Below are 57,671 nucleotides of genomic sequence, written 5' to 3'. Positions count from 1 at the left end.
GCTGCATATTGATGCGAGACTCATCGCACTCTAATCGCAGCAGAAACCATTTCTGTTTTTGGCCGATACAAACAGGCTTGGAGTCCCAACGCACCAATCGCTTTGGTAGCTTATATCTTAACCAATGACGACTTGTAGCGATGATCTTAACGTCTTTTTTCGTCAGACCGACTTCTTCATATAACTCCCTGAACATGGCTTGTTCAGGTGTTTCACCTTCGTCAATCCCACCTTGTGGAAATTGCCATGAGTGTTGCCCGTATCGTTTAGCCCAGAAGACCTGACCATGGTTATTACATATCACAATACCAACATTGAGTCGGTAACCATCGCCATCTATCACTGGCTAACCTCTATGAATAATTTTTTATTACCGTGATTTTTCCACATATCCCCATTACTAGCAAACTTACTGATGTGATATGAGCAAGATTTATTACCTTTCGCCCCGTTTTGGATATCTTTTGAACAGACATTATTTTATCAACACAAGTTTGAGACATAGCCCACATTTATTCACCTTTTCTGTGAATAACTTTGTGAAGAAAACGCTATCAACAAAGAATTTTGTTCAAAACCATTATTGTCGACATTTATAAAGGCTCAACCAAAAATAGATAACTAAATGATTAAAAAGGAATAAAAAGCAATATTGATGATTTATTGATCTTATTTGCCTTGATGATCTTTTCATCAAATACAGATCGGTCAAAGATCGCACAATCGGTTATTTATCCACATTCGACAGGTAGGACTTCATGGCATCTCAATAAAAGCAAGTCTCAATCGCTACCTAAACCCCTGTTTATTCATCCAGCTCAGCTAGAGATCCTATTGGTCACTTCCTAATCTGTGGATAAGTTATGAATTGATCATTCTTAATCCAGCTCGATGAAATCTTAGACAGAGGATTTTATTCAAATTTGTTAGACTAGATGTTTTCCAATACCACCTTGTCATTATGAAACCAGAACCACAATCCGAAGCTGAACTGATGGAACGCGCGCACGACATTGCTGGCTTAAGCTTTGCTGAGCTTGCCGAAGAGGCTGGCATGACCGTTCCAGAGAACTTGAAACGCGACAAAGGTTGGGTTGGTCAATTGCTTGAATGGCATTTGGGTGCGCCTTCGGGTAGTAAGCCGCAACAAGATTTCGCTAAACTTGGGATCGAACTAAAAAGCATTCCGATCAGTTATTCTGGTAAGCCATTGGAAACCACTTTTGTCTCTGTAGCACCATTGACTGGTGTACAAGGCTTAACATGGGAAACCAGTCACGTACGCAACAAACTTTCCCGCGTACTTTGGGTTCCCGTGGAAGGCGAGCGCGAAATTCCTTTAGCAGAGCGACGAGTTGGCAGTCCATTGATTTGGTCACCAGACCAGGAAGAGGAGCTAGTCCTAAAAAACGATTGGGAAGAGCTGATGGAAATGATCGTGTTAGGTAAGTTTGATCAAATTTCCGCCAGACATGGAGAGGCACTGCACTTACGACCGAAAGCTGCAAACGCAAAAGCTTTAACAGAAGCATACAGTTCAAATGGTAAACCGATCAAAACCCTGCCTCGCGGATTCTACCTCAGAACACAGTTTACTGAGCAGATCCTACTGAAGCACTATATCAACGCTCAATCCGAGTAACTAGGTTCTGTTGGTCTTTTGCGGTTCATTTCTACAGCGTTATCGGCTTCTCATGTAGGCGAGCTACGCTTCAAAGCCTTTGTCTTGTAGAGATTTCCCACAAAGTGCGGCAAAAATCAGCTCAAAAGATCAACAGCCCCTAATGCGTTACCAGTGACAATTCAATATCACAATATGAGGCTGCGCCATCGCTACCAAATTCATCGTACGCGTTGTGCAGTCTTAAATAAGCTTTATCAATCCCCAACCTAAGCAGTTCTTCTTTCACCAAGTCTAACGATCCAAAGTGAATCGGATCTTCGCCATCTTTGATCGGCTCAAGTTGGTGTTTGTACTCCACTGCTAATAGATAGTCAGAGACATCAGAACAACCTATCACAAAGACCTTCGGTGTTTTGTAGGAGTCTTTGTGGTGGCCATGCAACCACATGTCGAGTTGATGCTTCTGCATAATGCACCTCCTTCACAAGATCTTTTAAGTCTAGTTACCGTATTGATAACTTTCGAGTTAACTACAAAGCGAAAGTTAAATCATTTGCGACAGCGACTAAAAATCCCCTATATTGGAATGACTTATTCAGTCGGTAATTCTTCAAGGACGTGAAATGCAATATACAAAACTACCGCACTCATCACTCGAGATCAGTAAGATCTGCCTTGGCACTATGACGTTTGGTGAGCAAAACACCGAACAAGAAGCGTTTCAACAACTCGACTTCGCCCTCGACCGTGGCGTGAACTTTATTGATACTGCAGAGATGTATCCCGTTCCACCAAAAGCAGAAACACAAGGACTCACTGAGCAATATATTGGAAATTGGTTAGCGAAAAGTGGCAAGCGCGAAAAAGTGGTATTGGCAACGAAAGTCGCTGGTCCACGCAACGTGCCTTATATTCGAGAGAACATGAGTCTGAATCGTCGCCATATTCATACCGCTATCGATGACAGTCTCAAGCGTCTACAAACCGATTATGTCGATCTATACCAATTGCACTGGCCACAACGCCAAACCAACTGCTTTGGTCAACTCAACTACCCTTACCCAGATAAGCAAGAAGAAGTCACACTGATCGAAACACTTGAAGCACTGACCGAACTAGTTAAAGCAGGCAAGGTACGTTACATAGGTGTATCGAACGAAACCCCATGGGGTGTGATGTCACTGCTGCGTTTAGCAGAAAAACACGATCTGCCTAGAATAGTTTCAATCCAAAACCCATATAACTTGTTGAACCGCAGCTTTGAAGTTGGTTTGTCTGAAATCAGCCATTATGAAGGCGTTCAGCTACTTGCTTACTCACCTCTAGCCTTTGGTTGTTTAAGCGGTAAATACCTCAACGATGCGAAGCCAGAAGGTGCCCGATGCACTATTTGGGAACGCTTTGCTCGTTACTTCACTCCACAAGGCGTGAAAGCAACAGAAGCATACGTCAATCTAGCTCGTGACCATGGTTTGGATCCTTCGCAAATGGCACTTGCCTTCGTCAATCAGCGACCATTTGTGGGTTCTAATATCATTGGCGCTACTAACCTAGAACAACTTAAATCCAATATCGACAGTATCGATGTTCACCTCAGTGAAGCGTTACTAAATGATATCCAAGCGATTGGCACCACTTACTCAAACCCTTGTCCGTAAGACTTCATGTTGACGTGACCAACACACTAAAGTAACGGACACTAAAAACAAAACGGGCTGACCATAATGGTCAGCCTGTTTTGTTTCTATCAAGCCCAAATTGAACCAAGTGCATTAAGGAAAGTTCAATTTGGGCTTTTGATTACGTCAGTATTCGCGAAGTTAAAACTCGGCGAAGATGGCGAACTCGACGATCAACTTTTACGGCGTCTGGGACGCTAGTTCGAGTTGAGCGGCCGTCTTTATCTAAGCCAATATCTTTTAGCAAGTGTTCGTTAGTCCATGGAATATCATGTGAGCTACGACGAACCATACGTTGCCATTGTTTTTCTTCACGTTTTAGATCTGCTTTCAATAGCACAGTTGCTAGTTTCAGATAGATAGAGTGACGCATAACTTATTCTCCAAATTGCGATAAAGGATCGACTGGGAAAAATAGTGCGTAATTGGACAGAAAAATTCTGTTGAGACTAAGCCGCTACTTTTCCGCAGCCTAGTAAAAGAGATAGGTTACGGATTAATTTAATCTAATGAGCCAGTGGCATCCTGTTTAGTCGCATCAAAGGTTGAGCGAACAGCAGGCATACGATCAGCGCAAGCAGTGGTGTTAACAACGTAATGTTTCATCTTGCGCCTCCTAGCTAAAAATTAATCCGTGATTGATGTGGTATAACTCTTTGAGTTACGGCTAAATTGTAAGCAACGGAGGATATTTATCAAACAATTTTTATCCTTTCGATTAAAAACAAACCAATGACCTAAAATTAGGTTTCATATGGTTTTTTGAATAACATATTCAACTAAGGAATATATAAAACATCGAGTTTTATAAATAACCGAATTCTATTCACAAAAAAGGAGCGCATATGCACTCCTTTTTGGGATAAGTTGTTTCGTCAGCACTTACTGATTCAAATTAGATTAAACCGTCTGCTCTGAAATCAAATTATGCTTGTTCAATAGTCGATACATGGTTGCGCGCGATACGCCAAGCTCTTTCGCTGCGTTCGATACCTGACCGGAATGTGATTCCAACACAACAAGCAGTGCATCACGCTCGCTCTTTTCACGAATTGACTTCAAGCTACGTTTAGAATCATTGCGTTGCGGAAGATCAAGATGATGTTCTTCAATCATTACGCTATCCGACATCAGTACAGCACGTTTGACTTGGTTCATCAACTCACGCACGTTACCTGGCCAGAAGTAACGTGTCAGTGCTTTCAGCGCATCTTCAGAAAAGCTTTTCGCCTGCGAGTTATATTCTTTTGAGAACTCTTGTAGGTAGAAGCGCGCTAATAGTGCGATATCACTTGCGCGTTCTTTCAAGCTTGGCACATTAATGCGAAGCACATTGATGTAATGGTAAAGCTCTTCATTGAAGTCACCATCAATCAGTGCTTTTTCAACATCAGAAGAGTTAGCAGCAAGAATACGAACGTTAACATTTTTCGCACCATCACGAGTTTCAATCGTGCCTTCTTGCAAGAAACGCAGAAGGTTCATCTGCTGTTCTTTAGAGATGGTCAAGATATCGTTGAAAAGCACGGTACCACCATCAGCCTGCTCAAGCAGACTTGCTTCCATATCGTCATCAGCATCAATGCCAAAGACTTCGGCTTGGAAGCGTTGCTCGTTAAGCGCGCGACAGTTAATTGATAGGAATGGCTTGTGAGAACGTGAGGATACTTTATGAATCGCACGTGCAACAGCTTCTTTGCCTGTACCGCTTTCACCATAGATTAGAATACTTACATCGGTTGGACCGATACGTTTCACTTGGTCACGTAGACGTTTCATTGGGATAGATTCGCCGATCAGCCCCATGTCTAAGCTGCTACCAAAGCTTGGCCATACTTTTTTCTCTAGCTTCAACATACCAAGTTGGTGACCAATGGTACTCAATAGCTGTGCATCAGGGATTGGTGCCGTGAAAAAGTCGATACAGAAGTTCACAATGAACTGACAGATGGTATCAGTTCCGAGTTGAGATTCACGGATGAAGGCTAACCAACGAACGTGCTTGTGAGAACTCACTAAGTTCGCCAAACCATTAAGACTGAACTCGTCATGGCTAAGGTCAACTATACCAATACATGGACCAATATCTTCTAACAATGTGTTGGCTTTACGTAAATCACCCACTTGGTGACATTTCCATCCCACTTGCTCTAGCACCGAAAGCCAAGGTTCATAAGTACCGCCAACTACTACAAGCGATCCCGGAATGGAATCCATCTTAAACTGCCCAGCCATTCTCTAACCCTTATTGATTGTTCATAGAAATTTCGCGCCACAAACCCATCTTTGCGAACGGGTAACATTATCGAGACTACGCGCGCTGAAGTCTGTCTCAATATTAAGACTATGCAACAGATTGAGATTTGGCGAATGCTTATTTAGACCTCTTATATACAATCAAATGCAAACAGTTGAATTTATTCAAATTAAAGATACAAAAAAACCACCCGAAGGTGGTTTTTTCATTACTCAGCGAGGAGATTACGCTTGTGGGCGCATCGCTGGGAATAGGATCACGTCACGGATAGTGTGCGTGTTAGTCAGCAGCATAACTAGGCGGTCGATACCGATACCTTGACCTGCTGTTGGTGGTAGACCGTGCTCTAGTGCAGTGATGTAGTCTGCATCGTAGAACATTGCTTCGTCATCACCAGACTCTTTCGCTTCCACCTGTGCTTTGAAACGCGCGTCTTGGTCTTCTGCATCGTTAAGCTCAGAGAAGCCGTTTGCTACTTCACGACCACCGATGAAGAACTCAAAGCGGTCTGTGAAGAATGGGTTGTCATCGCTACGACGAGCCAGAGGAGAGATGTCCGCTGGGTAGCCAGTGATGAACGTTGGCTGCATTAGCTTAGGTTCTGCAGTTTCACCGAAGATTTCTTCAAGAAGCTGACCACATGTCCAGAAAGGTTCGACTTCAACGTGCACTGATTTCGCGATAGAAACCATTAGGTCACGGTTTTGAATGTCTTCTTCTGTTAGCGCTTGGATTTGTGCGTGGTCTGGGTTGTAGTGCTTGATTGCTTCAAACATGCTCATACGAGTGTAAGTGCCACCAAACTCAACCGTGTCATCACCGTAAGGCATTGACGTTGAACCTAGAACTTCTAGAGCGACTGAGCTTAGTAGTTCTTCAGTTAGGTCCATAAGATCTTTGTAATCCGCGTACGCCATGTAGAATTCCATCATTGTGAATTCTGGGTTGTGACGTGGAGAAAGACCTTCGTTACGGAAGTTACGGTTGATTTCGAATACGCGATCAAAACCACCAACAACTAGACGTTTCAGGTATAGCTCAGGCGCGATACGTAGGTACATTGGCATGTCTAGTGCGTTGTGGTGCGTGATAAATGGACGCGCACTCGCACCGCCAGGGATAACGTGCATCATTGGCGTTTCAACTTCCATGAACTGTTTAGAGATCATGAAGTTACGGATTGCAGACATTACTTTAGAACGTACTACGAACGCTTGACGAGAATCTTCGTTAACGATTAGGTCAACGTAACGTTGACGGTAACGCATCTCTTGGTCAGTTAGACCGTGGAACTTCTCTGGTAGTGGACGAAGTGCTTTAGTTAGCAACTCGTACTCTTCCATGTTCACGTATAGGTCGCCTTTACCTGATTTGTGCAGCGCACCTTTAACACCGATGATGTCACCGATATCAAGACCTTGGTATTTGTCTTTTAGTACTTTTTGAACCGCTTTGTCAGCGTAAGCTTGAATACGACCAGAAGTCTCTTGGATTACTAAGAATGGACCACGCTTAGCCATGATACGACCAGCGATTGCAACTACGTGGTTAAGCTCTTCTAGCTCTTCCTTCGTCTTTTCACCGAACTCTTTTTGAAGGTCGCCCGCTAGTGCGTCACGACGGAAGTCGTTTGGGTGGCCATTTGCTTTGCAGCTCTTTCGGATTTCATCCAGTTTAGCGCGGCGTTCAGCAATTAGCTTGTTTTCTTCTTGTACAGTTTCGTTTTGAACAGCATCAGTCATTTTCGATGTATCCTGTTTTTGTCGGTGAAAAGCTTTATAGACCTGATTTCAGGCTAGCTTCAATAAATTTGTCCAGATCGCCATCAAGAACCGCTTGAGTATTACGGTTTTCAACGCCCGTACGGAGGTCTTTAATGCGTGAGTCATCCAATACGTAAGAACGGATCTGGCTACCCCAGCCAATGTCAGACTTAGCGTCTTCATTAGCTTGTTTTTCCGCGTTTTGCTTTTGCAATTCAAGCTCAAATAGCTTCGCTCGAAGCTGTTTCATTGCCTGATCTTTGTTCTTATGTTGAGAACGGTCATTCTGACACTGAACCACTGTGTTCGTTGGTACGTGTGTAATACGAACCGCAGATTCGGTGGTGTTTACGTGCTGACCACCAGCACCTGACGCACGGTAAACGTCGATACGTAGGTCAGATGGGTTAATGTCGATATCAATGTTTTCATCAATCTCTGGGTAGATAAACGCAGAAGCAAATGAAGTATGACGACGACCGCCTGAATCGAATGGCGATTTACGAACTAGGCGGTGAACGCCTGTTTCTGTGCGTAGCCAGCCGTAAGCGTACTCACCAGAGATCTTCACTGTTGCGCCCTTAAGACCCGCAACTTCGCCTTCCGATACTTCGATCACCTCAGACTTGAAGCCTTTTGCTTCAGCCCAACGTAGGTACATACGTAGCATCATGTTGGTCCAGTCTTGTGCCTCTGTACCACCGGAGCCAGCTTGCAAATCAATGTAGCAATCAGAGCTGTCATGGTCACCAGAGAACATACGACGGAATTCAAGCTGTTCTAGCTTCTCTTCCAACTCAGCAAGTTCTGGTTCGATTTCGTCAAACGTTTCTTGATCTTCTTCTTCAACCGCAAGCTCAAGAAGACCTTCAACGTCCTCTACACCTTGCTCTAGTTGATCGATAGTTTCAACAACCGCTTCAAGAGATGCACGCTCTTTACCTAGTGCTTGTGCACGTTCTGGTTCGTTCCATACATCTGGTTGTTCAAGTTCTGCGTTGACTTCTTCTAGACGCTCTTTCTTAGCGTCATAGTCAAAGATACCCCCTCAGGACATTCGTGCGCTCAGACACGTCCTGTAGACGGTTTTTAATTGGATTGATTTCAAACATGTTGGCTCAACATTTTAGAATAGAATTTAACCGAGAAATTCTACTCAAAAATGTGACCGAGATACAGGAAAATTTCGGCTGGGAAATCAGATTGCAATTAGAGAGAGCACGGTCATAAAATTTTTGCCCCACAAAAAGGCGACCGTACTCTAAAAGAAGTGACTTTCTAGGTCCTACTTAGCTTCAATGTGATCAATCATTAACTGTAATGATTGATTGCCGCGAAACTCATTCACATCCAACTTATACGCGAGGCGTACTGTTTTCACTGATGCATCCGGCCAACGACGCAAGTCAACATTAAATGCAATGCCATCGATCATGACGTTTGTTGGATGACCTTTGAAAAGTGGTTCTAGCATCAGCTTAAGGTGCTTCTCACCGACCAGTTTCTGGTGCAATACTTTGAACTCACCATCAAAGATAGGTTCTGGGAACGCTTGCCCAAAAGGACCACCTGAGCGCAATTGTTCAGCAACATTCATCGAGAACTCTTCGGGTTTAAGCTCGCCGTCCGACATTACCACACCTTTCAGCGCCGCTTCGTCCAGTTCTTTCTTCACGACTTCATCAAACAAACGGCTAAAGCGCTCGAAGTCTTGTTCTTTGATGGTCAAGCCTGCCGCCATCGCGTGTCCACCAAATTTGATGATCAAGCCTGGGTTTTGCGTATCGATGAAATCCAGCGCGTCACGCATGTGTAGCCCCGGAATAGAGCGACAAGAACCTTTAATTGTCCCCTCTCCGCCATCGGCAAAGGCGATAACAGGACGATGGAACTTCTCTTTAATGCGCGAAGCAAGAATACCGATAACACCTTGGTGCCAATCACGTTGGAACAGTGCTAAACCGTAAGGCAATTCACTGTTTTCACCAAATTGAAGACGCTCACAAAAAGCCATCGCTTCTTGCTTCATCCCTTCTTCAATCTCTTTACGGGTTTGGTTCAAACCATCCAACTCACTCGCCATACGACGCGCCGCATGGATGTTGTTACACATCAGTAGTTCAACACCGAAAGACATGTCATCCAAACGACCTGCGGCATTAATACGAGGACCAAGTGCAAAGCCAAAATCAGATGCAACCAAACGACGAGCATCTCGCTTCGCGACTTCAATCAGAGCTTGAATTCCCGGGCGTGCTTTGCCTGCACGAATACGCTGCAAGCCTTGGTGCACAAGAATGCGGTTATTTTCATCCAGCGGCACAACGTCGGCGACGGTGCCGAGAGCAACCAAGTCGATCAACTCCATCAACTTAGGCTCTTGCATGCCTTGCTGCGCGAACCAATTTTGTTTACGCATGTACACACAAAGCGCCATCATCAAATAGAAAGCAACGCCAACCCCTGCCAATGCTTTCGATGGGAAAGCACAGCTGTCAAGGTTCGGGTTCACCATGGCATCCACATTCGGCAGCTCTTGCCCTGGTAAGTGATGGTCAGTAACCAGTACAGTAATGCCGTTTTCTTTGGCGTAGCGAACCCCTTCAATCGACGACACACCGTTGTCTACCGTCATAATCATCTCAGCACCCAGCTCTAACGCCTGGTCCACGACTTCAGGACTGAGGCCGTAGCCATCTTCAAAGCGGTTCGGCACCAAGTAGTCCACGTTATTACTGCCAAGCATACGTAGGGCAAGCACTGACAACGCCGAGCTAGTCGCGCCATCAGCATCAAAATCGCCAACGACAATAATGCACTTTTGCTCATTAATGGCTTGGAACAACAACTCAACCGCCTGGTCAATGCCACCCAACTGTTGGTAAGAATGTAAGCCACGAGCAGAAGTCTCTAACTGTGCTACATCTGTGATACCACGGTTAATGTAGATGCGCTTGAGAATAGGTGGAATGGAATCGGGAAGAAGAGAAAGATCCGGTTCAGGACGTCGTTGAATTTCTATCATGTTTGAAAAGAGCCAACGAATATCGCTGGCTCTGCTCCTTAAAGGATTATTGTTGCTCTAAACGTTTTAGTAGTTCAGCCGGTGGAAGGTAACCGCCTACGAGTTCACCACTTGGTAGGAAGATTGCTGGCGTACCAGAAATACCAAGTTCACGACCTAGGTTGTAGTGCGCTTGAATGGTTTCTTTGCACTGTTTTAGATCTTTCGCTGGATTGTCGAAAGTGCGCTCAACTTTTGCATTGTGCATTGCTGATTTCGGATCTTCTGCACACCAAATTGTCGCCATTTGTTCAGCAACTGGACCTGTTGCACCTTGACGAGGGTACGCCATGTAACGAACAGTAATACCCAAGTCGTTGTAACCTTGCATCTGGCTGTGTAGACGTACACAGTAACCACACGTGATATCGGTAAATACCGTCACCACATACTTCTCGTTGTCCGCTTTGTATTCAATCACGCTATCAGAGAACTTCGCGATTTTCTCTGCGTTCAATGGTGCTTGACGCTCAGCAATCACGTCTTTGTAGCCGCCGTTATCATCAATGGCGTAAAGTGTACCGGCAATAAAGTGGTTGCCATCGTTTGATGCGAACAACACACCACCATTGGTTTGGATTTCTAATAGTCCAGCAACGTCTGATGGTTGGATATCAAGAATAGACACACCCAGCTTAGAGAACTTCGCTTTTAGCGCAGCTTCATCAAAGTTCTGTTTTGCCGCTGGCGCGACTTGTTGTGCAGGAGTTTCCGTTTTTGCCTGACTTTCTTCAGCACCACAAGCGGTTACGAAAAACGGTAAAGTCAGCAGAGTTAGTCGGCGTAATACGCTCATTAAATTCACCTTAAAATAAAATCTTTTCATCCAATGAGACAAAGGATGAACCAAACCATCATTATGCTCTTGGGTGGTGTTGACTGTGGATCTGTTTCAATCGTTCAGTCGCCACGTGAGTATAAATTTGCGTTGTCGATAAGTCACTATGCCCCAACAGCATCTGTACGACCCTGAGATCTGCGCCATAGTTCAATAAGTGTGTCGCAAAAGCATGGCGCAATACGTGTGGAGACAGTTGGTCAGTATCAATACCCGCTATCACAGCGTAGTACTTGATACGGTGCCAAAAGGTCTGACGGGTCATTTGTCTCGCACGTTTACTTGGGAATACCACATCCGACGTAGTCTCTCCCAATAGAGCAGACCGACCTTGCTGGATAAAAGTTTCAATCCAATCGACCGCGTTTTCTCCCATAGGAACGAGGCGTTCTTTACCACCTTTACCGGTCACGCGCACTACCCCTTGACGCAAACTGACGTTTTCCATTGTCAGACTGACCAACTCTGTCACACGCAACCCAGTCGCGTAGAGTAGCTCAAGCATGGCTTTGTCTCGCAGCTCAACGGGATCATTAGGATCTGGCGCATCAAGCAGTGCGTCCACTTGCTCTTCACTGATGTCTTTAGGCAGACGCTGAGGCAACTTTGGGCTGACCAACAGCGCACTCGGATCATCGCCGCGTACTTTTTCACGGTGAATGTATTGGAACAAGCGACGAATCGCTGACAACATACGCGCGCGGGATGTCTGCTTGTAATCTAAATCAACGAGGTAACTTTGATACTCTTGCAGACCAGACAAACTGATGAAATCTAGACGGTAGCTATGTTGCTCCATCCACGCGAGCAATTTCATTAAATCATTTCGGTAGGAAGCCAACGTGTTCTCCGATAGACCACGCTCCATCCACATTGCATCTAAGAATTGTTCAACCAGACCAAAATCTTGTTGATTGACAGGCTGTTGTGCCGTCATGAACGCTTCCTTATCTGTTTATATTTACAGTATTGAGAGTAAGGCAACTGCTCAACCAATACCATAAAAAAATCATCTCCCGCGGGATATTCGCTGCAATCTTCCCCGATTTATGGTTAGAATCTGCCACAACAGCAACATAAAAAACGACGAATATAATGAAAATCGGACTCTTTTACGGCTCAACAACCTGCTACACAGAAATGGCAGCAGAGAAAATTCGCAATATCATTGGTAAAGACCTTGTCGACATTCACAACGTGAAAGAGACACCGCTGTCGCTGATGGCAGATTACGATTTACTGCTAATTGGTATCTCTACTTGGGACTTCGGTGAAATCCAAGAAGACTGGAGCGCTATCTGGGAAGATATTGCAACCACACCGCTAAAAGGCAAAGTCGTAGCTTTATTCGGCTTGGGAGACCAAGAAGGCTACGGCGAGTGGTACCTTGATGCGATGGGTCTACTGCATGACGAGCTAAAAGCAACGGGCGCGCAGTTTATTGGTTACTGGCCAAACGAAGGCTATGAGTTCGAAGCATCAAAAGCACTGACAGAAGATGGCAGTCAATTTGTCGGCTTAGCGTTGGATGAAGATTCCCAGTACGAACTCAGTGATGAGCGCATCGAGAAATGGTGTGAGCAAGTCTTAGTAGAGTTCCACGACACACTTTAAGTCATACGGCATCCAGCACTTGCTAGACAACAGATAAACAAAAAGCCCGGCGAATCACTTCACCGGGCTTTTTTTGTTTTGCTAGTCAGCAATTATGCAGTTTCTTCAGTCAACTCTGGTTGTGAGGACTTAGCAATAAAGAACATGCAAACAATCGCTGCAAATGTTGGTAGAACCCAACCCATGCCCACTTCAAATAGCGGCAGCATGTTGAATGCAGACACGTCTAGACCCGCAACTTTTGCAGCATCAATCAATGCAAATAACAGTGATACTAGCAGTACAGAGCGGTAAGCCACTCGTGGGTTTGGAAGCTTGCTACGTACAAACGTTAGCGCAACCAATGCTACTGCTACTGGGTATAGCGCAAACAGAACCGGAACTGATAGAGAAATTAGCTGAGACAGACCAACGTTTGCAATCAGTGCACAAGCCGCACCGTTGATAATAACCCACTGCTTGTAAGTCAGTTTCGTTTTAGAGCTGAAGAAATCTGAACATGCAGAGATAAGACCGATAGCCGTCGTCAAACATGCAAGCAATACGATGATTGAAAGTACAATCTGACCGTAAGGACCAAATAGCGCCTGAACGTATTGGCTCAGCACAGCACCACCGTTGTCTGCGCCTGCTGCAATAGTTGAACTCGTCGCACCTAGGTAGAACAATGAGATGTATACGAACGCAAGACCTGCAGCGGCAATACAGCCAGCACAGATTAGGTATTTTGTCGTTGCTGCACGCTCAGTGATGCCTTTACTGCGAAGTGCGTCCACCATTAGCATACCGAACATCAACGATGCGAACGTATCCATGGTGTTGTAGCCTTCAAGGAAGCCCTTAGTCAATGGTTGAGTTAGGTACTCGCCGTGCGCGCCCATCATTTCGCCTTGTGGGTCAATGAATACCGCAATAGCAAGAACGATAAGACCAAGGAACAGAACTGGCGTTAGCACTTTACCAATCAAATCAATCAAACGACCTTGGAACCAAGCGAAGATCATAGCCACCGCAAAGAACAAGATTGAGAATGATGTTAGATGCGCTTGAGAGGCATCTAGGAAGAATGGTTTCACTGCCATTTCATATGCTACAAGACCTGTACGAGGTGCAGCAAATGCAGGACCAATGATGATGAAGATCAACGCCGCCATCAGCACTGCTGCTTTCTTAGGAAGATCTTGAGTCAAGTGATCCCAAGAGCCGCCTGCCACAGCAATAGCAACGATAGTAATAAGAGGTAGACCTACCGCTGTTAGCAAGAAACCGAACATTGCTGGCATCAGGTGATCACCGGCTAGCTGACCCGCTAGTGGTGGGAAAATGATGTTGCCAGCACCCAAAAAGAACGCAAATAGCATAAAGCCTACTGCGATAATATCTGTTAGTTTTAACGTCTGCTTCACAGATAACCCTTTTTCTCTAATTGATGAATGTTGTGTATGCATCGACCACTTTTTTGTATACCCAAAGTTAATGAGTACCTGTGGTTCAATCTATAAATTTCCGCCGCATAATGACGAAGTACCCATCATTTGGCAACCTTTAAGAAAAAAACACCATATTAATTTAGTTCGTCAACTTAAAAGCAGTGAATATCACTACCTATAGATTTGAGACCAGTTCATTATCTCGATCAAATTGAAATACAATTTAATAACTAACAAGATAACAATCTATACAATTAAGAAACAATAGAGAAATTAACTCTATTATTGAGTAAAAATAAAACAATCATGAAGAGCGAAAAATTTCAGACTAAGGACTTCAAGTTCAAGCAGTTTTCGATTCACGGCGGTGAAAGTGGCATGCCTGTCAGCACTGATGGTGTGATGCTTGGCGCTTGGGCAAATTGCTCACCACAGAGTAAAATTTTGGACATTGGTACAGGCACGGGCTTGCTAGCACTAATGTGCGCACAGCGATTTCCTGCCGCACAGATCACCGCTCTTGATATTGAAACATCGGCGGTAGAAGCAGCGCAGCAAAACTTCACCCTATCCTCTTGGTCCGACAGGCTTCACATCCACCACGCCGATGTATTGCAGTTTGAACCAACACATCGCTTCGAGCACATCATCTGTAATCCGCCCTACTTCAACAGTGGTGAGCAATCGAAGCAAAGCCAACGTGCAACTGCTCGACACACGGATACTTTGCAACACGCTTCATTACTTAAACGCTGTAATGAACTACTCGAAGAAGACGGTACTGCCAGTTTTGTTCTGCCGATTACAGAAGGCGAATTGTTTATTGCCATGGCTAAACAGCAAGGATGGTTCTTATCGCGCATCTGTCGCGTGCAACCATCACAGAAAAAGCCAGTCCACCGTTTACTGTTTGAATTAGCCAAACAAGCTTGTGATACTCAAGAAACGCACTTGATCATTCACTCAAACGAGGGTTATAGCGACGACTTTACTCAGCTAACTCGCGAGTTTTATCTTAAGATGTGAAATAACATGTGATCCTTGTCACCAATCACTTTATAATGTGCGACCTTTTTATATTCTATGCTGCTGTGGCGAACCATTAACCAAGCTTTGCTTGTGGAGAACTCATTGTGATCAGAACCTTTGCTGAACTTGATCTAGACCAAAACCTACTTGAAGCCATTGACGAGATGGGCTACGAACGCCCAACTAAAATTCAGGCAGAAGCGATTCCACAAGCGTTAGATGGTCGTGACATTCTAGCGTCAGCACCAACTGGTACTGGTAAAACGGCAGCATTCGTCCTGCCAGCACTGCAATACCTGCAAGATTTCCCACGTCGTAAACCGGGACCTGCACGTATTCTGATCCTAACCCCAACTCGTGAACTTGCGATGCAGGTAGCGGATCAAGCTCGTGCTTTAGCGAAAAACACCAAGCTAAACATCTTCACCATCACTGGTGGTGTTCAATACCAAGAGCACGCAGATATCCTAGCAACGACGCAAGATATCGTGGTAGCAACACCAGGTCGTCTACGTGAATACATTGACGCAGAACGTTTTGACTGTCGTGCGATTGAATGGCTAATCCTTGATGAAGCAGACCGCATGCTAGACATGGGCTTTGCTCCAACTGTTGACCGTCTGTCTAACGAATGTCGCTGGCGCAAACAAACCCTTCTGTTCTCAGCAACACTAGAAGGCAAAGGCGTAGAGGGTTTCACAGCAGACCTACTGAACGAACCAGCAGAGATCGACGCAAAATCACCACTACGTGAGCGTAAGAAGATCGCACAGTGGTACCATCGTGCTGATGACGCAGAGCATAAACTTGCCCTACTAAAACACATCATCACAGAGCAAGCAGAACGCACTATCGTATTCTTGAAAACTCGCGAGCGTTTAGCAGAGCTTCGTGCCCAGTTAGAGAGCGCACAGATTCCATGTTCTTGGATTCAAGGCGAAATGCCTCAAGATCGTCGTAACAACGCGATTTCTCGCTTCCGTGAAGGCACTGTAAACGTGCTATTAGCGACAGACGTAGCGGCACGCGGTATCGACCTTCCTGACGTATCACACGTAATCAACTACGATATGCCACGCACGGCAGACGTGTACCTTCACCGCATTGGTCGTACGGCTCGTGCAGGTAAGAAAGGTAATGCTATCTCAATCGTAGAAGCGCACGACCAACCAATGATGGATCGCGTTGCTCGTTACGTGAAAGAAGACATCAAAGAACGTTTCGTGAAAGAGATGCGCCCTAAACACAAAAAACCTGTGTTTAAGAAGAAAAAGAAAAAAGACGACAAGAAGAAAGTAGCGAAAAAGAAAACCGCTAAGAAGAAGTAATCACGTCTGATTGATTTCAAATCTAAAAGAGCCGCAATCGCGGCTCTTTTTGTTTTTCATCTATAGTTGATGAGCAGGCAAGGTTTTGTCTTCATAGGCATCAGCGAAGCCATGGTTACGGTCACGGTGCCCCGCTTCATCCTCTCGAATACGCAAAATCACATCTCTTAGCATCGCATCAGTTGGCAGCTTGTAGTAATCAATCGCCAGAGTCGGGGCTGGTACGTTCTCCACTTCCCCGCTATCAATTTTCTCTAGGTACTCAGTGTAGCTGTTACACGCTTCTTCTTCGAAGTAACCAACAACACGGTGAGCGATTTTAGAAGACAGCAGATAGATGAAGCTGTACACAACAATGAAAACACCTTGTCCCAGCAACACCAACAAACGCTCAACCAAACTTGGCTTGGCAATATCGAGGAAAATCATTAGGTGCATGCGCTCGTTCTCAGCCTCATCGAGAAGTTCTCGGATCCAGCCTTCATCATCTTTCATTCGGCGTAGCGCTTTCAAGTGATTGAACATCCCAGCTACCATACCCGGCACGGCTGCGATGGTTTCGAGAATTACCGCTCGTTTCGCGTATTTCTTGCCATAAAAGATGTTCAGAGTGAATTTCAGCAATTTGGTAATACGCAGTGCAACGTACTCCGATAACTTAGAGGCTTTTTTGTGTGTGAGCTTGAAGTCTGACATAGGAGAACTCCTTATTTTTAAAGTTGCATTTAAAATACAACTTTAAACTTTATTACTCAACTATTTTTTAAGATATAAACTTTTTATGTAAAAAAATTGATTAAGATCAGATCGAATAGGCATAAAAAAGCCGGATAACTATCCGGCTTTTTGGCGTACTTTATTTCGCTGAATCATCAACTCGCGATTGACTGACTTCAATCAGTTTTGCTCTTCTCGTTTGAACACTAAGTCTGTTGGTGTCGACTCTTCTTCAACGAAGTAGTAACCCGCAACATCAAACTTAGTGAGGTCAGCAACGCTTTCGATACGGTTTTCGATGATGTAGCGAGCCATCATGCCGCGCGCTTTCTTCGCGTAAAAGCTGATCACCTTATATTGACCATTCTTACAGTCTTTGAAGATAGGCGTGATCACTTGTGCATCCAAATTCTTTGGCTTCACCGCTTTGAAATATTCATTTGATGCAAGGTTAATCAATACGTTGTCGCCTTGCGCAGCAATCGCTTCATTCAGCTTATCGGTAATGACATTACCCCAGAACTGGTAAAGGTTAGATCCCTTGTCGTTTGCCAGCTTAGTGCCCATCTCAAGACGGTATGGCTGCATTAAATCGAGTGGCTTAAGCAGACCGTATAGACCAGATAGCATTCTTAGGTGATCTTGAGCGTAGTCAAAATCAGCGTCAGAAAGGGTTTCCGCTTCAAGACCTGTGTACACATCGCCTTTAAATGCCAAAATGGCTTGGCGTGCATTATCTGTGGTGAAAGTTTCACTCCACTCTTGGAAACGACCAACGTTCAAATCAGCGATTTTGTCGCTCACTTTCATCAGTGATGCAACATCGGCAGGTGTTAATTTACGGCATACCTCGATCAGCGCTTTTGAATAGCTAACCAAGTCAGGTTGAGTAAACTTCTCGGTCGCGAGTGGTGATTCGTAATCGAGCGTTTTAGCTGGAGAAACTACGATGAGCATGACTTTAACTTCCCTAATTCTATTTTCCATTTAGAGTACAAAAAAAGCCATGCATTGTCTGCATGGCTTTTTGAATCGTGTTGATAGCTTTCAACAATGATTGGCAGTGAACATCACTTAGTCTTCTTTTTTCGTGTTGTCCCAAATGCCATCTTCTAGCTGAGACTTCAGCTCAGGGAAGTCATTTGCATCAAACGTCGGCACTTTACCTTCGCTTAGCTGGCGGTTGTAGTCTTTCGCCAGTTTAATCACGATACCAGATAGCAATAGAATCGCCACCAAGTTCACTATCGCCATCAAACCCATTGATACGTCAGCCAGTGACCAAACCACAGGTAGTGATGCTAGCGCACCGAACATAACCATACCCAATACAATGATACGGAAGATGCCTAGACCTGCTTTGTGGTTGTGCTCTAGGAAGATTAGGTTCGTTTCAGCGTATGAGTAGTTCGCAATAATCGAAGTAAATGCGAAGAAGAAGATCGCAACAGCAACAAAGATGCTGCCCCAATCACCAACTTGTGAGCTCAATGCACGCTGAGTTAGCTCAATACCGGTCACTTCCGTTGCTTGACCAACGTACTCACCTGACATAAGGATGATAGCCACTGTCGCAGAACAGATAACAATCGTATCCATGAATACGCCTAGCATCTGAACGTAACCTTGAGATGCAGGGTGCGGTGGATAAGGGGTTGCAGATGCTGCTGCATTTGGTGCAGAACCCATACCAGCTTCGTTCGAAAACAGACCGCGTTTGATACCGTTGATCATCGCTTGTGCGATTGCGTAACCAAGACCACCCGCAGCTGCTTCTTGCAGACCAAATGCGCTCTTGAAGATAAGCATTAGCACATCTGGTAGTTTGTCTAGGTTAGAGAACATCACAAACAACGCTAGTAGTAAGTATGCTAGTGCCATCACTGGAACAATCAGTTCAGCTACTTTCGCAATACGCTTAATACCACCAAAGATAACGACGGCTGACAGTGCTACAACAGCAATACCAACATAAAGGTCATTCCAACCAAATGCAGTGCTCATTGCGTTTGCAATTGAGTTTGCTTGAACGGCATTGAATACCAAACCAAAAGCGATGATTAGGAAAATCGAGAACAGCACGCCCATCCAGCGCATGCCCAAACCTTTTTCCATGTAGTAAGCAGGACCACCGCGGTAGTTGCCATCATCATCTTTGGTTTTGTATAGCTGCGCTAGCGTACTTTCCGCAAACGACGTCGCCATACCAAGCATTGCAATCAACCACATCCAGAAGATTGCACCAGGACCACCTGCTGTCAAAGCAACAGCAACACCCGCCATGTTACCTGTACCTACACGTGCAGCAAGACTAGTACAAAGCGCTTGGAAAGAAGAAATACCAGCTTTGTCTGCTTTACGGCTGTTCTTCAGAACAGAGAACATGTGGCCGAAATGACGGAATTGAATGAATCCCAATCGAACGGTGAAGTAGATTCCTACACCAACAAGAAGATAAACCAGAATCGAGCCCCAAAGGAGATCGTTCATCAAATTGATTAAGTCTGTCATGTGTACCTCAAAGTGAGTTGCGCCGGTCTTTGCTTCCAAGCCATCCACCAGATTGCCTGCTAAGTGTCAAAGTGTGCTTAGCTTTTTGAGTAATGTTTATTGCGCAATCTAGAATCGTAAACGTCGCTTCATGCATCCATTTTACGTACCAGCGTATTTTTTGACGGGCGGATAATGCAGCCTCGAAAAGCAAAAATCAATATGCAACAAGTAAAATAACCTTGTTATTTTTCACTAGAAAGTCACCAAAAGTTAACATAAAAGGAAAACTTAACGCTCACAAACAGCAACATCTTGTTTATCAAATCTCAACATAAATAGCCCTTCCATCATTAACAAAACGCAATACCATTTATTTTTGATGAGGCTAGTTATCACAAGGTATCTGAGAAAAATTTCTTACTCCGCTTTGTTACGATTGGATACATTTTAATCAAAGCGGTGCTATGCAACCTTAGTATTCAAAAATTGAGTAAAATGAGCCCTTCGAATTAACATACCAAATCTCTTCATTTAATCGTTTTCGTGAGTTCGTTCGCTTATTTTTTGTCCACTTCAGATATGTGCAAAATGTGATTCTGTGAGTATTTTTACGCGAAAATGTCATGTTACCGACACAAATGCGAAATATATCATGGTTATTCTCACGCCTATTGTGGTACTTAAAAAGCTCCACAAGGACTGGATATAACAGTTTAGATAGAAAAAGGTAAAGGTGGCTTATGGAAGGCTTTCAACTCGATGACCTATTTGGTCTGGATACTACCTCAACAACCAAGTCTCGCTCAAAACCAGTGAAGCGTAAGTGGCGAGAAATCGAAGAAATGAACGATAGACGCAATTTGCTCAAAGAGCTGCGCGAACTCGATGTCTGCAACGACATCACTCTGGATGACATCAAACTATAATTCGCACAAAAGGCACCTCAATGGTGCCTTTTGTCATTTATAGAGAGGACAAAAGTGGGTGATTTTCATGCTGATTTTATTGGCATGACGCCCATTCTTATCTATTGAGAATTTCCCTCAGTTTTCACTCATATTTTAAACGAGACAATTTCTAAACAATTCCCATCAGACAAGAAAATGACGAAACAAACTACGCACACGCAATCGATTACTTCGTCATTTTTATGTTTTAGACAAACTCAGCGTCGTTCTGACGCACTCGATCAGCAAGTTGCTTGTAGCGATCTGCAATAGTATTACCAAACACAGGATCGTCCTCGTTCTCATGCCATAGGCTTTCAACATATTGCCAGTCTTGCGAAGTGAACAACTCTTCAATTAGAGGTAAGATTTGGCGCTCTTCTAGCTCCAGATGGCGCTTTTGCGTCACGATGAAGTCTTCAAGCTGAGCAACGAACATATCTTGAGGGACAACAGCATCCTGCAAAATCATCTCAATCAACATTGAAAACGCTTTGGTTTTGTCCGCCAGATCTTGATGTTCCTGTTCCAAGTTTTCCATGGTCTTTTGCTGACCATAATGCTCTAGGAAGTAGCGATAGAGAATGTCTTCTTTAGGATGGTGAATTTTTTCTGAATGGTTAGAAAGATAATCCACGATCTCACTCACCAACGCATAGTTGATAGCGCGTTCTTGTTTAATCTCATTCAATTTGTGGCGCAGTATTGCCAGCAGACGGACCATATAGCCGTGTTCGCGTCGAATTCTTTCGATCATCATAGCGTCTCTCCTTAACACCTACTTTTAATAAGTGTATATGAGAAAGCGAAAACCTGACTCGACGGTGTTCAAAAAAACAGCGATCGTGATGTCACGATCGCTGTACTGATTGCTCTCTCCTTATATAAGAGGAAAGTGCACTTTACACCGCCATTGGTAGGTGCCAATTGATGACCTCTTTGCCTTGCTGAGAGAGGATCTGGTTCGCTTGTGAAAATGGTTTGCTACCAAAGAAACCTCGGTGAGCAGACAACGGTGATGGATGCGGTGCCGTTAACACATAGTGTTTGTTACGATCGATAAAGCGACCTTTCTTCTGCGCGTGTGAGCCCCACAGCAGGAACACCACACCTTGTTGATGCTGGTTAATCGCTTCAATTACGCGGTCAGTAAAGGTTTCCCAGCCCGTTTTTGAGTGCGAGTGTGCTTTGCCCTGCTCTACCGTCAATACGGTATTTAGTAGCAACACACCTTGCTCTGCCCAGCTTTGCAAAAAACCATGTTGAGGAATTTGAAAACCTTCGATATCTTGCGCCAACTCTTTGTACATATTCACCAAAGACGGTGGCGTTTTAATGCCGGGCAACACAGAGAAACACAAACCATGCGCTTGATTAGGACCGTGGTAAGGGTCTTGCCCCAGAATCACTACTTTAACGTTTTTGAACTCGGTAAAACGAAACGCATTAAATACGTCTTTCGCTGGCGGATAAATGGCTTTGCCTGCCGCTCGTTCTGCTTCAACAAAATTCAAAGTATCGACAAAGTAGCTCTGCTCTTTCTCTTCGCCGATCACATCGTGCCAAGTGGGTAACTGATTCATGGAAAGTTCCTGTCCTAATGTTTCCCTCTATTCTAACGAGCGAAACTCAAACAAACAAAAACTTACCACCAGCTTGAGACGGCTTCTCAAAAACTGATGAACAGACAATCCGTCTTGACCTTGCTGGTTTGGCTAAACCCAAAGTAACCAATACTAATAATGATGACGCTAATTACGCTGCGGCGTTCGAAAGTGTCCTTGTCCTGATATATGGCGGTTTGGAGTAGGTAAACGTAATACTCGTCGAGAGTGTGTCGCTGGGATAAAAGAAACTGGTCGAGACATATTGTCATCCTCCTAACTAGCTTCGCCTAACTACAACGTTGAGTTCAGGCGTTTAAAACAAGCGCATAACCGCTCAATGGTTTTAGCTAAGAAAGAAGGATGCCAACTTTGCCATCCCGTTAGGAATTAACCATTTCTTCCATGTGGAATTGGCGTAAGGTGTTGATTTCTTGCTGCCAAATATCTGGGTCAATTGTTTCTAAAATCAGAGGGATACCATCAAAACGTGGATCTTTAGCGATGTACTCAAAACAGTTCCAGCCAATCTCGCCTTTGCCTAATGAGTGGTGACGGTCAACCTTGCTAGCGAATTCGACTTTTGAATCATTTAGATGCATTGCTCTTAAATAGTGCATGCCTACGATACGATCGAACTCAGCAAAGGTATGCTCACAATCCTCTTTAGTACGCAGATCGTAACCTGCGGTAAACGTGTGGCAAGTATCGAGGCACACACCAACACGTTCTTTGTCTTCCACTTGATCGATGATTTCAGCCAAATGCTCAAACTTCCAGCCTAAGTTAGTGCCTTGTCCTGCCGTGTTCTCAATCACAGCGATCACATTCGGCACTGCTTTGTGCGCGAGGTTGATCGACTCGGCGATCGTCGCCAAACACTCCTGTTCCGACACTTTCTTTAAGTGGCTACCAGGGTGGAAGTTGAGCAAGGTTAAACCTAATTGGTTACAACGCTCCATCTCATCAATAAATGCCGCGCGGGATTTATTCAGCTTTTCTTCTTCTGGAGCGCCCAAGTTAATCAGATAAGAGTCATGGGGAAGAATGTGTTCGGCGCCGAAACCAAGCATTTTGCAGTTTGCTTTGAACGCACTAATAGTTTTTTCTTCGAGTGGTTTTGCAACCCATTGACGTTGGTTCTTAGTAAACAGAGCAAACGCATTCGCACCAATTTCACGAGCACGAAGAGGCGCTTGATCAACCCCTCCAGCCGCAGATACGTGAGCACCAATAAATTTGTTTCCAAACTTGTTTTTCATGTTTGTCATTTAATCACTTTAGACTTTCAGGATGACTACCTAAATACAGGCAGTTGCGTTACCAAGGTTAATTTTTGAGCTCATTTTGTAGTAAATTTACAACAAAATTAACTTTTAAATATTTTTTATATTATCAAATAAATTGTAAATAGTATGTTTTCAAACGTTTTATTGATTTAACTCAAGAAAATCACCTTCAAAAAATTAAGGTTTTTGGTTGTTTTTTGACTTAAATCAATATTAAAATAATGGATATTGGCTATATAATACTTAGCTCGACAAAAATTCGAAAATTAACACCAATAATCACCACGTAAGTGGTCTAGGAGATAGTGATGATCCAAGGTATCCAAATTACTAAAGCAGCTAACGACGAACTACTAAACTCAATCTGGCTACTAGATAGCGAGAAGAACGAAGCGCGTTGTGTTGCTGCAGCATCAACTTACGAAGCAGACCAAGTTATCGCAATCAGCGACCTAGGTGAATACGAAAGCCGTGAAGTAGCGATCGAAACTGCTCCTCGCATCGAAGGTGGTCAACACCTAAACGTGAACGTTCTTAAACGTGAAACTCTAGAAGATGCAGTTGCACACCCAGAGAACTACCCACAGCTAACTATCCGTGTTTCTGGTTACGCAGTACGTTTCAACTCGCTAACTCCAGAACAGCAACGTGACGTAATCGCTCGTACTTTTACTGAGTCTCTATAATCTCTCAGTAAACTAGTTTGCTAGAATTTAAAAAGCTTGGTCAGCAATGACCAAGCTTTTTTTGTTTCTGGATCCTTCGAAACCCTTCCGATAGTAAAAAGCAACTCGCCTTCAAGGTGCATTTCTTTGCGAAGGATCTTTCTGAAACGCTTGTGCCAACGAGGTTGGATCAAGCCTATCTCTTTGCAGTGACGCCCCTTCTGCCCACCAAATCAGTTGATGCAGGGTGCGATTCATATAACTGTCCCACTGCGCCTGCTCCGACTCATTCGCAGCCACACCGTGCTCATCAAATACCTCTTGTGCTTTCGGAATGTGGATCATTGCCGACACAGGCAAGCACCCCAACTCGGATAAGAAAGTACGCATCGACACTGCAGCACGAGCACCACCCCATTGCCCGGCAGAGTAGGTCACGATAGCACTTGGCTTATAGGAAAACAGCGAACTGCCAAAGTGATTAAGCATGTTTGCCAAAGCTGGGCTCATCGAATGGTTGTATTCCGGGCTAACCATCACATACCCATCGGCCTGTTTGATTTTGTCTGCCAACTCACTTAGGTGCTGCGGCACTTTAGAGCGGTGATAAGCAAACTCGGGCTTAAACACATCGCCAAAGTCATAGTTCAATGGGTCGATGATTTCGACAGTATGTTGCGAATGCTGACTCACGATGAGTTTTTCACACGCTAAACTGACTCGCATACCTAAACGGGCTGGTCGTGGTGGCGTGCTGTCTCTCACTGAGCCAAGAAAAATCAAAAAATGCATGCTTCTCTTTCCATCTCATTCGGTTAAGTTCGTTTCTCAAGAATAAAGAGAGTTAAAACTTATCGGCAATAAAAAAGGTGAATGATTACTCATCCACCTCTCGCTATTTCTGTTTTGGTGCTTGCTGTGCTTTTGAAGCTTACTGCACGCGGCGCAGTACTTGTTTCAATGCGTCAAAGTCTGCGTCGAGATCTTCTGATAACAGTTCCATCGCAGCGTGCTTCGCTAACGGTGCAGGAAGGTCAATGTCAGATTGCAGAATGTCATCCACCACTTCTTTGAACTTCGCAGGGTGTGCAGTACATAGGAACAGACCGGTCTCACCATCTTGCAGTTGCTCTTCAAGAACACGGTAAGCAATCGCACCGTGCGGTTCACACAGGTAACCTAAAGCATGTAAGTCTTTCACTGACTGAGCGCTTTGCTCATCAGATACAGCACCTTTTCCTAGCGTCTCCAAGCCCCACTCTTTCACGCGACACAACTCTTCGATACGAGGCCAGTTGTTTGGTTGACTCACGTCCATCGCGTTCGATGTCGTTGCGACCGTTGGTTTTGGCTCCCACTTACCCGTTTGTAGGTAACGCGGTACCGTGTCATTAGCATTAGTTGCAGCGATAAAACGTTTGATAGGCAGACCCAGTGCTTTTGCCAGTAGACCAGCAGTTAGGTTACCAAAGTTACCACTTGGTACAGACACGACTAGGTTTTCACGCTCTTGCTTACTCATTTGCGCGGCAGCTTCAAAGTAGTAACAGATTTGTGCCATCAAGCGGCTGATGTTGATTGAGTTTGCAGAGTTCAGACCGATCTCTTCACGCAATGCCGAATCATCAAAAGCTTGCTTAACCAGAGCCTGACACGCGTCGAAGTCACCATCGATCGCGACAGTGTGAATGTTTTTACCAAGCGTACAGAATAGCTTTTCTTGCAGTGGGCTGATCTTGCCTTTCGGGTAAAGAATCACAACGTTGATGTCTTCCATACCGTAGAAAGCATGCGCAACGGCTGCGCCAGTATCGCCAGAAGTTGCAGTCAGAATGGTGATCTTGCCGCCGTCCGAAACGGCTGCAAGAGATTGCGCCATAAAGCGACCACCAAAGTCTTTAAATGCAAGCGTTGGACCATGGAACAGTTCCAGAGCGTAAACACCGTCTTTCACTTGATTAATTGGCGCAGGGAATTGGAATGCAGCGTCAACCAATGCGTTAACTTGCTCTTCCGCCAGCTCATCACCAATCAGTGCAGATAGGATTTTCGTGCTACGAGAGACAAAGTCTTCTGCCAGTAGCGCATCAACGTCTTCAAATTTTGGTAGTTCCGATGGGAAAAATAGACCTTGGTTACGACCTAACCCTTGGCGAACGGCTTGACCAAAGGAAACTTGTTCATCATTTTCTTTTATATTGTAAAGCTTCATAGCTCACTTCCTGTTACTTTCGAACCCTGCTTATCTAAACGACAAACGTGGACGAATCCTTCTTCGTTTTGTACGTAGTTCTGTTCTAACCAGCGAGCAACTCGCTCAGCGACATCTTTCTCTTTGCAAATACTGAACAGTGTCGGACCACTGCCAGAAATACCGGTTGCCAATGCACCCGCAGACGCTGCGTATTGACGTGCATTTGCAAAACCCGGAAGCAGTTTCTCACGATACGGTTCTGCGATCACGTCTTTGATCATTTTTGCAGCAAGTTCTGGCTGACCAGAATGACACGCATGAATAAAGCCCGCAAGATGGCGACCATGAGCAATGATATCTTGTCGGCGATATTGAGATGGTAGGATCTCACGCGCTTCTGCTGTTGATACTTTGATACCCGGATATGCCATCACCCAGAACCAATCATCAAAGCAAGGCACTTCTTGGCTGATGATACCCAACTCTTCAAGCATCAATTGCACACCGCCAAGGTAACACGGTGCGACGTTATCGTAGTGAATACCACCAGAGATCTTACCTTCCATTTCTCCCATCAGCGCCAGTAACTCTGTCTCGTTAAGCGGCTGACCATGGAATCGGTTCAATGCATCTAATGCAGCAACGATAGAACATGCACTTGAGCCTAATCCAGAGCCGATTGGCATGTTCTTTTCTAGTGTCATTTCAAGTGGCTTTAGCTCGACGCCTTTCTTGTCTAGCTCGCGAGCAAACACTACCCAACAATCGTAAACGATGTTCTCTTTTGGCTCAGTTGGTAGCTTCTCAACAAAATCACCAGCCGTCTTTAGGCTGAACGGCTCAGCCCCAGATTTAACCAATACACGGTCACCCAATAGTGTGCCATCAACTGGGGACACCGCCGCCCCCAGAACATCAAAACCAACGCTTACATTACCAATTGATGCTGGGGCGTAGACCACTACATCCATATCACTTGAACTCATTGTCGTTATACCCCTAGCTTCCAACCTAAAGTACGCATCACATCCGAGAATACGCCCGCAGCCGTAACCTCAGTACCTGCACCGTAACCACGCAATACCAGTGGAATTGGTTGGTAGTAGCGGCTGTAGAATGCCAGTGCGTTTTCACCATCTTTGATCTTAAACATCGGATCATTTTCATCTACGGCAGCAATGCTTACCGTGCATTTACCATCAACAATTTCACCTACATAACGCAGCACTTTGCCCTCTTCCGCCGCTTTAGCTGACAGCTCTTTAAAGTATGCGTCCGCCTCTGGTAAACGTTCCATGAACTCTTCAACGCTGCCTGAGTCGTCAAAACCTGGTGGCAGAGCTTGATCAACCACAACGTCTTCTAGTTCTAGGGACATACCAGCTTCACGAGCAAGGATAAGTAGCTTACGCGCAACGTCCATACCCGATAGATCATCACGAGGGTCAGGCTCGGTAAAGCCGTTTTGCTTGGCGATGTTGGTTGCTTCACTTAGGCTCATGCCTTCGTCTAACTTGCCGAAGATGTAAGAAAGAGAGCCAGAAAGGATGCCGCTGAAGCGCTCTAGTTCATCACCTGCTGAGATTAAGTTTTGTAGGTTTTCGATTACCGGTAGACCTGCACCTACGGTTGTTTCATACATCAGCTTACGACGAGAGCTGCGCGCAACATCGCGAAGTTGATGGTAGTAGGCCATGCTTGCTGTGTTTGCTTTCTTGTTTGGCGTGACTACGTGGAAACCTGCTGCTAGGAAGTCTGCGTATTGATTCGCGATATCTTCACTTGAAGTACAGTCAACCAATACTGGGTTGATGATGTGGTTGCGTTGCACTAAAGAAATCAGACGCGCTAGGCTGAACTCTTCTGTCGCTGCCGACATACGGTCACGCCAATGCTCCAGTGGCAGCCCTTCACTATCAAGTAGAAGACCTTTACTGTTTGCTAAGCCGCATACGCGAATCACAATGCCTTTTTCCGCAAGCTTCGCTTGTTGACGCTCGATCTGATCCACTAGTTCACCACCAACGCCGCCAATACCAACCACGAATACATCTAAGAAGTGCTTAGAGTTGAATAGGTTCTCGTGACAAGCTTTGATCGCTTCAGAGATTTTATCTTCAGGAATCACAGCTGAGATTGCACGCTCAGATGAGCCCTGTGCAATAGCTACAATGTTTACGTTCACTTCAGCAAGAGATGAGAAGAAACGAGATGCAACACCGCGTGATGTACGCATACCGTCACCCACAAGTGTCACAATAGAAACATCATCAATGAACTCGACTGGTTCAAGTAGACCGTCTTTTAGTTCAAGTTCAAACGCATCCGCCAATACTTGTTGTGCTTTTGCTTTGTCTTGCGCTTCGATACAGAAGCTGATGCTGTACTCAGAAGAGGATTGAGTGATCAGAACGATAGACACACCGGCTGATGACATTGCACCAAATACTCGGCTTGCCATGCCAACCATACCCTTCATACCAGGACCAGACACGTTAACCATCGTTAGGTCGTTCAGCGTCGTGATGCCTTTGATTGCGAGGTTATCTTCGCCAGTGTCTTGACCAATCAGCGTACCTGCCCCTTGTGGGTTAAAGCTGTTTTTGATCAGACAAGGAATATGGAATTGTGCGATTGGTGCGATGGTTTTCGGATGCAGAACGGATGCGCCAAAGTAAGAAAGCTCCATCGCTTCTTGGTAGCTCAGTGATTTAAGAAGACGAGCATCTTCCACCAAACGAGGGTCACAGTTGTAAACACCATCAACGTCAGTCCAAATTTCACAGCAATCTGCGCGCAGACACGCTGCAAGAACCGCAGCAGAGTAGTCAGAGCCATTACGACCAAGTGTTACTAACTCACCTTTCTCATTACCTGCGGTAAAACCAGGCATGATATTTACGTGACCTTGAGGAAGAGGATTTTGGCGGAAGTTCTGAGTAGAGACTTCAACATCGACCATCGCTTCTAGGTGGTCGCCTTTTGCGTATAGATACTCGACTGGGTCGATAAGATGCGCAGGTTGCCCTTTCGCTTCTAATACCGCTTTCATCAACTGAATCGAGACGCGCTCACCTTTACTAATGATGCGTGCGTTGACGTTGTTTGGGCACATACCAAGAAGATTGATGCCATGAACGAATTGGCGAAGCTGAGAAAGTGAAGTTTTTACTTGGTTGTCAAATGCAGCACCATCGATGTTTGGCAATACATTTTGGATATCTAAAAATAATGCTTTGAACGAAGCTTCAAGTTCATTGATTTGCAACTCAGCTTCACCATTGCGAAGTGCACCTTCAATCACCGCGACCAGTTTATTGGTCGTTTTGCCTGGTGCTGAAAGTACCACTGCGACTTCTTCTTGCTGCGCATTGTTGGCGATGATATCCGCCGCTCTTAGAAAGCGATCTGCATCCGCTAATGATGAGCCGCCAAACTTTAATACTCGCATCCCTTCCTCCGATGTATCTTCTTAGATCTGTCTAAATTCTTTATAAAAAAGCATAAAAAAAGGCCTGTATCTTGTTGGATACAGGCCTTTCTTGTGAATTTCTTTCGCTCAGCAGCCTGCCCCAACATTGGTCGTGTCGGTAATAATAATGGTTGTGGTCATTACTACTTGGCTGTGAGATGTCATAAATAAATATTCAACGATAGTTGTGTGTTTTCTTAACTCTACGTTTACCGAGTTTCCGAAACAGAGTCAACAAAAAATTGTGTATTTTCCGGCCTTGTAGAGATTTCTGCTGCGCAATGTCGTTGATATTTAAGTGTAATTACAATGAGTTAGTCTGCTTACGATTTTATTCTTTTTTTTCAGTCATTCGCTCATGGTTCTTACAGATCCATTAGGATGAAGATCCTATGTAAGATCTTGATGCAAATATGCACAATCGAAAACTGATCTTTGCAGGTTCTATTTAACAACAACTTAACTGTGATCAAGGTTCCTAGGATCGAATTAAGTGGGAAATAAATGAGCTGGCTTTCATATTCTATGCTTTAATAGTGAGAAGCTTTTAGCACATACTAATAACAAAGTTAGACACAAGGAGTGGTCACATGAAAAAATGGATTTTTCTGTTGCTATTCGCCGTGCCTAGCGTTTGTCTTGCTAACGATCTTCCGCCTCTTCCAGGCAAAACTTCTTCGTCTCCACACAAGCTTTTCATCTCTAGTGAAAACTATCAAACAGATAGCTTCGATGTATGGAACATAGATGGTGGTTACTCATACGAGCTGTTTGATTCCGTTGATCTTTACGTTGGTGCGCGAGTCAACAACTCGCCAACAAAAAACCAAAGCGGTTTTCTTAGTGGGATCAGTTATCACTTCAATGATCGAGTAACAGTGAAAAGTACTGTTAGATCTTATAAAGCTGAAACGGCGGAAGGTATCCGAGAAGAAGACAGTAGCCTTGCTGCTGAAGTTTCAAGTCGCGTGAAAATCACCGAGAATTTGGATCTTCACGCCACTCTAGATTACCAAGATTGGCAACAAGGCTTCGAAGTAGGATTAGGTTTCCGCTTCTAGAAGTCCAGCGCTTCTTTCGAAATCAAAACCCCATTCCAGTCTGCGTAAACATAGTGTTTTGGCTGCACGATTTGGTTTTGCATCGTCAATGTCACGTTGACTTCTCCCACGCCACGTTTCTCTGTTTTAAACGGGCATGTACCCAAAGCTTGAACACCAATATCCATTTGTGACATTTGTGCCACATCGCGAATCGCACCGTAAACAATAATGCCTTCCCAACCATTTTCGATACCGAGAATCGCGAGCTGATCACCTAGCAACGCTTTTTGACATGAGCCGTGTCCATCAACAATCAGCACTTTTCCAGTGCCATCTTCGTTCAGTACTTCGCGTACTTTGGAGTTATCGTGGTAACAACGTACAGTGACAATCTCGCCATGAAAGGCCGTGCGTTGACCAAAGTTCTGCAATGGTAAGCTAAGCAGGATGACTTGGTCCTCAAACTGGTCACAAATGTCTGGTGTTATGTCTCTCATATTTCCTCCGTGAATTGTCTCACCTAAGCTGAAGCTCAGATAAGTAGTATCCTTCTAGACGAGTCGCGGCTGTATTGTTCCTAGCTTGTGCAAAACTTCAGGTTCTGAACAAGCAATCAAGTAAAGCTCGTCATCAATGACGTAATAAATCGCGTTTTGTTGAAATTGATTCGCCAGGTCTATTGCGGCTTGCGGTGTTAACTCAGCAGCATAGCTCTCTTCAAACCATTCAAATGTCTGATCGCCAACCGTGACAGGCACGTATTTAACGTGGTTTAATTGTTGTTCGAGTTTATGATTACTTATGCAGTTCTCTTCTTTTGACCGCAGATTACTGTAAGGGTTCCAAGCAGTTATCACCGCGTAGTTGGTTACCTCCCATTCAGCGTGAAAACGGAAGAAAGACTCTGAATAAGCATTCCATAACGATGCGTCTATGTTCGTATTACTTTTTTCTATCATAACTCTTAAACGATTAATAACAGTTACATTTCATCAATTGATGTAAATCAACAAACTGAATGGAATTAACATTTGAGCATTGTTAGCATGCTGTTAACAATATAAAATCCGCTCCATATCTTAGGGTGTTTACGTTTCAGGCTCCGTAATTACAGGGAATTGAAAGGTAAACAAGCCCTATAGAATAAACGTCGCCATCGGATACTGGTGAGTTGGCAAAATTCCAAGGAAGGCGGATAACTGAAAGAAGTGTTTTTTTGATCAACTTGATTTATTATCAAAATCACATTACCTGTATGTTATATTTTTGCCTAGAATTTATTCTATTAGCACAATTTTGTCACAAATTTAGGTACCGCCAATGCAAACCCCGCAGATTCTTATCGTAGAAGATGAGCAAGTAACTCGTAACACTCTTAAGAGTATTTTTGAAGCAGAGGGATACGCTGTTTTTGAAGCCAGTGACGGTGAAGAAATGCACCAAGTGTTGTCTGAAAATTCAATCAACTTGGTTATTATGGACATTAATCTTCCAGGCAAGAATGGTCTCCTTCTAGCACGTGAACTTCGCGAGCAAGCGAACATCGCACTGATGTTCCTGACTGGTCGTGACAATGAAGTAGACAAGATCCTAGGTCTTGAAATCGGTGCTGATGACTACATCACTAAACCATTCAACCCGCGTGAACTAACTATCCGTGCTCGCAACCTGCTAAGCCGCTCAATGAGCACTAACGCTGTACAGGAAGAGAAACGCTCGGTAGAAAAATACGAGTTCAACGGTTGGGTGTTAGACATCAACAGCCGCTCTCTAGTGAGCCCATCTGGTGACAGCTACAAACTGCCACGCTCTGAGTTCCGTGCTCTACTGCACTTCTGTGAGAACCCAGGTAAGATTCAAACTCGTGCTGACCTTCTTAAGAAGATGACAGGTCGTGAGCTTAAGCCACATGACCGTACTGTAGACGTAACTATCCGTCGCATTCGTAAGCACTTCGAATCAGTATCAGGTACACCTGAAATCATCGCGACTATTCACGGTGAAGGCTACCGCTTCTGTGGCGATCTAGAAGACTAATTTGCCCCAGCATAAACAATAAGGGCTTGCTCAATGAGCAAGCCCTTTTGCTATCTGTCACTTAGCAATGAATGCAAACTTAATGGTTAATACAAGCTTAGTGGCTAATACACTTTGTCGATCTTGATGCCTTTCTCGACTAACCACTCTTTCTTGCCTGCGTCATCTAACAATAACGCCAAATCGACCGACTTCTCCATATCCGCTTCGATTTGCCATACAAACGCCACTTCCCACTGATTTTCACTGTGGGTACGTAACTCTAATAAGTCACCATCAATTTCCCACTCTGAATCACCTTGCTTAATAATCAGAGCATCAACCGTTAAGTTTGCAGGCAGCTCATTATCTGCTTTTAGGTACAATGCGCCATGAACGTTCTGCTCTTGAACTTCACCAATGGTTGGCATCAGGTTTACCCATAGGTTGCTCTTTAGCTCAACGTTCACTGTATTCATCGTGACTTGGCTGCCTTGTTGCCATCCAACTTGAGGAGCAGAACTACAACCCGCCAGTAGCGCAATTGCCAGTGCTGCCGATGCAAATTTCTTCATTTTATTTCCTCTGTTCCAACCAACTCTTCAATACTTGAATATCATTTTGATATTCGTTTTTAATTTCTTCGACCCAATCCGATATGTTTTCCCACCAAGCAGGCATATCAGGAGATTGTGCTTTCTGTGCGACGCTTTGGATGTGTTTTAAACCAATCGAGCCTGCTGCACCTTTAATTTTATGTGCTTCAGAAACAATACCGTCTTGGTCTTTTGCCGTCATGTTTGAGTCCAACACCTCGATATAATCAGGCATCATGTCTTCAAACATCTTAATACTGTCATACACAGGCTTCACGCCAACGATATCCACGTAAGACTCTAGCATATCAAGATCCAGCAAGTGGGTATTGATGACTGGAGATGGCATCGGTGTCGCCTCTTCGATGACTTCAGCTTCTGCGATCTCTTCCATCACACTCTCATTGTTCTCAACGCGCTCAACGAAGAACTTATCGATCACCGCTTGTAACGCTTGAACTGCAAGTGGTTTGCTTATGGCATCATCCATACCGTTATCGAGATATTCACGACGATCTTTCATGACATTCGCAGTCAATGCCACCAGCGGCGGTAGATTATCGTAGTGTTCACGGTAGTACTTAGCCACGTCAAACCCAGTCATGTCCGGAAGCTGAATATCAAGCAAAGCTAAGTCGTATTCATCCGGTACGAAGTTCACCAGCGCTTCCTCACCCGTCATTGCGACAGTAACAGAGTGCCCCAAGCTTTCGAGCAGAGATTTCGCAACAGTGACATTAAGTTCGATGTCTTCGACCATAAAGATATTAAGATGTACATTGTCGCGTTTTGCATCGATAACAGGTGCTTCTAACTCAACCACTGGCACGTGAATCGATACGGTAAAGGTACTACCGAATCCTTCCTCACTTGCTACGGTAATGTCACCGTCCATCATGTTGATCAGCTGCTTAGAAACCGCCAAACCGATACCAGTACCCACCGCATGCAGGTTATCTTTGCCTGATTTCACTTGGTAGTACATCGCAAAGATCTTATCGAGCTCTTCGTCTGGAATACCAATACCGGTGTCTTCCACTTCCATAATGATGGTTGCGTAATCTTCTTCAACATCGGCGCTCACCGTCATTACGACGCCACCTTCTTTGGTGAACTTCATGGCGTTGCTAACCAAGTTCCAGATAACCTGGCGTAGACGTGTCGCATCCACTTCTATCGCTTTTGGTAGCGAGCTCAAACGCTCTAGATCGAAGCGTAGCCCTTTCTGTTCAGCCATCAGAGCCGAGATACTTTCAATTTCAGCGACGAAGTCTTCAAAGTTCAATGGTGTAGGTAACAACTCCAACTTACGACGGTCAAATTTGTCCATGTCGATAATGTCGTTAAAGATGTTGCCCAAAGTAATGGCACTAACATTGATGGTTTGCATGTGCTTACGTTGCTCTTCAGTCAACTGACTATCAAGCAACATACGACTCAAGCCTACAATGCCGTTTAACGGTGTGCGCAGCTCATGACTGATAGTGGAGATAAAGGTGGTTTTATCACGGCTGGCTTTTTCTAATGATTCTTCATGACGCTTACGCTCGGTGATATCGCGACCGAAACCAACCAGACCAAGGTGGCGACCATCTTTGCTGTAGAACGGTACTTTGCGCAATTCAAAGTAATGTTTGCGACCATCAGGGTATTCTAGCCATTGCTCGTAGGTAATTGCTTGGTTATCAGCAAAGACTTTTTGGTCGGTATCGACGATATGCTCAGCCACTTCTTTGCTGTAGACATCCCAAGGGCTCAAGCCCACTAACTGGTGTTCTTTCTTACCAGTTAACTCTTCCATCGCGCGGTTACAGCCAGAAAAAACGCCATCAGCGTTGCGGTAGTAAATCAAATCTGGAGATGCATCGATAAAAGAGCGTAACAGCGCCGTACGCTCGGCAAGCTCAAGCTGAGTACGCTCACGTTGGAACACCTCATTCTCCAAGTCTTGCATCGCTTCTTCACGTGCTTCTTCTGCTTTAATACGCTCTTCAATTTCTTGATTGAGCTTTTCAATGTTCTGCTGCAGTTGAAAGTTCAGCTCTTGGTCACGCGAACGCATGTCCTTAAGCTTAGACACTAACTTGGTCAGTCTTTGACGAGACTCTTCAAGCTGATCCACCACGACAGATAGGAAATACACCGCCCAAGGGGTAATAAGCAGACCAAAGAATACCGAACGAACGATATCTATATCGTCAACGTTACCCTTAAGCGCCAACGTGATACCAACTTGCACAACAACAGCCAGTGCAACCAGCGCCAACGCCAGTAGTATCGAGAAACGGACAATCCCCAGCTTAACCAATAGGTCAACATAGTACTGGGCGAGATTTTTCATGGGCTTCATTCACTACTCCATGGAACAAGCTAGACATCGAACCCTGATCAGTTTGAAAAGCAAAACCGTTAAGCGCAGTTACTCAACAGCATCAATGTTTGAAAGACACACAACTGAAATGGCGACGCTTCAGGGCTCATCAACGCCTCATGCTGTGTATTCGCAGTTTAACGTGTTTGATACGGTGATTTAAACCGCCTGCTCTCAACTTAGAGCAAGCGGTCACAAAGCGTTAATAAGAACCAGGATGAACTCGAGTGCAGTCACGCCCATCAGCCTTAGCTTGATAGAGTGCGCTGTCTGCCATTGCAACGCCCATTTCTGGTTCGTCACCATGATGCGGGATGTAAGAAACAAAGCCGATACTCACCGTCAACCGATCCGAAGTCGTTGAGTTACTATGTTCCACAGCAAGTTCATGGATTTGTTCATGGATGCGTTTGGCAACTTTGTGTGCACCTTCCGTTGTGGTGTTTGGCAAGATAAAGCCAAACTCTTCCCCACCATATCGTGCTACGCAGTCCGATGACCGACTCACCACCTGTTGAAACGCCGCAGCGACTTGGACTAAAGCATCATCACCTTTTTGGTGACCATAGCAGTCGTTATAGTCTTTAAAGAAATCAATATCACACAACATGATCGTCAGCGGCAATTTCTCACGAATATGGTGATACCAAAGAGTATGAAGTTGTTCATCGAAGCGGCGACGGTTAGCGACTTTTGTCAGGCTGTCAGAGAAGCTTAATTTTTCTAACTCCAAATTCGCTTCCTCAAGCTTTTGCTCTGCAAGATAACGCTCAGAGATATCACGTGCCATAATCAATACACCGTTAGTACCCGATGCTCGGTCTTTAAATGGCGATTTCACCACATCAAACCAAGTATGATACCCATCAGTGCTGCTCACTTTATCGATGTAGCGTACAGGTTGTGTTTGCTGCAATGCTTGCATGTCACTAGCTTCCAAACGAAGGTAAATATCATCAGGCACTACGTCTTGTAGTCGCTTACCAATCAAATCCCCTACATCAGAAATGCCTAACGCATTCACAAATGGTTTATTACAAGCCTGGTAAACCATGTTTTCATTGAAGATACCGATAGAGTCTGGGCTGGCATCCAAAATGGTTTGTAAGATGGTATCGCGCTGTGCCAAGGCGACTTCGGTATCTTTACGACGTTCCATTTCGTCGCGCAAATTCTGCTGCATCTTGTGCCATTCAGTAACATCATGGCTGATAGATAAAGTACCAATCATCTCTCCGGACTGAGAAACCAAAGAACTTTGGTTTACTTCCAACAAACAACTTCGACCTTGCTGATCGGTTGTCCAACGCCTCTCAGTTTTACGTGTAGCTATTGGGTTCATCTTGGAGGAGCAAGCTTCTTCTCTGCGCCCTTCCCAAAACAGGTCAAACGCACGGTTGGTTGTCAGTACTTTACCTTGCTTATCTTGCAGACATATCAATTCAGATAACGAGTCGAGAGCGGAACGAGCAATACCTAACTGCTCTAATTCTTGTTGCTGCTCTTGGCGAGTAAACTGGTAAGGCTGAGCGTAAATAATCCATACGCGATGCCCACGAAGTAAGCTCTTTCGACCAGATAACTCAATCTTAATATTCTCTGTTTCAGACAACCGCCAATCAAACAACTGCTGCCCAAAATGTCGGCTGGAAAAGCTATCAAGTAATGCGATTATCTCGTCAGTGTTAAAAGAAGCAGGATAAAGAAAGCCAGAACCTAAACGGCGGATACCAAGCAATTGCATGGCAGAATCATTGGAGAGCAACAATTGACCACTGCCCGCATCTAACACGAGAACAGGGTAAGGAGAGTCCGTAACGATAAGTTTTAAAGCAGATTGAAATCGTATATAGATCAGCGTAACTGTGATTACACATACAACAGAGAGCAGGACCACAAATCCGTAGTCGCCCTGCCCATCCCAGAGCCAATTGAGTAACTGATCCATTTTTCCGACCTTTCAAGCAAATCGGAGGAAATATAACAGTTATTAATCGATCATTCTGCCTTTAATTCTGGTTTGATATAGATGAAGGCATCACCAGTTAAGCTGCCTTGTGAGCCTTCTCGATCCAATGCACGACCAATTTCAGTCATCGCTAACCAGCGGTTTTCACACCACAACGGCGACAAAAGAGTAGGACGGCGAGCAGCTGAGGAAACGCGATGGAAGATCACTTCTTTAGGAGTCATGCGGATCATTTCACTGGCGATAGCAACATAATCTTCCAATTCTGGGGCTTCTAGCTTTCCGGCACGCCACGCTTTCGCCATCGTACTGCCTTCTACGATATGTAAACCATGCAGTTTGATACCATCTGTGCCGACGTCCAAAACTTTACGCAATGTGTCGATGTTGTCATCGCGTGTTTCTCTAGGCAAACCGACGATCAGATGAGTACAAACTCTAATACCTAGTGCCCGAGCGCGTTTGGTGATTTCTGCATAGCACTCAAAATCATGACCACGGTTGATACGCTTGAGGGTGTCATTGTTGGCAGTTTGAAGACCTAGCTCTAGCCAAATCTCATAACCTTGATTCACATAGTCAGACAGTAAATCCAGTACTGCATCAGGAACACAATCTGGACGAGTGCCCACACAAAGGCCGACGATATCAGCAGCCTTGAGGGCTTCTTCGTACATGTTTTTGAGGACTTGTACTTCTGCATAGGTACTGGTGTACGCCTGAAAATATGCCAGATACTTCTTCGCCCTGTGGATCTCTCCAGCACGATCTTTCAATTGATCGTGGATACTTTTGATCTGTACTTCTTCATCCGCAAATGAAGCCACATTACAAAATGTGCATCCACCTCGACCAATAGTGCCATCGCGGTTTGGACAACTGAAACCACCGTGCAAAGTCAGTTTATGGACTTTTTCGCCATAACGGCGCTGAAGGTCTTGACCTAATGTGTTGACCAACTCATGTAACTGCATAGATTCTCACCAATAGTAAACCGTAATAAATCTCACTACGATTTATGTAACTAAATTACATCCCTGCAAGAAAAAACAAATAATTCTAGTCAATTCAAACAAACAGGTGGCGGTGCGAAATCAATAAAACTGCATAAAACCAACTTAAAACCTGCAATGTTGCGTAAATGTTAAACAAAAAGTGAATATTTAAACGAAAAAATTGGGTCACAAAGACGACTTTTCGTTGCATTTCGAAGTCACAAAATTGTAGGATACTTACACAACCCCGTCGTTTTTGTGACTTTTATTACAACATCAACTGCGGGAATTGTCGGCGTTATCCCGCTCCCACCTATATAAGTCACTAAATTGTGGCAATAAATAAAGGGATATCACCAAGGATTGTTTTTCTCGCAAAATTTTTCCTGCGAGATACGGAAAGGAATCAAGACTGGTCAACCTCGATCAGTGGCGAATCATAAATATAAAGGACAAGACGTACAGAGCGTACCTAAGACAGTCGAGATCTGTCCGGGGTTCTTGCGTCGACATTGAACTGGAAGGATGTATCTATGGTAGATAGAGAGCAAAATTCACAGGGTCTGTACACTCCGGAACTGGAGCATGACGCTTGTGGTATCGGTTTTGTTGCTCACCTTAAAAACCGTAAATCTCATGAAGTAGTGACTCAAGCATTGGATATGCTGGCTCGCATGGAACACCGTGGTGGTCAAGGTTGTGACCCATGCAGCGGTGATGGTGCGGGTATCTTGCTACAAAAACCTCATGAATTCCTATTAGAAGAAGCCGTTAAGCTGGGCATTAAACTGCCTTCATTTGAAAAGTATGGTGTTGGTGTCGTTCTTTTCCCGAAAGACGAATACAAACGCGAACAATGCCGAGATATTCTAGAACGCAACGCACAGCGTCTAGACCTTGAAGTTATCGGCTACCGCGTTTTGCCAACCGACAACTCAATGATCGGTGCTGACCCGCTAAGCACTGAGCCTCAGTTTGAGCATGTGTTTATCTCTGGTGGCCCAGGCATCACACCTGAAGAGCTAGAACGCAAACTGTACGTACTTCGTAACTACACTGTGCGAGTTTGCCTAGAAAGCGTTTCGAACATTGGTGACGACTTCTACATTAACTCAATGTCTTACAAGACATTGGTGTACAAAGGTCAGTTAACAACCGAGCAAGTACCTCAGTATTTCCTTGATCTGCAAAACCCAACCATGGTGACTGCACTGGCACTGGTACACTCTCGTTTCTCTACCAATACCTTCCCGAAATGGCGTCTTGCACAGCCTTTCCGTTACATTGCCCACAACGGTGAAATTAATACAGTTCGCGGTAACTTGAACTGGATGAAAGCCCGTGAAGCAATCTTAGAATCAGACCTATTTACTCAGGCTGAAATCGACATGCTTCTTCCAATCTGTCAGGAAGGTAGCTCGGATTCATCTAACTTCGATATGGCACTTGAGCTCCTAGTTCTTTCTGGTCGTAGCCTGCCACACGCATTGATGATGATGATCCCGGAAGCATGGCAAGAAAACAAAAACATGGATCCTAAACGTCGCGCGTTCTATCAGTACCACGCGAACATCATGGAACCATGGGATGGTCCTGCTTCAGTATGTTTTACTGACGGTGTTCAAGTTGGTGCGACACTCGACCGTAACGGTTTGCGCCCTTCTCGCTACACAGTGACCAAAGACAACTTCCTAGTGATGGCATCAGAATCTGGTGTTGTGAATATTGAACCAGAGAACGTAGAGTTCCGTGGGCGTCTACAGCCAGGTCGTATCTTCGTTGCTGACCTAGAGCAAGGTCGCATCATCTCTGATGAAGAAGTGAAAGACACCATTGCAACGGCGCAGCCTTACGAGAAGTGGGTAGAAGAAAACCTACTGAGCTTGAAGAAGCTGCCAGATGCAAGCAACCAGTTCAGCCAACCTTCTCCTGAGCGTTTGTTGCACCGTCAACAAGCTTTCGGTGTGAGCACTGAAGAAGTGAACGAAATCATCGTTCCAATGGCGAATGATGCGAAAGAGCCATTATCAGCCATGGGTGCAGACTGGCCTCTTGCGGTTCTATCTCATCAGTCTCAACATCTTTCAAACTACTTCAAGCAACTGTTCGCACAGGTAACCAACCCACCGATTGACCCGATCCGTGAGCGTATGGTTATGTCACTGAACACTTACTTGGGTAAAGACCAAAACCTTCTGACTGAAACACCACTTCACTGTCAGAAAGTAGAATTGGAATCGCCTGTTCTGGCGAACTCTGAGCTTGAGAAATTGCGTGCGATCGATAACGAGCACCTACAAGCGAAGACACTGGATATCGTGTTCCAAGCCAATGAAGATCAAGGCAAACTTGAGCGCGCACTAAAACGTATCTGCCAATACGCAGAAGACGCGGTTATCGATGGTTACTCAATCATCCTATTAACTGACCGTGCAGTAAATTCAAACCACGCGGCGATCCCAGCAATGCTGGCAGTGGGCGCAGTGCACCACCACTTGATCCGCAAAGGTCTACGTGCGAAGTGTGACATCGTGGTTGAAACCGGTGATGCGCGTGAAACGCACCACTTTGCAACGCTACTTGGTTACGGTGCGAATGCGGTTAACCCTTACCTAGTGATTGAAACCATCATTGAACTTCAACGTACAAAGAAGTTGGATCCAGAAGCGAACCCTCGCGATCTGTTCAACAACTACCGTAAAGCGATCAATGGCGGTCTTCTGAAGATCTTCTCGAAGATGGGTATCTCTACGCTACAGTCATACCACGGTGCGCAAATCTTCGAAGCCTTGGGTATCCACAAATCAGTGGTCGACAAGTACTTCACAGGTACGGTTTCTCGTATCCAAGGTCTAACCCTTGATGATATCGCCAAAGAAGTACTTATCCGTCACCGCATCGGTTACCCACAACGCGAAATCCCAATTCAAATGCTGGATGTAGGCGGTGTTTACCAATGGAAACAGCGTGGCGAGAAGCACCTCTTCAACCCAGAAACTATTTCTCTACTGCAAGAGTCTACGCGCAACAAAAACTACGATCAGTTCAAGCAATACGCGACAGCCGTAGATAAGCAAGGCGACAACGCGGTAACCCTACGCAGCCAACTTGAGTTCATTAAGAACCCAGCAGGTTCTATCTCTATCGACGACGTCGAACCAATTGAAAGCATCGTGAAACGCTTCGCGACCGGTGCTATGTCATTCGGTTCCATTTCTTACGAAGCACACTCCACACTGGCTGTTGCAATGAACCGCCTTGGCGCGAAATCGAACTCTGGTGAAGGTGGTGAAGACCCAACGCGTTTCGAGCGCAAAGAGAACGGCGATTGGGAACGCTCTGCGATCAAGCAGGTGGCTTCAGGTCGTTTCGGCGTAACCTCTTACTACCTAACTAACGCTGAAGAGCTGCAAATCAAAATGGCTCAAGGTGCGAAGCCAGGTGAAGGTGGTCAGCTACCAGGTGATAAAGTAGACGACTGGATCGGTGCAACACGTCACTCAACTCCGGGCGTCGGTCTTATCTCACCACCGCCACACCACGATATCTACTCCATCGAGGATTTGGCTCAGCTTATCTACGACTTGAAGAACGCGAACCGCGCGGGTCGTGTAAACGTGAAACTAGTATCAGAAGCTGGCGTAGGTACGATCGCTTCTGGTGTAGCGAAAGCGAAAGCAGACGTTGTACTTATCGCAGGTTTCGACGGAGGTACAGGTGCATCCCCAATGTCTTCAATCCGTCATACAGGTCTTCCTTGGGAACTTGGCTTGGCAGAAACGCACCAAACGCTACTGAAGAACGGTCTACGTAACCGTATCGTGGTTCAAGCGGATGGTCAGATGAAGACACCTCGTGACCTTGCAGTCGCAACACTACTTGGTGCAGAAGAATGGGGCGTGGCAACCGCAGCATTGGTGGTTGAAGGTTGTATCATGATGCGTAAGTGTCATAAGAACACCTGTCCTGTTGGTATCGCGACTCAAAACAAGACACTTCGCGAGCGCTTTGATGGTCGCGTAGAAGACGTCGTAACCTTCTTCCAGTACATGGCACAAGGTCTGCGTGAAATCATGGCTGAACTTGGCTTTCGCACTATCGATGAGATGGTCGGTCAAGGTCAGAAGCTGAAGATTCGCCAAGACGTTTCTCACTGGAAATACAAGAACCTAGATCTGTCTCCTGTTCTCCACGTTGAACAGCCACGCGAAGCCGATGGCGTATTCAACCAAGCTCAGCAGAACCACAACCTAGAAGAAGTGCTAGACCGTAAGCTGATTCAAGCAGCGATTCCTGCACTCGAGAAAGGCGAAGCGGTAAATGCCGAGTTCCCTATCGTCAACACGGACCGCTCTGCAGGTACCATGTTGTCGAACGAAATCTCGAAAGTGTATAAAGATGCCGGTCTACCTCAGCCAATGAACGTGAAGTTCAAAGGTTCCGCGGGTCAATCATTCGGTGCATTCCTAGCTAAAGGCGTGAAGTTCGAAGTAGAAGGCGATGCGAACGACTACTGGGGTAAAGGCTTATCTGGCGGTACGTTGGTACTTTACCCAGACGCAAAATCAAGCATTGTCGCGGAAGACAACATCGTGGTTGGTAACGTGTGTTTCTACGGTGCAACTTCGGGTGAGTCTTTCATTCGCGGTATGGCTGGCGAACGTTTCTGTGTTCGTAACTCAGGCGCAAAAGTAGTAGTAGAAGGCGTCGGTGATCACGGTTGTGAATACATGACTGGTGGTGCTGCAATTATCCTTGGCTCAACAGGTCGTAACTTTGCTGCAGGTATGAGCGGCGGTGTGGCTTACGTATGGGATAAATCAGGTGACTTTGAGTCAAAACTGAACCCAGAGCTAGTAGACCTAGATCCAATCGAGCAAGAAGACAGAGATCTATTACTCGACATGCTAACTAAGCATGTTCAATTCACAGGAAGTGAAGTCGCTCAGTCTTTCCTAGACAATTTTGAAGCTAGCCTAGCCTCTATGGTTAAAGTGATGCCGCGTGATTACAAAGCGGTTCTTCAAAAACGTAAAGCTGAAGCACAGTCTCAAGGAAACGAAACTCAAGCGGAGGCAGTATAATGGGTAAGCCTACTGGATTTTTAGAGCATGGTCGTGAACTACCACAGAAGATCGACCCAGCTGAACGTATTAAGAACAATAAAGAGTTTGTTCTAAACGAGGAGTTTGGTGACAAAATCAATACTCAGGCTTCTCGTTGTATGGATTGTGGTGTGCCGTTTTGTCATAACGGCTGCCCTATCGGTAACATCATCCCAGAGTTTAATGACGCAGTTTATCGTGATAGCTGGGAAGAAGCATGGAACATTCTAAGCTCGACTAATAACTTCCCTGAGTTTACTGGTCGTGTTTGCCCAGCACCATGTGAAAGTGCTTGTGTACTTGGCATCAACCAAGACCCGATCACTATCTGTAATATCGAGAAAACCATCGTAGAAACGGCGTATCGAGAAGGGTACGCCAAACCAAAAACACCACGCTCTCGCACAGGCAAAACTGTTGCGATCATCGGTTCTGGTCCTGCTGGTCTTGCGGCTGCCGAGCAGCTAAATAGCGCTGGTCATACTGTGACTGTATTCGAGCGAGACGAGAAAGTGGGTGGTCTACTGCGTTTTGGTATCCCAGACTTCAAACTGGGTATGGATGTGATTGACCGCAAAATCAACTTGATGGCAGAAGCGGGTATCGAATTCAAAGTAAATCAACACGTTGGTGTCAATGTGAATGCCCAGCAACTACGTCAAGAATTCGATGTGGTTCTGCTGACTGGTGGCTCAACTGTTCCACGTGATTTGCCCGTTCCGGGTCGTGAACTAAAAGGCGTCCATTTTGCAATGGAGTTCCTAGGTCAAAACAACCGTCGTGCCAATGATATGGATCTTAAGGGTGAAGAACTTCACGCTGCGGGTAAGCATGTTGTGGTGATCGGTGGTGGTGATACCGGCTCTGACTGTGTGGGTACATCTAACCGTCATGGCGCAGCAAGCATCACTCAGGTTGAAATCATGCCGATTCCACCAGAGAAGCGCCCTGCTAACATGCCATGGCCACAGTACCCAATGATTCTACGCACTTCGACCTCTCATGAAGAAGGTGTTGATCGTCACTGGAACATCCTGACCAAAGAGTTCATTGGCAATGACAAGGGTGAAGTTACAGGTCTTCGTTTAGCTGACATCGTTTGGCAAGATGCGAAACCAGGCGAACGTCCGAGCTTCAAAGAAGTAGAAGGCAGTGAGCGAGTGATCCCATGTGATATGGCATTCCTAGCGATGGGCTTCCTGCACCCAGAACCAACAGGTGTACTTGCTCAATTGGATATTGCACTCGATGATCGCGGTAATGTAGCAACCCAAGGTTTTGCTACAAACCAAGAAGGCGTATTTGCAGCTGGTGATATGCGAACAGGACAATCTCTGGTTGTTCGTTGTATCAACGAAGGTCGTGAATGTGCCCGTGCTATCGATGACTATTTAATGGGTGGCACAAACCTAGAAGCAAAAGCAGATTCACTGATGCTTTCTGCGTAAAGGGAGTGTTCTCACTTCCTCTTTCTGAGCATTAAACCCAGCCATCAGTAGTATCGATGGCTGGTAGCAAAGAAAGAAAACAGTTCCTTCCAACCTTTTTATTTTGACCAGCATTTTGTGCTGGTCTTTTTTATTCCTGCTAGAATCAAATGTTACTTTTTTGTAACAATCATTTTTCTATCTAACTGAATTTATTAGATTATTTTAGCCAATTAAATGGTAAATCGCATATTCACGTGATTATTCACTAATAACTTGACCTTTTTTACAATAAGCTATAGCTTGTGAAGTTGGTGAAAATAAAACACACAATTTTTGTTAAGATATTTGACGAATTTTATTGAATAGATATACATAAAACTTAGAAAGTGACGCATAGTTAGTCATCATTATCAACTTGAGCAGTGTTGATATATCTGTCGGGATGACAGATAAGCAAAGGGAGAATTGCAATGGCTCTTTATGATCCAAGTCTTGAGAAAGACAACTGTGGATTTGGCTTAATCGCGCACATGGAAGGCGAGCAAAGTCACAAGCTGGTACGTACAGCAATTTCTGCACTTGATCGCATGACCCACCGTGGTGGCATCGCCGCCGATGGAAAAACCGGTGATGGTTGTGGTCTTCTTCTACAAAAGCCCGATTCCTATTTACGCCTTATCGCCGAAGAAAATGGCTTCAACCTTGGCAAGCAATACGCCGTGGGGATGATTTTCTTTAACCAAGATCCGGTGAAAGCTCAACTCACCAAAGACATCGTAAACAAAGAACTGGCTCAAGAGACCTTAACCGTAGCGGGCTGGCGTGAAGTTCCAACTAATTCAGAAGTACTCGGTCCGATCGCTGCTGATTCACTTCCAGACATTCAACAAGTCTTTATCTCTGCACCAGCAGGTTGGCGCGAGCGTGACATTGAACGTCGCCTCTATATCGCACGCCGTCGCATCGAGAAACAAATTACAGAAGATCCTGACTTCTACATCTGTAGCTTGTCGACACAAGTTCTGGTGTACAAAGGCTTGTGCATGCCTGCGGACTTACCGCGCTTCTATCTTGATCTTGCTGATCTACGCATGGAATCTGCTATCTGCCTGTTCCACCAGCGTTTTTCAACCAATACTCAACCTCGTTGGCCTCTGGCTCAACCGTTCCGTTACCTCGCTCATAATGGTGAGATCAATACCATTGAAGGTAACCGCCAATGGGCTCGTGCTCGTGCTTATAAGTTTTCATCGCCACTGTTGCCAGATCTTCAAACTGCAGCACCATTTGTGAACGAGACAGGCTCTGACTCTTCCAGCTTGGATAATATGTTGGATCTCTTTTTAGCAGGCGGTATGGATATCTTCCGTGCCATGCGCATGCTTGTGCCACCAGCATGGCAAAACCACCCAGATATGGACCCAGATCTGCGAGCATTTTACGACTTCAACTCCAAACACATGGAACCATGGGATGGCCCGGCAGGTATTGTTCTGTCCGATGGTCGATACGCCGCATGTAACTTAGATCGTAATGGTCTGCGTCCTGCACGTTATGTGATAACTAAAGACAGGCTGATCACTCTAGCATCAGAGATCGGTATTTGGGATTACGCTCCGGATGAGGTTGCCGAAAAAGGGCGTGTTGGTCCTGGCGAACTGCTGGTTGTCGATACTCGCAAAGGCAAACTATGGCAATCAAGTGAGATCGATAACGATCTGAAATCTCGCCACCCTTATCGCGAATGGATGGAAAACAACGTTCGCAAACTCACGCCTTTTGCTCAATTACCAGAAGAGCAAGTTGGCGAGCGCAGCTTTGATGAAGACTTGCTTAAGACTTACCAAAAGCAATTCGCCATGAGCAACGAAGAAGTCGATCAAGTGTTGCGCGTTCTCGGTGATATGGGACAAGAAGCGGTCGGCTCTATGGGTGATGACACCCCGATGGCCGTCTTATCCTCTAAAGAGCGCTTGGTGACTGACTATTTCCGTCAGAAGTTCGCGCAGGTAACCAACCCGCCGATCGATCCACTGCGTGAAAAACACGTGATGTCACTAGCAACCAGCATCGGTCAAGAGATGAATGTCTTCTGTGAAACTGATGGACACGCGCACCGAGTAACCTTCGATTCACCAGTGTTACTTTACTCAGACATGCAGCAATTACTCGAGCTTGGAGACAATTACTATCGTAATACCATTCTCGATATCAACTACGATCCACAACAGAAAGATCTTAAACAAGCCATTAATGATCTGTGTGAGCAAGCAGAACACGTGGTGCGTGAAGGCACCGTGCTAGTGGTGCTTTCGGATCGTGCTTTAGTCAAAGGCAAACTGCCAATTCCTGCAGCAATGGCGGTCGGTGCCGTTCAAACTCGCCTGATCGATGCGAACTTACGTTGTGATGCCAACATTGTTGTTGAAACAGCCACGGCACGTGACCCACACCAATTTGCTGTCTTGCTTGGCTTTGGCGCCACTGCGGTTTACCCATACCTAGCTTATGAAGCGCTAGGTAAACTCATTGATGATAAAGCGCTAGAAAAAGACTATCGCGATGTGATGCAAAACTACCAATACGGCATCAACAAAGGCCTGTACAAGATCATGTCGAAAATGGGGATTTCTACCATCGCCTCTTACCGTTGCTCACAACTGTTTGAAGCAGTTGGATTGAGCCAAGAAGTGGTCGATTTGTGCTTTAAAGGTGTAACAACTCGTATTGAAGGCGCAAATTTCGACGACTTCCAACAAGACTTGTACAACCTTTCTCGCAAAGCTTGGGCGAAACGTAAAGCCATCGAGCATGGTGGTTTATTGAAATATGTCCACGGTGGTGAATATCACGCCTACAATCCAGACGTGGTTGGCACACTGCAAACTGCGGTGAAATCAGGCGAAAGCAACGATTATCAGAGCTTTGCTAAACAGGTGAACCAACGTCCTGTTGCCATGCTGCGTGACTTAATGGCGCTGAAAAAATCAGATTCCCCATTACCACTTGAGCAAATCGAGCCAAGCACAGAACTCTTCAAACGCTTTGACTCGGCGGCAATGTCCATTGGTGCACTTAGCCCAGAAGCACACGAAGCACTTGCAACAGCGATGAACCGCCTTGGTGGCTACTCTAACTCAGGTGAAGGTGGTGAAGATCCACGTCGCTTCGGTACAGAGCGTAACTCGCGCATCAAGCAGATTGCTTCAGGTCGATTTGGTGTTACGCCTCACTACCTAACCAATGCAGACGTACTGCAGATCAAGGTCGCACAGGGTGCGAAGCCGGGTGAAGGTGGTCAGTTACCGGGACACAAAGTCACCGCAGAAATCGCAAAACTGCGTTATTCGGTACAGGGGGTGACTCTGATCTCCCCTCCTCCACACCACGATATTTATTCGATTGAAGACTTAGCCCAGCTGATCTTCGACCTAAAACAAGTCAATCCAAACGCATTGGTTTCGGTGAAGTTAGTTTCTGAGCCAGGTGTCGGCACCATCGCAACAGGTGTCGCGAAAGCTTACGCTGATCTCATTACCATCTCGGGCTACGACGGTGGTACTGCAGCAAGCCCACTAACCTCAGTGAAATACGCAGGTAGCCCTTGGGAATTAGGACTGGCAGAGACACAACAAGCACTGGTTGCTAATGGTCTACGTCATAAGATTCGTCTACAGGTAGATGGTGGTCTAAAAACCGGTCTGGACGTGGTGAAAGCGGCAATTCTCGGTGCCGAAAGCTTCGGTTTTGGTACTGCGCCAATGGTGGCAATGGGTTGTAAGTTCCTACGTATTTGTCACCTCAACAACTGTGCTACTGGCGTTGCAACTCAAGACGAGACGCTGCGTAAAGAGTACTTCAAAGGTCTTCCGGAAATGGTGATGAACTACTTCATTGGTCTGGCGGACGAAGTACGCGGATTACTCTCTGAACTTGGTGTTGAAAAACTGACTGACTTGATCGGTCGTACGGATTTATTGGAAACCATTGAAGGTCTGACAGCAAAACAAACCAAGCTGGATTTGTCGAATATCCTTGAGGCACCAGTCTCTCCAGAAGGACACCCTCTTTATTGGACACAGCCAAATACACCATTTGATAAAGCCGAGCTAAACAACAAGATCATTGAAGACGCGCTGCAAGCGGTTGAGAAACGTCAATCTGCTAGCTTCTTCTACAACGTGATCAACACCGACCGTTCTGTGGGTGCTCGCCTATCAGGTGAAATCGCTCAGCGTTACGGCAACCAAGGCATGGCGGCAACGCCAATCAAGCTGCATTTGGACGGCACAGCTGGTCAGTCATTTGGCGTTTGGAACGCAGGTGGCGTAGAGCTTTACCTCACTGGTGATGCAAACGACTACGTAGGTAAAGGCATGGCTGGCGGTAAGGTGGTTATCAAACCTCACCTTGGCACTGCATTTAAGTGTAATGAAGCGACCATCATTGGTAACACCTGTTTGTACGGCGCGACCGGCGGTAAACTGTTTGCGGCAGGTAAAGCAGGTGAGCGTTTCGGCGTACGTAACTCAGGTACGATTGCCGTCATTGAAGGCGCTGGTGATAACGCTTGTGAGTACATGACCGGTGGTATTGTTGCCATTCTAGGTGCGACTGGCGTGAACTTCGGCGCAGGCATGACCGGCGGGTTTGCATACGTATTGGATGAGAACCAAGACTTCCAAGGTCGCGTGAACAACGAATCGGTTGAAGCGATATCTCTGTCAGATCTCTACATCCACCAAGAGCACTTGCGTGGTCTGATTGCCGAACATCTCGAAGAAACCGGCTCTAGCCACGCAGAAGATATCTTGGCGAACTTTGATGAATGGATTCCAAAGTTCTACTTGGTGAAACCACAAGCGGCGGACTTGCGCACGCTACTTGGTCACCAGAGTCGCAGTGCCGCAGAACTGCGCGTTCAAGCCCAGTAATCATGGAGGATGTTTGAATCATGAGTCAGAACGTTTATCAATTTATCGATGTTCAACGCGTAGATCCTGCGAAGAAGCCTATCAAAGTTCGTAAGATCGAATTCGTTGAAATCTATGAACCATTTACCAAGCAACAAGCGACTGCGCAGGCGGATCGCTGCTTGGATTGTGGTAACCCATATTGTGAATGGAAGTGCCCAGTACACAACTACATCCCACAATGGCTAAAGCTTGCCAATGAAGGTCGTATCCTCGAAGCCGTAGAGCTATCGCACCAAACTAACAGCTTGCCTGAAGTTTGTGGTCGAGTGTGTCCGCAAGATCGTCTATGTGAGGGCTCTTGTACTCTCAATGAAGACTTTGGCGCCGTCACTATAGGTAACGTTGAAAAATACATTACCGACAAAGCCTTCGAAATGGGCTGGAAGCCTGACATGTCTAAGGTGGAGTGGACCGATAAAAAGGTAGCCATCATTGGTGCAGGTCCAGCAGGCTTGGCTGCTGCCGATATCCTAGTGCGCAATGGCGTGAAACCTGTGGTGTTTGACCGCTACCCTGAAATTGGCGGTCTACTGACCTTCGGTATCCCTTCGTTCAAGCTTGAAAAAGGCGTGATGGAAAACCGCCGCCGCGTCTTCACCGAAATGGGCGTAGAGTTTCAGATGAATGTCGAAGTAGGTAAAGATGTGCAGATGCAAGAGCTGCTTGATGAGTACGATGCCGTCTTTTTGGGGATTGGTACTTACAAGTACATGCGTGCGGGACTAGAAAATGAAGGTGCGCCGGGTGTTTACGACGCTCTGCCATTCTTGATTTCAAATACTTACAAGGTCATGGGCTTGGAGCACGACCAACCTTTTATCGACATGGCAAAGCAGCGCGTAGTTGTACTCGGCGGTGGTGATACCGCGATGGACTGTGTTCGTACCTCTATTCGCCAAGGCGCGTCAAACGTGGTATGTGCTTACCGTCGTGATGAAGCCAATATGCCCGGCTCTCGCCGCGAGGTGAAAAACGCCAAAGAAGAAGGCGTGAAGTTTATGTTCAACCTTCAGCCTTTAGGAATTGAAGTCGATGCGTCAGGTAAGGTCTCGGGGGTCAAAGTGGTGAAAACCGCTCTTGGTGAGCCTGATGAAGCGGGTCGTCGCCGTCCAGAGCCCGTAGAAGGCAGCGAACACGTTCTACCGGCAGACGTCGTGATCATGGCGTTTGGTTTCCAGCCACACAAAATGGACTGGTTAGCTCCGTTTGATGTCGATTTAGATCAATGGGGTCGTATCAAAGCCCCTGCGAAACAAGAGTTCCAATTCCAGACCAGCAATGAAAAGATCTTCGCGGGTGGCGATGCGGTGCGAGGCTCTGATCTAGTCGTCACTGCAATTGATGAAGGACGAAAAGCAGCAGAAGGCATTCTCGATTACCTCGAAGTTTAATCACAGCTAACATCACAAAAAGGATCCTATTATTGGATCCTTTTTCTTTTGTATCCATATAATTAGAAGCAAAATTATAAGAGTAAATACAATGAAAAAAGCCGCTCTCCTTTCCATCACTTTGCTCGGCTTAACCGCTTGTAGCCAAGGAGTCACAACCATGACGGATCGTTCTCAATCACCTTGTGGTGACAAACCAAACTGCGTCTCCACTCAAGATACGCGTGCAGAATACAACCTAACGCCATTCACCCTGACTGATTCAGCGAACATCGATGCTATTGAGCAAATTGCACTTGAACTGCCAGGTGCGAAAACAGCGGTGAAAGAAGGCAACTACATACGCGTAGAGTGCACATCTAAAATCATGCGCTTTGTGGACGATTTAGAACTTAAGGTAGAAGGCGATCAGCTGATTGTTCGCTCAGAATCTCGTGTTGGCTATTCAGACTTTGGCGTGAACCGTAAGCGTGCTGAACAATTACGTTCACTACTGATGAATGCTGAGTTAATCAAATAACGACCACATATTGGTGCAGAGTGGTATACTCTCGCCAACTTAAATTTTTATCGAAAGAGAGTGTTATGAAAGTTGGTATCATCGGTGCGATGGAACAAGAAGTCACCATCCTGAAAGAAGCAATGACAAACTGCCAAACAGTGAACAAAGCAGGTTGCACGTTTTTCTCTGGTCAGATTAACGACGTTGATGTGGTACTGCTTCAATCTGGCATCGGTAAAGTAGCAGCAGCAGTTGGTACAACCATTCTGCTAGACGAATACCAACCAGATGTGGTTATCAACACTGGCTCTGCGGGCGGTTTCGACTCAAGCCTAAACCTAGGCGACGTTGTTATCTCAACAGAAGTTCGTCACCACGATGCAGACGTAACCGCGTTTGGCTACGAAATGGGTCAAATGGCAGGTCAACCAGCGGCATTCAAAGCAGATGAGAAGCTAATGGACCTTGCTGAAAAAGCACTGGCTCAAATGGAAAACACTCACGCAGTTCGCGGCCTGATCTGTACTGGTGATGCGTTTGTTTGCACGGCAGAACGCCAAGAGTTTATCCGTAAACACTTCCCTTCAGTTATCGCTGTAGAAATGGAAGCATCTGCTATCGCTCAAACTTGTCACCAATTCAACACGCCGTTTGTTGTTGTGCGCGCTATCTCTGACGTAGCAGACAAAGAATCACCAATGAGCTTCGAAGAGTTCTTACCGCTAGCGGCGAAAAGCTCTTCAGAAATGGTATTCAAAATGTTGGAACTGACTAAGTAAGTCTATCGAATTTCATGGAAGAAACCTTTCAGCAGTTTTATGCCAATGGTGCGCTCCTCGTCATGTGGGGCGCATTATTATTCCATCTCCTGCTCCCCATACCGCACGCTGCGCATCCAGTGACGCTTTGGCATAAATTCGCCGAGCAACTGGCTAACAAGGTCAATAACAACCACAACTACTCGCAAAGTATCATCTCTGGCGGACTCGCTCTTCTTCTTATGCTTGTGCCTTGCTTGATATTACTGCTCGCGATGAAGCCTTTAGTTTGGCAAGCACCGCTATTTGAGCTGGCATTACTGCTGATTGCTCTTGACTGGCGAAACAATGAATCACTTGCTAAACAACTCGTCACCGCAATGTCGAATGAGAATAAAGTACAATGCCGAGCACTACTCAAGCCTTACCTGAACCGCGATACAGAGAGCTTATCGCTACTAGGCATTGGTAAAGCTGGAGCAGAAACCATCATCATGGGTTACGGACGTAACGTAGTGTGTGTGCTGTTTTGGTATGGAGTAACTGGTGGAATTGGCGCGTTGATGTATCGTCTTACTGCTGAGTTAGCTCGAGCATGGTCTCCTAGTCGACGTCAATATTCACCATTTGGCAAACCAGTTATTCAATTAACGGCGGTCCTAGAAATCATTCCATTACGCTTATTCGCGATGTTTATTGGTGCGGGTAAAAACGTATCAAGCGTTTCAACTGCTATGCTTCAACAAGCGAAATCTTGGCCGCTTCCTGGACCGGCATGGTTGTTGTGCTCGATTGGTAACAAGCTTCAATTGTCACTTGGTGGTCCAGCTTTGTATCAAGGACTGCGAGCCGAACGTGCAAAACTTGGGGGGCGTATTGCACCATCAGCCATTCATCTAGCGCAAATCCAAACACTGATAGTTTGGCGTATCTTTGCTTGGATAGTTATCCAAAGCCTAATTCTCGGATTCATTTATCAAGGACTATAATGAAAAATCTTTGCTTTGCCCTTCCTCTTATCTTCTCTGCTGTTTCTTTTGCCAATGAACCTGTTCAACGAGTCATCAGCCTAGCGCCACATGCAACAGAAATCGCCTATGCAGCTGGTCTTGGAGACAAGCTGATTGCGGTCAGTGAGATGAGTGACTACCCCGAGCAAGCCAAAGACCTAGAAAAAGTATCAAACTATCAAGGCATTAAACTCGAACGCATCATCGCCCTTCAACCCGATTTAGTTATCGCTTGGCCTGCAGGTAATCCAGCCAAAGAACTTGATAAACTCAAGCAGTTTGGCATTCCGATTTACTACTCAACAACAGGAACGTTAGAGGATATTGCCAAGAATATTGAACAACTCAGCCGATACAGTGAGAAGCCGGAAGTAGGACGAAAAGCCGCTGAAGATTTTCGTGCACAGTTAGAAGCGTTAAAAGAAAAGTACAATACCGAAGATAAAGTTAGCTACTTCTATCAGTTGAGTGAAAAACCGATCATCACCGTTGCGGGCAAGAACTGGCCAAGTGAAGTATTCACCTTCTGTGGTGGTAAAAATATCTTTGCCAAAGGCAGTGCCCCTTACCCACAAGTCAGCATCGAGCAAGTGATTACTCGCCAGCCTGAAGTACTGTTTACCTCTCGGCATGCCATGAGTAATGATGGAATGTGGGCAGAATGGAAGAGCGACATCCCTGCATTAAAAAATGGTCATGTTTGGTCACTTAATTCTGATTGGATCAACCGCCCGACCCCAAGAACCTTAAACGCGATCACAGAGGTGTGTGAACACTTTGAAAGCATTCGGCAAAAACGCTAACGTTTTCGTTGGAAATCCCGTACAATTTCCGTCCCATTTCTGTTCCCCCACAATTTGTTTATAAGGTACCAAGTAACATGGACTCCATGCTGCTTTATATGATCGATTTATTCGGTACTGCTGTCTTTGCGGTTTCTGGAGTTTTGCTCGCAGGCCGATTAAAGATGGATCCTTTCGGTGTGATCGTGCTCGGTAGTGTGACTGCTATTGGCGGTGGCACTATTCGTGATATGGCGCTTGGCGCTACCCCAGTATTCTGGATTACTGACACGACCTATCTATGGGTAATTTTCATTACCTGTTTATTAACCATGATTTTAGTTCGTCGCCCTAAACGTCTACCTTGGTGGGTCCTTCCTGTATGTGACGCAATTGGTTTGGCAGTATTTGTTGGTATCGGTGTTGAAAAAGCCCTAGCTTACAATGCATCCGGCATGGTGGCAGTTATCATGGGCGTCATTACTGGCTGTGGCGGCGGCATCATTCGCGATGTGCTAGCACGTGAAGTGCCGATGGTTTTGAGAAGCGAAGTCTATGCGACAGCATGTATCATCGGTGGTATTTTTCACACGACTGCATTGAGCATGGGTCATGACCACTCTTTCGCCCTACTTGCAGGCGTCGTTTCAACATTGATTATTCGCCTTGGGGCGATTCGCTGGCACTTATCACTGCCAACCTTCGCCATAAATCGATAATGTTCAACTTATTGATTGAAAAGAGCCGTCATAACCGACGGCTCTTTTTTTTGGTAAACGTCAGTCGCTTCTGATTCTGAGCTTAGTTATATTAAGGCTATTATTCCCAACATTCATGGATAGACATGTTACTGGAAGGCATCGAAACACTATTAGTTTTAAGCAAAGCGAAAACCATGAGCCGCACAGGGAGTTTGCTGTATATCAGCCAATCTGCGGTGAGTAAACGTATCGCGAATCTAGAGAAAAAACTGGGAAAGAAACTTGTCGAACCATCGGGTAGAACCATAAAACTCACACCTGATGGCATGGCTTTGATCGAAAATATTGGTCCCTCTTTTAATGAGTTACGTGGTCTTATCTATGAGCAGCAAGAACTAGAAGATACGTCTGTAATCACTCTCGATAGCTCAAAGTCTCTCATTGCAGGTTATCTCGGGAAAACTATTGGTGATTACCTCAAACAAGACCAGTACTTAACCATAACCACTAACCACAGCCCTAGAATCGTTGAGCGAGTTCAATCCGGTAAAGCAACCGTTGGGCTTTGTGCAGGGCTATTGCCACCGCATCATGGTTTGATGGCTTTCCACTTATGTGATGAGCCTTTTTTCCTCGTTAGTGATCAACCACTGTATACGCTCCCGAAAAAAGTAATCACAAATGATTTAACCAATCCATCCAATAGCTACCAACTGCCAGCATTAGAGAAAATCGGTATTAAGCCATTGATGGAAATGGATGCCTACACAGCGGCAGCCCAACTCGCACTGGGAGGAGCAGCTCCTGCATTAATCCCGTTATCAATCGTCAGAGCGTTGAAGATTCCTGGCGATAACTGCTTTATGTTTGAGCCACTGACCTCTTTGATTCGACCAATTCATATCTGCGTTAGGCAGAACGTGTACCAGTCGCCAAGAGTTAAAACAGTGATAGAAACCATTGGTGATGTTGTTGCCAGAGAAGTTTCGCGGCCATCAGCATAGACATAGTAATCACCAAAGGTCGAATCCACTTTTGGCCTTTGGTCACCACTACTTTGGCACCAAGCTGAGCACCAATAAAGCCACCTACGGCCATGGTAAGGCCGATTTCCCACACAGGTAAACCAGCAAGAATAAAGAACAGTAGCGCCGCAATGTTTGAGGTGAAGTTAAGAATCTTAGTGCGGGCAGTCGCATCAACCAGTGAAAAGTGACCTAGTGCGACAAAACAAAGAGCAAAGATAGAGCCAGTGCCCGGTCCAAAGAAGCCATCGTAGAAGCCTACGCCCCCACCAACACACAAAGCAAACATCGCTTCAGAAAGCTTGGGGTCACCTTCAGCCGCTTTCGAGGTTGAAGAAAGCAAAAAGTAGAGAGAAATCGCGATCAGCAAGACTGGGATAAGACTAGTGAGCACACCAGCATCGATAAACTGCACAGCCTCTGCACCAATGGCAGAACCAATAAAGGTACATAGAATCGCTAAGCGCATCTCTTTCAGGCTAACAATACCATTACGCACAAAGTACCAACTGGCAGAAAAGCTTCCAAACGAGCTTTGGAGTTTGTTGGTCGCCAATGCCTGAGTAGGACTTAACCCTGCGGCCAACAAAGCAGGGAGCGTCAAGAGACCACCGCCACCAGCCATCGCATCAATAAATCCCGCAGCAGATGCGACAAAAAACAATGCAATTAAGATTTCGAACGTAACTTCCACTTGTGCGTCCTTGTAAATATTTGTAACCAAGATGGAGCAACGATAGCACTGTCTGACAGACGAACAAAAGGAAACTCAAGACACCAACCTATTCCAGATTTTCATCATTTAACTTAAAAAACAATAAATAACAAAATAGATTATTACACAAAGACTTTTAACTCCGCCCATTAAATAACAAATATGCCTTATCCCCATCAATTAATTGATGCAAAATAATTATTAATCCATAAAAATAAAACGCTATGTATCATAGTAACTTCTCAAGACAAATTATCTAGAAAAATATATTCTTATATG

The 57,671-nt window shown here is 45.4% G+C and carries 47 protein-coding genes and 1 other annotated feature (1 of these 48 running past the window's edge); of the genes, 20 read left to right on the top strand and 27 right to left on the bottom strand.

What is annotated here, in order from left to right:
* Positions 1-343: the 5' portion of an RNA pyrophosphohydrolase gene (rppH, locus tag OH459_RS21675; RefSeq protein ID WP_005434895.1), read on the bottom strand. The gene continues 176 nt to the left of window position 1, outside the view; 343 of the gene's 519 nt are visible here — the first part of the coding sequence; its start codon is at positions 341-343; the stop codon falls past the left edge of the window.
* A gap of 618 nt (positions 344-961) precedes the next feature.
* Here rppH and mutH point away from each other — a divergent pair.
* Positions 962-1,642, top strand: a complete 681-nt coding sequence (gene mutH, locus OH459_RS21670) for a DNA mismatch repair endonuclease MutH (RefSeq protein ID WP_005447908.1) — start codon at positions 962-964, stop codon at positions 1,640-1,642.
* 139 nt (positions 1,643-1,781) lie between these two features.
* Here the strand turns inward: mutH and OH459_RS21665 are convergent, their stop codons facing one another.
* The gene (locus tag OH459_RS21665) at positions 1,782-2,093 is read right to left on the bottom strand and encodes a DUF6482 family protein (protein WP_005447906.1); all 312 of its coding nucleotides are present in this window, start codon (positions 2,091-2,093) and stop codon (positions 1,782-1,784) included.
* 154 nt (positions 2,094-2,247) lie between these two features.
* Between OH459_RS21665 and OH459_RS21660 the strand changes: the two genes are divergently transcribed.
* Positions 2,248-3,282, top strand: coding sequence for an NADP(H)-dependent aldo-keto reductase (locus OH459_RS21660; RefSeq protein WP_005447904.1), 1,035 nt, complete (start codon positions 2,248-2,250; stop codon positions 3,280-3,282).
* 142 nt (positions 3,283-3,424) lie between these two features.
* Here OH459_RS21660 and OH459_RS21655 read toward each other — a convergent pair whose 3' ends face one another.
* The 7 genes from OH459_RS21655 to xerD all read right to left on the bottom strand — a co-directional run bounded on the left by OH459_RS21655 (position 3,425) and on the right by xerD (position 12,162).
* Positions 3,425-3,676, bottom strand: coding sequence for a hypothetical protein (locus tag OH459_RS21655; protein WP_005447902.1), 252 nt, complete (start codon positions 3,674-3,676; stop codon positions 3,425-3,427).
* Between the two features lie 527 nt (positions 3,677-4,203).
* Positions 4,204-5,538 (bottom strand): cyclic-di-GMP-binding transcriptional regulator VpsR, encoded by a 1,335-nt coding sequence (vpsR, locus tag OH459_RS21650; protein WP_005447897.1) that lies wholly within the window; start codon positions 5,536-5,538, stop codon positions 4,204-4,206.
* Between the two features lie 246 nt (positions 5,539-5,784).
* The gene (gene lysS, locus OH459_RS21645; protein WP_005447896.1) at positions 5,785-7,302 is read right to left on the bottom strand and encodes a lysine--tRNA ligase; all 1,518 of its coding nucleotides are present in this window, start codon (positions 7,300-7,302) and stop codon (positions 5,785-5,787) included.
* Between the two features lie 34 nt (positions 7,303-7,336).
* A protein-coding gene (gene prfB / locus OH459_RS21640; RefSeq protein WP_100208484.1) for a peptide chain release factor 2 occupies positions 7,337-8,435 on the bottom strand; the annotation gives its coding sequence in 2 pieces (ribosomal slippage) (positions 7,337-8,359 and positions 8,361-8,435; 1,098 coding nt in all).
* 173 nt (positions 8,436-8,608) lie between these two features.
* Positions 8,609-10,348, bottom strand: coding sequence for a single-stranded-DNA-specific exonuclease RecJ (recJ, locus tag OH459_RS21635; RefSeq protein ID WP_269988680.1), 1,740 nt, complete (start codon positions 10,346-10,348; stop codon positions 8,609-8,611).
* Between the two features lie 46 nt (positions 10,349-10,394).
* A complete protein-coding gene (gene dsbC / locus OH459_RS21630; protein ID WP_009697631.1) occupies positions 10,395-11,183 on the bottom strand; it encodes a bifunctional protein-disulfide isomerase/oxidoreductase DsbC in 789 nt (262 codons plus the stop codon).
* A 61-nt stretch (positions 11,184-11,244) separates the two neighbouring features.
* Positions 11,245-12,162 carry a site-specific tyrosine recombinase XerD gene (xerD, locus tag OH459_RS21625; RefSeq protein WP_005447892.1) on the bottom strand — a complete coding sequence of 306 codons (918 nt, stop codon included), beginning with the start codon at positions 12,160-12,162 and terminating at the stop codon, positions 11,245-11,247.
* 158 nt (positions 12,163-12,320) lie between these two features.
* Between xerD and fldB the strand changes: the two genes are divergently transcribed.
* Entirely contained in the window at positions 12,321-12,839 is a 519-nt protein-coding gene (gene fldB, locus OH459_RS21620) for a flavodoxin FldB (protein WP_269988678.1), read from the top strand.
* Between the two features lie 92 nt (positions 12,840-12,931).
* Here the strand turns inward: fldB and brnQ are convergent, their stop codons facing one another.
* Positions 12,932-14,245 carry a branched-chain amino acid transport system II carrier protein gene (brnQ, locus tag OH459_RS21615; RefSeq protein ID WP_009697628.1) on the bottom strand — a complete coding sequence of 438 codons (1,314 nt, stop codon included), beginning with the start codon at positions 14,243-14,245 and terminating at the stop codon, positions 12,932-12,934.
* Positions 14,246-14,575: 330 nt separating this feature from the next.
* On the opposite strand from brnQ, the gene OH459_RS21610 reads away from it, so the two are divergent.
* Together OH459_RS21610 and srmB are read left to right on the top strand one after the other, a co-directional pair.
* Positions 14,576-15,295, top strand: a complete 720-nt coding sequence (locus OH459_RS21610) for a tRNA1(Val) (adenine(37)-N6)-methyltransferase (protein ID WP_009700497.1) — start codon at positions 14,576-14,578, stop codon at positions 15,293-15,295.
* Positions 15,296-15,402: 107 nt separating this feature from the next.
* The gene (srmB, locus tag OH459_RS21605) at positions 15,403-16,626 is read left to right on the top strand and encodes an ATP-dependent RNA helicase SrmB (RefSeq protein ID WP_005447883.1); all 1,224 of its coding nucleotides are present in this window, start codon (positions 15,403-15,405) and stop codon (positions 16,624-16,626) included.
* A gap of 60 nt (positions 16,627-16,686) precedes the next feature.
* Here srmB and OH459_RS21600 read toward each other — a convergent pair whose 3' ends face one another.
* From OH459_RS21600 to OH459_RS21590, 3 genes are all read right to left on the bottom strand, one after another.
* Positions 16,687-17,322, bottom strand: a complete 636-nt coding sequence (locus OH459_RS21600; RefSeq protein WP_005447882.1) for an alternative oxidase — start codon at positions 17,320-17,322, stop codon at positions 16,687-16,689.
* A 201-nt stretch (positions 17,323-17,523) separates the two neighbouring features.
* Positions 17,524-18,300: a peroxide stress protein YaaA gene (yaaA, locus tag OH459_RS21595; protein ID WP_005447880.1), complete on the bottom strand. Its 777-nt coding sequence runs from the start codon at positions 18,298-18,300 to the stop codon at positions 17,524-17,526.
* A 117-nt stretch (positions 18,301-18,417) separates the two neighbouring features.
* Positions 18,418-19,854, bottom strand: a complete 1,437-nt coding sequence (locus OH459_RS21590; RefSeq protein WP_005447878.1) for an alanine/glycine:cation symporter family protein — start codon at positions 19,852-19,854, stop codon at positions 18,418-18,420.
* Positions 19,855-20,576: 722 nt separating this feature from the next.
* Here OH459_RS21590 and OH459_RS21585 point away from each other — a divergent pair.
* The gene (locus OH459_RS21585) at positions 20,577-20,762 is read left to right on the top strand and encodes a DUF3545 family protein (RefSeq protein WP_005447876.1); all 186 of its coding nucleotides are present in this window, start codon (positions 20,577-20,579) and stop codon (positions 20,760-20,762) included.
* Between the two features lie 229 nt (positions 20,763-20,991).
* Here OH459_RS21585 and OH459_RS21580 read toward each other — a convergent pair whose 3' ends face one another.
* The 3 genes from OH459_RS21580 to nfo all read right to left on the bottom strand — a co-directional run bounded on the left by OH459_RS21580 (position 20,992) and on the right by nfo (position 23,658).
* The gene (locus OH459_RS21580) at positions 20,992-21,543 is read right to left on the bottom strand and encodes a hemerythrin domain-containing protein (RefSeq protein WP_005447874.1); all 552 of its coding nucleotides are present in this window, start codon (positions 21,541-21,543) and stop codon (positions 20,992-20,994) included.
* A gap of 142 nt (positions 21,544-21,685) precedes the next feature.
* Positions 21,686-22,366 (bottom strand): uracil-DNA glycosylase, encoded by a 681-nt coding sequence (gene ung, locus OH459_RS21575; RefSeq protein ID WP_269988673.1) that lies wholly within the window; start codon positions 22,364-22,366, stop codon positions 21,686-21,688.
* Between the two features lie 404 nt (positions 22,367-22,770).
* The gene (gene nfo, locus OH459_RS21570) at positions 22,771-23,658 is read right to left on the bottom strand and encodes a deoxyribonuclease IV (RefSeq protein ID WP_061007748.1); all 888 of its coding nucleotides are present in this window, start codon (positions 23,656-23,658) and stop codon (positions 22,771-22,773) included.
* 326 nt (positions 23,659-23,984) lie between these two features.
* Here nfo and grcA point away from each other — a divergent pair, with 326 nt between their 5' ends.
* Entirely contained in the window at positions 23,985-24,362 is a 378-nt protein-coding gene (grcA, locus tag OH459_RS21565) for an autonomous glycyl radical cofactor GrcA (protein ID WP_005434930.1), read from the top strand.
* Between the two features lie 111 nt (positions 24,363-24,473).
* Here the strand turns inward: grcA and OH459_RS21560 are convergent, their stop codons facing one another.
* From OH459_RS21560 to thrA, 4 genes are all read right to left on the bottom strand, one after another.
* Positions 24,474-25,133: an NADPH-dependent FMN reductase gene (locus tag OH459_RS21560; protein ID WP_047512476.1), complete on the bottom strand. Its 660-nt coding sequence runs from the start codon at positions 25,131-25,133 to the stop codon at positions 24,474-24,476.
* A gap of 139 nt (positions 25,134-25,272) precedes the next feature.
* Positions 25,273-26,553: a threonine synthase gene (gene thrC, locus OH459_RS21555; RefSeq protein WP_009702444.1), complete on the bottom strand. Its 1,281-nt coding sequence runs from the start codon at positions 26,551-26,553 to the stop codon at positions 25,273-25,275.
* Positions 26,550-27,506 carry a homoserine kinase gene (gene thrB / locus OH459_RS21550; RefSeq protein WP_005447861.1) on the bottom strand — a complete coding sequence of 319 codons (957 nt, stop codon included), beginning with the start codon at positions 27,504-27,506 and terminating at the stop codon, positions 26,550-26,552. The genes thrC and thrB overlap by 4 nt, the downstream gene beginning before the upstream one ends.
* Before the next feature lie 20 nt (positions 27,507-27,526).
* A complete protein-coding gene (gene thrA / locus OH459_RS21545) occupies positions 27,527-29,986 on the bottom strand; it encodes a bifunctional aspartate kinase/homoserine dehydrogenase I (RefSeq protein WP_269988670.1) in 2,460 nt (819 codons plus the stop codon).
* A gap of 53 nt (positions 29,987-30,039) precedes the next feature.
* Positions 30,040-30,156: a sequence feature (Thr leader region), on the bottom strand.
* A gap of 441 nt (positions 30,157-30,597) precedes the next feature.
* Between thrA and OH459_RS21540 the strand changes: the two genes are divergently transcribed.
* The gene (locus OH459_RS21540; protein WP_005447857.1) at positions 30,598-31,068 is read left to right on the top strand and encodes a hypothetical protein; all 471 of its coding nucleotides are present in this window, start codon (positions 30,598-30,600) and stop codon (positions 31,066-31,068) included.
* Here OH459_RS21540 and OH459_RS21535 read toward each other — a convergent pair.
* Entirely contained in the window at positions 31,065-31,547 is a 483-nt protein-coding gene (locus tag OH459_RS21535) for a putative 4-hydroxy-4-methyl-2-oxoglutarate aldolase (protein ID WP_005447855.1), read from the bottom strand. The two genes, OH459_RS21540 and OH459_RS21535, sit on opposite strands and share 4 nt — an antisense overlap.
* Positions 31,548-31,601: 54 nt before the next feature.
* Positions 31,602-32,009 carry a DUF3293 domain-containing protein gene (locus tag OH459_RS21530; protein WP_005447853.1) on the bottom strand — a complete coding sequence of 136 codons (408 nt, stop codon included), beginning with the start codon at positions 32,007-32,009 and terminating at the stop codon, positions 31,602-31,604.
* A 361-nt stretch (positions 32,010-32,370) separates the two neighbouring features.
* Between OH459_RS21530 and arcA the strand changes: the two genes are divergently transcribed.
* Entirely contained in the window at positions 32,371-33,087 is a 717-nt protein-coding gene (gene arcA / locus OH459_RS21525) for a two-component system response regulator ArcA (protein ID WP_005447851.1), read from the top strand.
* A gap of 104 nt (positions 33,088-33,191) precedes the next feature.
* Here arcA and OH459_RS21520 read toward each other — a convergent pair whose 3' ends face one another.
* Entirely contained in the window at positions 33,192-33,641 is a 450-nt protein-coding gene (locus OH459_RS21520) for a hypothetical protein (RefSeq protein WP_005447850.1), read from the bottom strand.
* A 1-nt stretch (position 33,642) separates the two neighbouring features.
* A complete protein-coding gene (gene arcB, locus OH459_RS21515) occupies positions 33,643-36,012 on the bottom strand; it encodes an aerobic respiration two-component sensor histidine kinase ArcB (RefSeq protein ID WP_269988666.1) in 2,370 nt (789 codons plus the stop codon).
* On the opposite strand from arcB, the gene OH459_RS21510 reads away from it, so the two are divergent.
* Positions 36,002-36,196 carry a hypothetical protein gene (locus OH459_RS21510; RefSeq protein WP_005447847.1) on the top strand — a complete coding sequence of 65 codons (195 nt, stop codon included), beginning with the start codon at positions 36,002-36,004 and terminating at the stop codon, positions 36,194-36,196. The two genes, arcB and OH459_RS21510, sit on opposite strands and share 11 nt — an antisense overlap.
* Before the next feature lie 39 nt (positions 36,197-36,235).
* Here OH459_RS21510 and OH459_RS21505 read toward each other — a convergent pair whose 3' ends face one another.
* Both OH459_RS21505 and OH459_RS21500 read right to left on the bottom strand, forming a co-directional pair.
* Positions 36,236-37,981 carry a sensor domain-containing diguanylate cyclase gene (locus OH459_RS21505; RefSeq protein ID WP_009697620.1) on the bottom strand — a complete coding sequence of 582 codons (1,746 nt, stop codon included), beginning with the start codon at positions 37,979-37,981 and terminating at the stop codon, positions 36,236-36,238.
* Positions 37,982-38,031: 50 nt separating this feature from the next.
* Positions 38,032-38,976 carry a TIGR01212 family radical SAM protein gene (locus OH459_RS21500; RefSeq protein WP_017190093.1) on the bottom strand — a complete coding sequence of 315 codons (945 nt, stop codon included), beginning with the start codon at positions 38,974-38,976 and terminating at the stop codon, positions 38,032-38,034.
* A gap of 554 nt (positions 38,977-39,530) precedes the next feature.
* On the opposite strand from OH459_RS21500, the gene gltB (OH459_RS21495) reads away from it, so the two are divergent.
* From gltB (OH459_RS21495) to OH459_RS21450, 10 genes are all read left to right on the top strand, one after another.
* Positions 39,531-44,081, top strand: a complete 4,551-nt coding sequence (gltB, locus tag OH459_RS21495; protein WP_269988663.1) for a glutamate synthase large subunit — start codon at positions 39,531-39,533, stop codon at positions 44,079-44,081.
* Positions 44,081-45,550 carry a glutamate synthase subunit beta gene (locus OH459_RS21490; RefSeq protein ID WP_005447836.1) on the top strand — a complete coding sequence of 490 codons (1,470 nt, stop codon included), beginning with the start codon at positions 44,081-44,083 and terminating at the stop codon, positions 45,548-45,550. Before gltB (OH459_RS21495) ends, OH459_RS21490 begins: the two co-directional genes overlap by 1 nt.
* 452 nt (positions 45,551-46,002) lie before the next feature.
* Positions 46,003-50,466, top strand: coding sequence for a glutamate synthase large subunit (gene gltB, locus OH459_RS21485; protein ID WP_009697617.1), 4,464 nt, complete (start codon positions 46,003-46,005; stop codon positions 50,464-50,466).
* 20 nt (positions 50,467-50,486) lie between these two features.
* Positions 50,487-51,899, top strand: a complete 1,413-nt coding sequence (locus OH459_RS21480; RefSeq protein ID WP_269988660.1) for an FAD-dependent oxidoreductase — start codon at positions 50,487-50,489, stop codon at positions 51,897-51,899.
* Between the two features lie 91 nt (positions 51,900-51,990).
* Positions 51,991-52,419: a DUF1499 domain-containing protein gene (locus tag OH459_RS21475; protein WP_005447833.1), complete on the top strand. Its 429-nt coding sequence runs from the start codon at positions 51,991-51,993 to the stop codon at positions 52,417-52,419.
* A 65-nt stretch (positions 52,420-52,484) separates the two neighbouring features.
* Positions 52,485-53,180, top strand: a complete 696-nt coding sequence (gene mtnN, locus OH459_RS21470; RefSeq protein WP_005447825.1) for a 5'-methylthioadenosine/S-adenosylhomocysteine nucleosidase — start codon at positions 52,485-52,487, stop codon at positions 53,178-53,180.
* Between the two features lie 14 nt (positions 53,181-53,194).
* Positions 53,195-54,148: a cobalamin biosynthesis family protein gene (locus OH459_RS21465; protein ID WP_009697615.1), complete on the top strand. Its 954-nt coding sequence runs from the start codon at positions 53,195-53,197 to the stop codon at positions 54,146-54,148.
* Positions 54,148-54,972 (top strand): vitamin B12 ABC transporter substrate-binding protein BtuF, encoded by an 825-nt coding sequence (gene btuF, locus OH459_RS21460; RefSeq protein ID WP_269988657.1) that lies wholly within the window; start codon positions 54,148-54,150, stop codon positions 54,970-54,972. Before OH459_RS21465 ends, btuF begins: the two co-directional genes overlap by 1 nt.
* Before the next feature lie 77 nt (positions 54,973-55,049).
* Complete coding sequence (locus OH459_RS21455) at positions 55,050-55,670, top strand: TRIC cation channel family protein (RefSeq protein WP_017190089.1); 621 nt, start codon at positions 55,050-55,052, stop codon at positions 55,668-55,670.
* 125 nt (positions 55,671-55,795) lie between these two features.
* Positions 55,796-56,656 (top strand): LysR family transcriptional regulator, encoded by an 861-nt coding sequence (locus tag OH459_RS21450; RefSeq protein ID WP_269988655.1) that lies wholly within the window; start codon positions 55,796-55,798, stop codon positions 56,654-56,656.
* On the opposite strand, the gene OH459_RS21445 is transcribed toward OH459_RS21450, so the two are convergent.
* On the bottom strand, positions 56,592-57,371 hold the full coding sequence (locus tag OH459_RS21445) for a TSUP family transporter (protein ID WP_005447819.1): 780 nt from the start codon (positions 57,369-57,371) through the stop codon (positions 56,592-56,594). The genes OH459_RS21450 and OH459_RS21445 overlap by 65 nt on opposite strands.
* Positions 57,372-57,671 lie beyond the last annotated feature (300 nt).

It is taken from the genome of Vibrio sp. MM46, assembly GCF_027587135.1.
Lineage (GTDB): Bacteria > Pseudomonadota > Gammaproteobacteria > Enterobacterales > Vibrionaceae > Vibrio > Vibrio harveyi.
This window is presented reverse-complemented; position numbering and strand designations above follow the sequence as displayed.

Excerpts from the sequence above, each read along its gene's own strand:
- OH459_RS21665 (WP_005447906.1), bottom strand. The coding sequence starts at position 2,093 with ATGCAGAAGCATCAACTCGACATGTGGTTGCATGGCCACCACAAAGAC.
- OH459_RS21585 (WP_005447876.1), top strand. The coding sequence starts at position 20,577 with ATGGAAGGCTTTCAACTCGATGACCTATTTGGTCTGGATACTACCTCA.
- OH459_RS21530 (WP_005447853.1), bottom strand. The coding sequence starts at position 32,009 with ATGATAGAAAAAAGTAATACGAACATAGACGCATCGTTATGGAATGCT.
- thrC (WP_009702444.1), bottom strand. The coding sequence starts at position 26,553 with ATGAAGCTTTACAATATAAAAGAAAATGATGAACAAGTTTCCTTTGGT.
- OH459_RS21655 (WP_005447902.1), bottom strand. The coding sequence starts at position 3,676 with ATGCGTCACTCTATCTATCTGAAACTAGCAACTGTGCTATTGAAAGCA.
- mutH (WP_005447908.1), top strand. The coding sequence starts at position 962 with ATGAAACCAGAACCACAATCCGAAGCTGAACTGATGGAACGCGCGCAC.
- OH459_RS21450 (WP_269988655.1), top strand. The coding sequence starts at position 55,796 with ATGTTACTGGAAGGCATCGAAACACTATTAGTTTTAAGCAAAGCGAAA.
- vpsR (WP_005447897.1), bottom strand. The coding sequence starts at position 5,538 with ATGGCTGGGCAGTTTAAGATGGATTCCATTCCGGGATCGCTTGTAGTA.
- OH459_RS21600 (WP_005447882.1), bottom strand. The coding sequence starts at position 17,322 with ATGTCAGACTTCAAGCTCACACACAAAAAAGCCTCTAAGTTATCGGAG.
- OH459_RS21660 (WP_005447904.1), top strand. The coding sequence starts at position 2,248 with ATGCAATATACAAAACTACCGCACTCATCACTCGAGATCAGTAAGATC.
- OH459_RS21475 (WP_005447833.1), top strand. The coding sequence starts at position 51,991 with ATGAAAAAAGCCGCTCTCCTTTCCATCACTTTGCTCGGCTTAACCGCT.
- dsbC (WP_009697631.1), bottom strand. The coding sequence starts at position 11,183 with ATGAGCGTATTACGCCGACTAACTCTGCTGACTTTACCGTTTTTCGTA.
- arcB (WP_269988666.1), bottom strand. The coding sequence starts at position 36,012 with ATGAAGCCCATGAAAAATCTCGCCCAGTACTATGTTGACCTATTGGTT.
- OH459_RS21510 (WP_005447847.1), top strand. The coding sequence starts at position 36,002 with ATGGGCTTCATTCACTACTCCATGGAACAAGCTAGACATCGAACCCTG.
- gltB (WP_009697617.1), top strand. The coding sequence starts at position 46,003 with ATGGCTCTTTATGATCCAAGTCTTGAGAAAGACAACTGTGGATTTGGC.
- grcA (WP_005434930.1), top strand. The coding sequence starts at position 23,985 with ATGATCCAAGGTATCCAAATTACTAAAGCAGCTAACGACGAACTACTA.
- OH459_RS21610 (WP_009700497.1), top strand. The coding sequence starts at position 14,576 with ATGAAGAGCGAAAAATTTCAGACTAAGGACTTCAAGTTCAAGCAGTTT.
- OH459_RS21535 (WP_005447855.1), bottom strand. The coding sequence starts at position 31,547 with ATGAGAGACATAACACCAGACATTTGTGACCAGTTTGAGGACCAAGTC.
- OH459_RS21560 (WP_047512476.1), bottom strand. The coding sequence starts at position 25,133 with ATGCATTTTTTGATTTTTCTTGGCTCAGTGAGAGACAGCACGCCACCA.
- recJ (WP_269988680.1), bottom strand. The coding sequence starts at position 10,348 with ATGATAGAAATTCAACGACGTCCTGAACCGGATCTTTCTCTTCTTCCC.
- nfo (WP_061007748.1), bottom strand. The coding sequence starts at position 23,658 with ATGACAAACATGAAAAACAAGTTTGGAAACAAATTTATTGGTGCTCAC.
- gltB (WP_269988663.1), top strand. The coding sequence starts at position 39,531 with ATGGTAGATAGAGAGCAAAATTCACAGGGTCTGTACACTCCGGAACTG.
- fldB (WP_269988678.1), top strand. The coding sequence starts at position 12,321 with ATGAAAATCGGACTCTTTTACGGCTCAACAACCTGCTACACAGAAATG.
- yaaA (WP_005447880.1), bottom strand. The coding sequence starts at position 18,300 with ATGCTCATCGTAGTTTCTCCAGCTAAAACGCTCGATTACGAATCACCA.
- OH459_RS21455 (WP_017190089.1), top strand. The coding sequence starts at position 55,050 with ATGGACTCCATGCTGCTTTATATGATCGATTTATTCGGTACTGCTGTC.
- OH459_RS21500 (WP_017190093.1), bottom strand. The coding sequence starts at position 38,976 with ATGCAGTTACATGAGTTGGTCAACACATTAGGTCAAGACCTTCAGCGC.
- OH459_RS21580 (WP_005447874.1), bottom strand. The coding sequence starts at position 21,543 with ATGATGATCGAAAGAATTCGACGCGAACACGGCTATATGGTCCGTCTG.
- OH459_RS21520 (WP_005447850.1), bottom strand. The coding sequence starts at position 33,641 with ATGAAGAAATTTGCATCGGCAGCACTGGCAATTGCGCTACTGGCGGGT.
- OH459_RS21465 (WP_009697615.1), top strand. The coding sequence starts at position 53,195 with ATGGAAGAAACCTTTCAGCAGTTTTATGCCAATGGTGCGCTCCTCGTC.
- OH459_RS21480 (WP_269988660.1), top strand. The coding sequence starts at position 50,487 with ATGAGTCAGAACGTTTATCAATTTATCGATGTTCAACGCGTAGATCCT.
- OH459_RS21505 (WP_009697620.1), bottom strand. The coding sequence starts at position 37,981 with ATGGATCAGTTACTCAATTGGCTCTGGGATGGGCAGGGCGACTACGGA.
- mtnN (WP_005447825.1), top strand. The coding sequence starts at position 52,485 with ATGAAAGTTGGTATCATCGGTGCGATGGAACAAGAAGTCACCATCCTG.
- OH459_RS21540 (WP_005447857.1), top strand. The coding sequence starts at position 30,598 with ATGAAAAAATGGATTTTTCTGTTGCTATTCGCCGTGCCTAGCGTTTGT.
- thrA (WP_269988670.1), bottom strand. The coding sequence starts at position 29,986 with ATGCGAGTATTAAAGTTTGGCGGCTCATCATTAGCGGATGCAGATCGC.
- ung (WP_269988673.1), bottom strand. The coding sequence starts at position 22,366 with ATGAATCAGTTACCCACTTGGCACGATGTGATCGGCGAAGAGAAAGAG.
- OH459_RS21590 (WP_005447878.1), bottom strand. The coding sequence starts at position 19,854 with ATGACAGACTTAATCAATTTGATGAACGATCTCCTTTGGGGCTCGATT.
- arcA (WP_005447851.1), top strand. The coding sequence starts at position 32,371 with ATGCAAACCCCGCAGATTCTTATCGTAGAAGATGAGCAAGTAACTCGT.
- OH459_RS21490 (WP_005447836.1), top strand. The coding sequence starts at position 44,081 with ATGGGTAAGCCTACTGGATTTTTAGAGCATGGTCGTGAACTACCACAG.
- btuF (WP_269988657.1), top strand. The coding sequence starts at position 54,148 with ATGAAAAATCTTTGCTTTGCCCTTCCTCTTATCTTCTCTGCTGTTTCT.
- thrB (WP_005447861.1), bottom strand. The coding sequence starts at position 27,506 with ATGGATGTAGTGGTCTACGCCCCAGCATCAATTGGTAATGTAAGCGTT.
- lysS (WP_005447896.1), bottom strand. The coding sequence starts at position 7,302 with ATGACTGATGCTGTTCAAAACGAAACTGTACAAGAAGAAAACAAGCTA.
- xerD (WP_005447892.1), bottom strand. The coding sequence starts at position 12,162 with ATGACGGCACAACAGCCTGTCAATCAACAAGATTTTGGTCTGGTTGAA.